The organism is Maricaulis maris (assembly GCF_036322705.1).
In the GTDB taxonomy this organism is placed as follows: domain Bacteria; phylum Pseudomonadota; class Alphaproteobacteria; order Caulobacterales; family Maricaulaceae; genus Maricaulis; species Maricaulis maris_B.
The window spans coordinates 284,793-342,463 of the sequence record NZ_AP027270.1; the positions used below are offsets into that span (position 1 = coordinate 284,793).

The window sequence follows — 57,671 nt, forward strand, 5'->3', positions numbered from 1 at the left end:
GGTATAATATAATGTTTAGAACATAACGTTCTGTTTGGAAGAATGGTTCCGTGCTGAATTACAATCATCTGCGATATTTCTGGCATGTCGCCCGGATCGGACACCTGACCCGCGCCGCCGAGGAGCTGAACATCTCCCAGTCGGCGTTGTCGACGCAGATCCACAAGCTTGAAGACCAGGTCGGGCAAGCGCTGTTTGTGCGCGAGGGCCGAGGCCTCGCCCTGACCGAGGCGGGGCGGATCGCGCTGGAATATGCCAACGGGATCTTTCCGGCCGGGCGAGAGATGATCGAACGGCTTCGCGGCGCAAGCGTGACGGCAAGGGCGGTGTTGCGGGTCGGGGCCCTGTCGACCCTATCCCGGAACTTTCAGCTCGGCTTTCTTCGTCCTGTCTTTACCGATCCGGATGTCGAGGTTGTCGTGCGGTCTGGAAGCCTGACAGAATTGCTGCCGGCACTGAACGAGCACCAGCTGGATGTCGTTCTCGTCAATCAGGTACCCCTGCGTGACCGGGAAACGCCCTGGACCGCCCGGCTCCTTGACGAACAGGATGTCAGCTTGATCGGCTCGCCGGAACGGCTGGCCGGTCGTACCGACTATGCGCAGCTGCTTGCCGAAGAACCGCTGGTGCTGCCGACAGCCGAGACGGGGTTTCGCAACGCCTTTGACGTCCTGACTGAAAGGCTGGGGATCACGCCACGCGTCGTGGCCGAAGTGGCTGACATGGCCATGCTTCGCTTGATGGCCCGGGAGAATATCGGTCTGGCCGTGCTTCCAGGCGTTGTTGTCAGGGATGAGCTGGCCAGTGGCCGGCTCGTCGAGGTCGCCCGATTGCCGGGGATCACCGAAAGCTTTTTTGCGATCGTCTCCAAACGACGCTTCCCCAATCCTGTTCTCGATCAGCTGATCAGCCCTGACGGGTGAGGCGCCTTCCCTTTCCGGTCGGGAGCAATGCCACAAAACGCCGGTTTTGCTTCCGGGGCAGGCCTGCAGTTCCGCTTGGGTTCCCGAGCAGTCTGCGGCGCTTGGCCGTGTGGTGACCACGCCAACCTTGTGTCCTGCCGTGGCAAAGTGAGCGTACGGCACCTCGCGGGCTTGCGCCCAGGGGTGTCGTTTTGGCGATGCGCTCGCGATACCCAATACTGCCCCATGCCTGCCTGCGCCCCGGTCCAAGTGGTGTGTGGATCCCGAGAATCGCGGCCGCGTGTCCGGTTTGCGGCACAGGCCTCGGCGAGTTCATTGCCAATTCATCGCCAGTCTCATACCGATTTCGGGTCTGATCGTTCTTGAGGGGGTGGGTATGCGGTTCAGCGGCTTTCTGGCAGCGCTTTGGCTGGTGTTCGGCGGAACGGTCTTCGGGCAGGAGGCAGCTCTTCCCGGCCGGCTTGCCCAAACCCTCGATGCCGCTTCTTTGCGCATGGGGGCGTCGATGGCGGATCTCTCGGCCCCGCAGCTCGGCGCGGAAATTCGCCGGTCGCCACTCTTCATCGCTGAACTCGATTCCGCGGCCCTCATGCGAGGCGGGCCGGTGGCGATCGCGCTTGGCGAGGGGGTTGAGCTGGACCTGCAGCAATACATCTCCTCAAGTCGCCTGACCAATCTGCCCCTACTCGCCATCGCTACCGCCGAGCCAGGCTTGCTCGACCTCGCCGGACCGGTAACGGTGACGGAGGAAGTCTTCGTGATGGCGGATCGGATCATTGTGTCGCGGGAAGCGGTTGTCCCTGTTTCCGCTGAAACCTGTGGCTATCGTCCAGGCCGGATTCGACCCAATGGCCGCCGAGGCATGGCGGGCGCAGTCCGGGAGGAACTCGGTCTGGTGACCGAGGCGCGAGCCGAGCTGTGTCTCCTGCCGGGTCAGCGCTCACTGGATGATCTGGCGGCCACTGCCGGCGGGCAGCCAGTTCTTGTGGACCCGGCTGAACGGCTGACGCCGGAGCTGGCGCGCAGAACGCAAGCGGTTGATCCGCGGACCCGCCTTATGTTGCCGCCGACGCAAGCAGATATCCGCGCCGAAGCCAATGAAATCCGGGCTGAGCTGGCCCGGATGCGACCGGGCTCGGACTTTCGTCGTGGCTTCACCGTTCGGGATGCTCTGGCCCTCGAGGATGAGGCGTTGATCGGTCTCGATGCCAACGGCGACGAGCGTGTGATCACCCGCGTCAGCATCATTCCCCTCGCCGATCGCTCCCGGGAGATCAGTCCCGTGGACCGGCGTCTTGATGATCGGGCGCTGACGCGTGGCTTCGATCTTGACCAGCCGATCGGACAAGTCCGTGATCTGCCTGCCGTCCTCGCACCCTATGTGACAAGGCGGGGGACGTTGCGTCCGACGCCAGAGCTTCAGCCGCGCCTGCCGGACCAGCTTCGTCGGATCGGCGATGAGCCGGGCGATCAAGGCGGTCGCGCGGGAGGTGCGGGGCAGGTGGTGCAGGCGATTGGTGGCCCGGTTGTGACCGGCACACCGACCCTGCCGGACAACTGGGAGACGCGGCGCTTGCCCGGAACAGGGCCACGCTCCCAGCCAGAGGCGCGCGTGCAGAGGATCAGCCAGTCCAGTGAGTACTATTTCATCACGGGCTTCACGCTCTCGGATCGGATCGAGGAGCGCTACAAGCATACGTTCAACCGTCGCAAAAACTATTATATCGCGTTTGAATACAGCATTGGATACCGCGCTGGAATCCGCTTTCCCTTCCGCGTCGAGGTCGAAAGCGAAGCGCTCTACCGGGAAGACCCGAATACGCGGGTCTGGAACGGATCCAACTTTCAATTCAGCGTGAACGCCGAAGGCCGCGAGGATACGCCGGGCGGTGGCTCGATCTATCGCGCGGCCGGCATGCCGGAACCCCTGATCCTGGATGATCGCGAGTTCACGTTCGGCGTCTGGGCCGGTTGCCAATTGCAGATGCGCGTGCCCGTGGTGAAAACCATCCGGATAAACTGTCCGTCGGTCGATGTGCCCCGCGCGGGAAGTTGTCCGAACTGGGCCTGCGCCGACTTCGCGCCGCCGATTGGCGGGCGGCACCGGATCGCGGAGCCGCGCCTGCCCGCCGATGTAACCGGTCTCCAGATCAATGCATGGATTGCGCGGGCGGGCATTGAGCCGGGCGTCAACATCTACGCCGCAAACGGCGAGTTCTCGCTGCAGGCCGCGCCCCGGGATGGCCGCTTTACCCGGGTCGAGGACGACCCATCCTACATCAGCACGTGCACCTCCCGACATCGCAGCGATGCGCGGATATCCAACGAGCATCTCGAGTCAGGCAATTGCCGACTTGTCTTCAACCGGCCCTATGATCCTGCTCGGCCGATGCAAATGAGGCTCGACCTCGGGGACCGAGGCAGCAGCCAGTTTCCCGGTGTGGTGCTGTCGGATCCCGAATACCGCTTCACCATGGAATTCGTGCCGGTCCTTGAATTGTTTGCGGTGATCGACCTGGCCTTCACCAGCTGGCGCTTTGATCATGACTTCGAGATATCCGGCCTGACGATCCGCCAGGACATGCGCTTTGGACACCATGAGGGGACGCGGGACGAGGCGGAGATCGGTCTGTGCGCCCCGGGTGACACCAACTCGCCCGGCTGCCGTCGGTCCGCAGGGTATGTCTTCCGTCCGATCCAGATCGATGATGGCGGGCCAGGCTAGGGCAGGCTCCGGCATCACTCATTGCCGTCGCGGGCGGCCTCGATGGGAGTCTGCGTCGCTGGCCCCTTTGTGCGGTCGGTCCCGTCTTTTTTCCGAGCGTTCCAAGGTGCGCCGCGGTGGGTGTATCGACCGCGAGGTGGGCCGTCATGGCGTCAGGATGGTTGACTGTGCGGGCGCCGACACTGCCTTTGCCCTCCCGCCAAGTGCAGAAGCGTTTCAGCTTCCGGTCAACAGCGAGCCCGGCTTCGGATCGGCTGTTGGGACGCGCAAACAGCGATCAAGGGCGAGGCTCCTCCAGGCGGCCGCAATGACCCACTTGCGAGACGCTTTCGTGGTCGCTCGAACTGTGTCGCTTTATGGCGTGTTTGTGCGATTTGTCTTTTGTCTGTGCTGCAGCGCGGCGGCGATGCGGGCGCGGACCTCGGGGGGCTCGGCCCGGATGGCGTCGAGCAGGACGCGCCGGTCATGGCGGGCCGCATGCATCCGGTCGATGACCGCGACCATGGCGGCCAGTGCATCAGGCTGCATGTCGTAGAGTTCGGCGAGGTCGCACAGCAGGTCGAGGCGGGCCAGGTCGGCCGGGCCGAAGACCGGTCCGGTCTCATGCTGTTTCGGGACAATTGCCTCGGCCTCGATAAAGGCCGTCAGGCGCAGATGGGTCAGACGGGTGACCCGGGCCAGGGCCTCTTCGCGGGTGTAAACTTCACTCATCGCGGTATCCCTTCCAACAGGAGCTTGCGGGGATTGTCATCGCGGTCCTTGCGCCATGTCTCGAGGAAGGCGGTCAGCGCCTCATCCTCTGCGGCAGGGACGACAATGCGCAGTTCGACGAGTTGATCGCCGGGCCCGTCGCGGCCCTCGACGCCCCGTCCACGCAGGCGCAGAACCTTGCCGCTGCTCGACCCTTTCGGGATGGTCAGGGTGACGTTCCCCTGCAGCGTCGGGACATCGACCCGTGCCCCCAGAATGGCTTCATCGAACGTGATGGGCAGTGTAATGCGGATTGTATCGCCATCCCGGTTGAACAGGGGGTGAGGCAAGACCCGTATCGTGATCTGGGCATCGCCGCGCGGACCGCCGCCGAGGCCTTCGCCGCCCTTGCCGCGCAGTCGCAGCGTCTGGCCGTCGCGCAAGCCCACGGGAATCGTGACATCAAGGCTGCCCCCGTCGGGCAAGGTAATCCGCGAGGAGCTCCCTCTCGCGGCATCGAGGAAGGAGACGTCGAGCGTGTAGGCGATGTCCCGCCCGGGGGCCGAAAAGTCACGTCCGCTGCCGGCGCCGCGCTGGCGGAAGATCTCGGCGAAGATGTCGTCAGGGTCCATCCCGTCGAAGCCGCCAGCAGACGGGCGCGGCCCTTCGGCATCGGCAAAGTCGCGATAGTAGCGGCGCTGCGGCTTTTCCTGTCCGGTGGCGTCGATTTCCCCGGCGTCGAAGCGGGCCCGGGTCTTGGGGTCTTTCAGCAGGTCATGGGCGGCGGTAATCCGTACGAAGCGGTCCTCGGCATCCGGATCGTCGGGATTGATATCGGGATGGCTTGTCCGTGCCAGTCGACGATAGGCCTTCTTGATGTCGGCCTGGCTGGCCGAACGCGTCAGCCCGAGTACCTTATAGGGATCCATTTCGGCCATCAGACGCTGACACCGAAGATCAACCCGACAGCGGCGGTCGCGGCCATGGCGAGCGCGCCCCAGAGGGTGACGCGTAGCGCGCCCTTGACGATATCGGCGCCGCCGGCGGACGCACCAAGCCCGCCAAGGGTCGCCAGGGCGAGAAGCGTGGTCAGGGCAACGAGCAGGATGATGACGGTCGGTGCTGCCAGCCAGGCCACCACAAGCGGGACCGTCGCGCCCACCGCAAAGGTCGCGGCCGAGACCAGTGCGGCCTGAACCGGGCGCGCGGTGACGGTTTCCGAAATCCCTAGCTCGTCACGGGCATGAGCGCCCAGCGCGTCGATATCGGTGAGCTGTGTCGCGACCTGCCTCGCGAGGTCGGCATCCAGACCCCGGGCAACATAAATACCGGTCAATTCATCCAGCTCGGCGCCCGGCGAAGCTCTCAGTTCGGCGGTTTCCTTGGCCAGGTCGGCCGCTTCCGCATCGGTTTGCGAACTGACCGAGACGTACTCGCCTGCCGCCATCGACATCGAGCCGGCGACCAGTCCGGCCAGTCCGGCGATCAGGACCCCGGTCTGGGTTGTTCCGGCTGCCGCCACGCCGATGATCAGGCTGGCCGTTGAGACGATCCCGTCATTGGCGCCCAGCACGGCGGCGCGAAGCCAGCCGATGCGATGGACCTTGTGCCGTTCCGCATGGGGAAGTCTGCTCATAGCGGGGTTCCTGCGGCTTGCGACCCGGGAGCAGGCTTGCCCCGGGCTGGCCAGACCGGCCGCCCGCGGATTTCCGCCGCGGGAGCGGCAAGGCTGTCAAGCCGACTACCTTCCTGCCGCCATCATAGCGTGTCCTGTCCCTCGAGAGAACGGCGATTGTTAAGTATCGGGGGCTGATCGGCGGACCCGGCGACCGGCCCCGTGGCGCAACGACCCGCTGCTCAGGCGTCGGCCTGCAGCCACTCGCCGGCCAGCCAGAGGCGGTCCTGTCCGAACGCCATCCGGTCGCCGACCTTGAAGGTCGGCACACCCCAATGCCCCCCCGCAAACAGGTCGAGCCGGTTGGCCTCGACGATGTCGCGCCAGTCTTCCCTGGCGAGGTCCGCTTCAGCCTCGGTCCAGTCAACGCCCGCCCGGTCGCAAATCCGGCGCAGCCCCGCATCGCCAACGGCGTTCACACCCTCGGCCCAGACGGCTGTCATGAAAGCCTGCAGGAAAGTCTTGCCGCGGCCGCGCTCAATCTCCCCGATCAGGATGGCCAGGCCGCGCTCGACACCCTTGCCGACCGGATCCGCAATCTTGCCGAACGGCAGGCCATAGCGCTCCGCCTCGCGCTTGCAATCGCGCACGATGTAGAAACGCTTCGTGGCTGGAACGGGCAGGGACCGCATCACCATTGGCAGGACGGGGCGCAGGGTCAGCCGGGCGTTCCAGCCCTCGGCCAGATCAAACATGCGCATCGCGGCGAGATAGCTGTAGGGGCTGCGCAGGGAGAGAAAGACCTCCAGCGAGCCACCGGCCGCGTGATCCGGTTCTGCAATCGGGGCGAAAATCAAATCGTCCCCGCTGCCAAGACGGCGTTCGAGATGGTGCAGGCGGTCAAGGGCCCAATACCATTCGCCCTCGAACCAGGTCATCGCTGAGCCGTAATGGCCGAGCCTGGCCCGCAGCGCGTCTCCATGTGCCGGGGCGCTCATCGCCGGCAGGTCGTGCTCGCCAGGATCCAGCTGGTAGGCCTCGGCCAGATAGCGGGCATCCTCGAGTGACCAGGCCGCCAGCTTTTCCGGTTCCGGTGCAGCAGACCGCTCGGGCGGGCTGACCTCATGCCAGATGATCTTGACGTCATAACGCTCGGCGAGACGCGGCAGGGCCTGTACCAGAAGCTGCGAATAGGCCTCATCGCGCTGGATGAAGGTATGCAGGGTCCGCGGCTTCCCCGACAGACGTCTCTGCAAGGCGTGGCGGCCCCTGCCCAGGCTGCGCAGGGTCGGGCTGGTCAGAATTTGCGGGGCGAGGGTTTTCAGGCTCATCCGATGAAGGTGTCCTTGGCAAAGCAGGGGATCAGGAGCTGACCGGCCAGCCCGGCCTTGCGATGCACGGCGAGCGCCTGATACTCCGGCGTCATGGCCAGGTTGGGGAGGGTCTGTGAAGACGGGTAGGTCATGATGGCGACCATGTCCCAGCCCTCCTCCGCCTCTCCCACGAGGAAGGTCGACGGCAGGGCGGAGAACTTGAGTGTGCCGCCAGCCTGCTCGACCAGTCGGGTCACAGGGCCGCCATACCGCATATAGGCCTCGGCACCGGACATGTCGGCGTCCCGACCGTCTGGGTAGGTCGCCTTTTCCTTGAATTTCAGCAAGTTCAACATGTTGACCGGTCCGTCACCGGCGCGCGCCAGAAAGGCGGCCAGCTGGGCCTCTGTCGGCTCAATCGCGTTTGAAATCCGCATCTCATCTCCCCCGTTTGTGCGGCCACACTAGGCGGAGTGAACGGTGTTCGCCAAGGGCCATCCGTTCGCTATCCACGTCGGAACATCGGTTTCCGCATGGAGCCTTGGAATGGCCCTCGGCTTGTGGTCATTTCGAGTTGCCGTTACATCGGTGGTTTGAAAGCTGATCTGGGCTCATCCGGTCGCTTTGCGTTTTGGAGGTGCCTGTGCGGGTCGGTTTTGTTGTGAGTGCATTTGTGTGTCTGGCGGGCAGCGCGGTCGCGCAGTCGTCTGCTGATCGGGTTTTCCCCGGCAGTGTCACCGAAGCGGCGCCCCGCTCGGTCTCCGAGATCACGCTGGAAGCCGGCCAGCTCGTCACCCTCACCACCGCCTCGGTCGATGGCCTCGATACGATTCTGACGCTGGTCGGCCCCGACGGTCAGACCCTGGCGGAGAACGATGATCGCGAGCCGGGTATCCTGACCTCGCAGATCATTCACATGGCGACGACAAGCGGGCGCTACATGGCGGTCGTGACCGGCTATGGTGGCGCTACGGGTGATTATGAACTGACGGTCCGGGATGGGGTCGATTTCGGTCTGTCCTGGGAATCCTCGGTGATCCAGGAACAGGTCATGTCGCTCAATGCGCGCCGGACCAGTGAGCGCTTTCCGGTGGACCTGTCTGCTGACGATATTCTTGTCACGACAACCTTCGCCCTGACCGAGGATCTCGATACCACGCTCACCCTGCTCGACGACGCCGGTACGGTGTTGGCGCAAAATGATGATCGCGGCGATGGCAGCCTCAACTCGCAGCTTGTCTTCCAGCCTGACGCGGCCGGACGTTTCTTCGTTGAGGTCGGCACCTATGGCGGGAGTGGCACGGGCGATCTGATGCTGTCCCTGGCTCTCGATCCGAATGCGGACGTGCCCTTTGACTTCACCACCATCGAACGTGAGCCGTTTGCTCGGCATGAGGGTACCCTCGACAATCGCCAGAGCGAGTACACCTTCGAGATCGACCTGGCCGCGGGGCAGACCCTGCTCGCGGTGGCCGACGCGACCAGCGGTGATCTCGATCCCGTCCTGCGTCTGGTCGGAGCCGACGGTTATCCGGTCGCCCTCAATGATGATCGCGGCGACGGATCGCTGAACTCGGCGATTGCCTTCACCGCGCCTCAAGCCGGCCGCTACACGCTCGAACTGCAGCGCTATCGCAGTGGCGAAAGCAGTGGCGAGTTCGTTCTGGAGCTCTCTCATGTCGACGCCTCGGTGGTCGATACGCTCCAGGGGCTGCTGGAGAACCGGGTCACGCTGAGCGGGCCGGAACTGACGATCGAGACGGAAGATTTCCGTGTTCACTACACGCTTGAAGGCGTTGATGCGTCGTCGACCGCCTATGCGCAGTCTGTCGGTGAAGCGCTGCAGGAAATGCTCGACGTCCAGGTGTCCCGGATCGGCTGGGCGGAGCCCATTCGCGACGATGATGGCCGCTACCGTGCCTATGTCGCTGATGCTGACGGGTCGATGGGTGTCACCTATCCGGTGCAGATCGTGTTCGACAATGTCAATACGACCGACGTCCACGAGGCCTCGGCGGCGCGCACCGTCTTCGTGATCGACAATGATTTTGTCGGCATGGGCAAGGAAGCGCCTGTACATGCCCTGATGCGGGCCACGGCGACCCACGAGTTCAACCATGTCGTCCAGTTCGGCTATGACAGCGAGGAGGGCCTCGACTGGCTTTATGAAGCGACTGCCTCCTGGACCGAGACGACCACAGTCGGCGGCGACCAGGATGCGACGGACTATGTCGCGACCGACTTTGACGCTCCGGAAATTTGCTGGACGACCAGCGAGAGCGGCTTTGACTATTCCCAGTGGACGCTGCTGCAATCCATGGCGGACAGCTATGGCGAAGGCATCGTCGTCGATATCTGGGAGAATTCGGTCGAGCTCGACGGGTTCGAGACTCTCGCCGCGACGCTGGAAACCGTCGGCACGACCATCCCGGACGTGATCCAGCGCTGGCGGGCCCAGAATTTCGCGCTCGCTTATGACTTGGCCCCGCTGTTCAACAGCACGGTGCGGGTGCATCACACCCTCGATTCCGAACGCGGCTGGATGGCCAAGGGTGGGCTCGAGCAGCTCGGCGCGAACTACATCACGGTCGGTCTTGACGGGCGCTACCAGTTTTCCCTGAGGGGGGATGACGGGCTGGAATTACTCGCTCTTGCCCAGAATGGTGACGAAGTGCTTGTCATCCCGCTGGGGCGTGGCGGGAGTGTCGATACGCGGGCCTATGAGCATGTCGCCCTGATGGTGTTCAACCGCACCATGCCGGAAGCGCCTGGCGTGTGCAGTGATGTCGGCTATTCGATCGATGTTGCCCCGGCAGGTGGGGCCCTTGCGGCGCCGGCCTACAGCTTCAGTGCCGAACATTTCACGCCGCCAACCTAGGCCGGGCGGTCAGTGATCAGACAAAAAGAGGGGGCGGCTCGCAGGAGCCGCCCCCTTTCATTGTATCGGATCTGTCAGCGCTCGGGCTGGCTGATCAGGCGAGGTCGAACCGGTCTGCATTCATGACTTTGGTCCAGGCCGCCACGAAGTCGGTGACGAATTTCCCGGCGTTGTCGTCCTGGGCGTAGACCTCGGCATAGGCGCGCAGGATCGCGTTCGAGCCGAATACCAGATCGACCCGTGTGGCGGTCCACTTGACGGCGCCGGTCTTGCGGTCACGGACCTCGTAGGCGCCGTCAGTAGTGGGCACCCACGTAAAGGCCATGTCCGTCAGATTGACGAAGAAATCCGGCGTCAGCGCGCCCTCGCGATCGGTGAAGACACCATGCTTCGTCCCGCCGTGATTGGTCCCGAGGACTCGCATGCCGCCGACCAGAACCGTCATTTCCGGACCGGTCAGGCCTAGCAGCTGGGTGCGGTCGAGCAGCATTTCCTCTGCGCTGACGGCATAATCGGCCTTCTGCCAGTTGCGATAGCCATCCGCCAGCGGCTCCATTGGGTCGAAGGAGCCGGCATCGGTCATCGCATCGGTGGCGTCGCCGCGGCCGGGTGCGAACGGCACCTCGATCTTGTGGCCGGCGGCCCTGGCCGCCTGCTCGATGCCGACATTGCCGGCCAGCACGATAACATCGGCGAGGCTGGCGCCGGTCTTCCTGGCGATCGGCTCGAGCACGTCGAGCACCCGGGCCAGGCGATCCGGCTCATTGCCCGCCCAGTCCTTCTGCGGAGCCAGCCGGATGCGGGCACCATTGGCGCCACCGCGCTTGTCCGACCCGCGGAAGGTGCGGGCGCTGTCCCAGGCCGTGGCGACCATGTCGGCGATCGACAGACCGCTCTTGGCGATGGCCTTCTTGACCTTGTCGACCTTGTAGCCGGTCGGGCCGGCCGGAATCGGATCCTGCCAGATCAGGTCTTCCGACGGTACATCCGGCCCGAAATACTCAACCTTCGGTCCCATGTCGCGGTGGGTCAGCTTGAACCAGGCGCGTGCGAATGTGTCCTTGAAATAGGCCGGGTCGGCCATGAACTTCTCGCAGATCGCGCGATAGGCCGGATCCATTTTCATGGCCATGTCGGCATCGGTCATGATCGGCATGCGACGGATCGAGGGATCGCTCGCATCGACCGGCATGTGCTCTTCCTTTATGCCGACCGGTTGCCATTGATGGGCGCCCGCCGGGCTCTTCTTGAGTTCCCATTCGTAACCGAAGAGAAGCTCGAAATAGCCCATGTCGAACTGGGTCGGATTGGTCGTCCAGGCGCCTTCCAGACCGGAGGTCACGGCGTTGCTGGCCTTGCCATCCAGATTGGGGTTCATCCAGCCAAAGCCCTGGGTCTCGAGGCCGGCGCCTTCCGGCTCGGGGCCGAGCGCGCCGGCATCCCCGTTGCCATGGGCCTTGCCGACGGTGTGACCACCGGCGGTGAGGGCCGCGGTCTCTTCGTCATTCATGGCCATGCGGGCAAAGGTGGTGCGGACCTGACCAGCGGTCTTCAGCGGATCGGGTGTTCCGTTCACGCCTTCCGGATTGACGTAGATGAGGCCCATCTGCACAGCCGCGAGCGGGTTTTCCATCGTATCGGGCTGGTCGACATTCTCGTAGCGGGTGTCGGACGGGGCGAGCCATTCCTTCTCGGCCCCCCAATAGGTGTCGATTTCCGGGCTCCAGATATCCTTGCGGCCAAAGCCGAAACCAAAGGTCTTCAGGCCCATGTTTTCATAGGCGATGGTGCCGGCCAGAAGGATGAGGTCGGCCCAGGAAATCTTGTTTCCGTACTTCTTCTTCAGCGGCCAGAGCAGGCGTCGCGCCTTGTCCAGATTGCCGTTGTCGGGCCAGGAGTTGAGTGGCGCAAAGCGGATATTGCCGCTGCCGCCGCCGCCGCGACCGTCGGCAAGGCGATAGGAGCCGGCGGAGTGCCAGGCGAGACGGATCATCAGGCCACCGTAATGACCATAGTCGGCGGGCCACCAATCCTGACTCTCGGTCAGGAGGGCGTGCATGTCCTTCTTCAGGGCCGCGAAATCGAGCGTCTTGAGGGCCTTGTGATAGTCGTAGTCCGGTCCCATCGGATCAGACTTGCTGTCCTTCTGGTGCAGGATTTCGAGATTGAGCGCCCGCGGCCACCAATCCATGACGCTGGATTGTGATGTCGTGTTGCCGCCATGCATGACGGGGCATTTGCCGACCGAATTCGGATCATTGCCGTCCATGAGCTGCCTCCCTTGGTATCCGTTATGTGGCCTGGCCCTGGATGAGCCGCCTTCACACTGTTGTCCCAAGGGAGGAGCGATAAATCCAATCGATTTTTTTATAGCGAGCCATAGAGGCGCTCATTGTGGTGCCGCCATCAGTACAGCGTCGTCCTGTACGCCAGCGGGCAAGGGCCGGCAGGGCAGGAGCCGTCTGGCCTCCTCCCTGCCGACGTCGCCGGTTCAGCTCCGCAGGCCTATCCCGCGATGCTGAGGCGCAGGAAAGCGCCGCGTCCGCTACCGGGCAGGCGCTCCCCGACAGGAACGTCGCCGAAGCTGTTCCGGTTGAAGCCGGACAAATGGTCCTGATAGGCCTCGTCGAGGAGGTTCTCCACACCGAGCGAGAGCCTGACCCCGTCGCGGACCTGCCAGTCGCCATAGGCGGTGAGGACGACATAGCCATCGGTCGCCGTCTCCGAGTTCGTCGCAGACAGCCTGTCCTGTTCGGCGACGGCGCGGGCCTCGAGGGTCGCCGACCAGACGCTGGCGTCCCAGGTCAGGCCCAGCTGCAGGCTCGGCGGGGCTATGCGGTAGAGATTGTCATCAATGTCGCGACGCTCCCCGCGGACATAGTTGAGCACGCCATCGATCCGCAGCGGCCCGTCAAGGTCATAGCCGCCGTCGAGGTCAAACCCGTAGAGGCGGGCATCGGTATTGCGCCACAGGAGCGGGGTCGGATCGCCATTCATGCCGGCGATCATTTCCACCGGTGTGTCAAGGATGCCCGGTGTGGCGTCGAAGGGCGTGCCCTGGATGTAATTGTCGACCTGGCGATAATAGAGCGTCGGCCGCAGATAGGCGCGTGCGCTGGCATAGTCGAAGCCGATCTCCGTGATCCACGCCGTCTCCGGCTCGAGTGCGAGGTCGCCGACATAGATATTGCCGTCCGCGAGGCCGCCGCTGGCGCTGATCGGCAGCCAGCCATAGCGCTGGATATAGCCGGGCACCTGCTGCTTGCGGGCGAGCGTGGCACGCCAGGACAGGTGATTGCGAACCGGGGTCCAGACCCTTGCCACGGCATCGACGGTCAGCTCATCGCCCGACCGGTCGGCTGCGTTGAAGGCGTTGGCCAGCATGCGCGGAGCCATCGGCAGGGCGCTGCCGAGCACAGCGGTGCCAGCGTCGTGGCGGTTCTGGTCGACACGAAGCCCGACTTGCGACTGCACCGGGCCAAGCGGTCCTGTCCATTCGATGAAGGCGCCCGTTCGCTCCAGACGAATGTCGGGGAAGGGCGTGACGATGAAATCGGCATTGGCGGGATTGGTGATGGAGACATGGTGATCCACCGTCTCCGTGTCGACTCCGAACTCGACGCGGCCCCCCCAGGCCTCCAGACCGAGCGCGATCTCGCCGCCGCGCGTTGTGGCGTCGGCAAGGCTGGCGCGTGTCTGTATCGCTGCCGGAGACGGACGCAGGCTGAAATTATCCATCAGATGCGCCACGTCGGTGACATGAACGGAGGCATCAAGATGGATGGCTCCGAAGTCGTGAGCGTAGGCGAGGCGGGCGAAATCGGTGTCGAAATACTGGATGTCCATCGGGAAGGGGGGATTGCCGGACGGCCCGGTATTCTGGCGCCGCAGGTCAAGCGAAACCTCGCCGAGCGTGGTCCGGGCTCCGGCCGAGAGACCGAAGACGCCGCGCTCAAACCCGGTTCCGCCGATGACGCCATCGGCAAATCCGGTATCGCTGCCCTCTTCCCAGGCACCCAGCAGGTTGACGCGCCAGTCGGCGCTTGCGGCGCCCACCACACCGCCGACCGACAGGCTGTCATTCACGCTGCGCCCGCCGACGGTGAGGTCATGGTGAAGCGCGGTATCACCGGTCTCGCCGAAGCCGATCCGCTTGAACACTGCGTCGGCGCCACCAGCGAGGCCTGGACCCGCCGAGACCGGGCTGACACCGCGATCGATGATGACGGCCTGCACCAGCGGCGCTGGCGCGTAATGGAAAACCGGGTCCATCAGGTTGGGACCGCCAGAGGCGAAGCGCTGGCCATCCACACGCAAATTCAGTCTTTCCCCGAACAGGCCGCGATACTGCATCTGGCCTGACAGCTCGCCATTGCCGATGCGGGCAGCGCCCGGGATGCGGGCTGTCAGCAAGGTGATGTCACTGCCGAGCAGGGGCGCGGCGTCGGGCGTGACAGCCTGGTGAGCGGGGGAGTCGAGGCGGGAGCCCGCGACAATGATCACATCCTGCAGGGCAGGGTCGGTTTCCTGAGCCAGAGCAGGGGATGCCATGGCGATCAGGGCCACTCCGGACAGGAGCGGGGACAAGTACTGGGTCATGTTTTCAATCTCTCATACGGCCTTGCAAGGCGCGTCGGGCCAAGCCCGTCTGGCTCCGCGCGAGGCGGAACCGGTTTGATCTGACATCAGATGAGAGCAGGTGGGCCGCGGGAGCCGAGCGGCGGACCGCGCGGCGTTTGGGGCCGGGTGGTTTCGCGGCGGGTGTCGTAGGTGGACGGGGTCAGCGGCCACACGGGCAGTGTCAGGACGGGGGCGACCAGGGCCGGGCCGTGCGAGACCGCACAGAGCGGGCAGTGATCACTGGTCTGGGACGGCGTGTCGGGTGTTTCCAGAAGCTCGGCCAGAATGTCGGCATTGGCCGCGGATTCGGGGTCGAGCCTGGTCTGGCCCGGCCCGCACATCAGTCCCGCCAGATCAACGCCGCGTGCCTCGGCGAGCGCCATCGTGCCGGGCAGCAGGAGTTGCTGCAGCAAGGCAAGCGCGGTCACCAGTGTGGCGAGGCTATGAGCGCGTTTCGATCTCATCCTGCGGCTTTAGAGCCTTTCGCGGCACTTCGCAGCTGGCAATTGGTCGCAGTCAGGGCAAATCCCCCGTTTCGAGGGCGCCAGTCCGAGGCCGTTATTCCGTGTCTTGTCGCCCTAGCCGGATGTCATCCATGCGCTGTCGCAGCTCGGGTTCCCACTCTTCATTGATCGCCTTGACGCGTTCGACCAGGGCCGTGTTCTGATGGGCCGACATGCTGGTGTCAAAGACATCGGCGACCTCGATCATCGAGCGGCGATCCATCTGGTCGAAGGCCTGTGCCATCCCGACCGCGCGATCATGCTCGACGCCGAGGGCCTCGAAGGCCGAGCGACCGATCCGGATCGAGCTGTCATAGGTCTCACGAATGATGTCGCGGCAACCAATCTCGTAGAGCTCGTAGACATGGTCGCGGCTCACGGCCCGTGCGATCACGTGAAGGCCCGGATAGGTGTGCAGGGCATAGCGTACCAAGGCGTTGATCTGTTCGCGATTGTCGATAGTGACGATAAGCAGACGCGCTTCGCCGATGCCGGCGGCATGCAACAGATCGGGCCGGGTCGCATCGCCGAAATAGGCCTTGAACCCGAAGGCGCGCAGCATCTCGAGCTGGCTATAGCTGTAATCGACCACGGTCGCCCGATAGCCGGCGGCGCTCAGCATGCGGTCGACAATCCCGCCGACCCGGCCGCGGCCGGCGATGATGATCGGGTGAACCTCCTCGATCGCATCGGCCTCCCGTTCGGCCTGCTCGGTCGAGAAATGATGGGCGATCAGGCGGTCGTGAATGATGAAGAGCAGGGGCGTCAGCAACATCGACATGGCGACGATCAAAGACAGGCGCGCCGCGATCTCGTCGGGCAGGACCGCGCTGGCGACCGTCAGGGAGATCAGCACGAATCCGAACTCACCGGCCTGGGCCAGGCCCAGTGTCAGCAGCCAGCGATCCGAGCCGCGGACCTTGAACAGGACCGCGAGCGCGTAGAGCACGGCCGCTTTCACCGCGATCAGACCCAGCGTCAGGCCGATCATCAACGCCGCCTCGTTGAACAGGAGCGCGAAATTGATCCCGGCCCCGACGGTCATGAAGAACAGGCCGAGCAACAGGCCGCGGAAGGGGTCGATATCGGATTCTAGCTCGTGGCGGTACTCGCTATTGGCCAGAACGACCCCGGCAATGAAGGTCCCGAGCGCCGGCGACAGACCGACCAGTGACATCAGCAAGGCAATGCCGATCACCATCATCAGGGCGGCGGCCACGAACAGTTCGCGCAGGCCGGTCTTGGCGATGAAGCGGAATAGCGGCCGGGTCAGGAAGCCACCGATCAGGATCACCGCGCCGACCGCGGCGAGGGTCACCAGGCCCGCCGCCCATCCGGGCAGGTCGGCCACCAGGCTCAGGGTCGAGCCATGATCCTCGCTGCCATGGTCTGACGCGTGGGAGAGGGCCTCGACCAGCTCCGGCAGGGCCAGAAGCGGGATCAGGGCGAGCATCGGGATGACAGCGATGTCCTGGAACAGGAGAACCGAGAAGCCGGCCTGTCCGCCATCACTCTTCATCAGCCCCTTCTCGTTGAAGGTCTGCAGCACGATGGCCGTCGAGGACAGCGACAGGACGAGGCCGATTGTCAGCGCGATGGTCCAGCCAATCCCGAAGGCCATGGCGATCGCGGTGATTGCCAGAGTCGTGCCGCCGACCTGAAGCCCGCCGAGCCCCGCCAGCCGTCCTCGCATCTCCCACAGGCGCTGGGGTTCAAGCTCCAGCCCGACCAGGAAGAGCATCATGACCACGCCGAACTCGGCGAAATGCTGGATCGAGATAATATCAACGCCGAGCAGGCCGAGAAGAGGGCTGATGGCGATGCCCGCGATCAGATAGCCCAGCACCGATCCGAGTCCGAGACGGGTCGCCACCGGTACGGCAATGACGCCGGCAATCAGGAAGGTGAAAGCGAGTAGCAGGAAATCGGTCATGAGCGCCCCGTCAACCATTTGCCAACGCGCAGGCACAGGCTGTCCGACGACATTTACCGGGCCGTCCCCGTTTTGTCTGCCCTGATCCCGATCCCGGATCGGGATCGTGCAGACAGGGTTCTGAAACGGTGCTAACCCTGCCCGCAACGAATTGCCTCGGGGGAGAGAACCATGTCCACGACCATGAAACCGATCTGGGCCAGCCTGGCGCTGGTTGCGCTGGCGGCTTGCAGCCAGCCGAGTACAACCGACGCCACGTCCGAGGGGTCGGCCGGCAGCGAGGCCGCAGCACCGGGCGCGGCGGAAGCCCAGACCTTCACGGTTCTGGTCGGCGGCACTGAGATTGGTGCGCTAGAGATTCGCCCGTCCGAGAGCGGCTATGGCATCGAGTACGAATACCGCAATAACGGGCGCGGCCCGACGGTGACCGAGACCATCGAGCTCGACGCACAAGGCCTGCCGACGAGCTGGTCGATTGCCGGAGCCTCGACCTTCGGCAATCCGATTGATGAGAGCTTCGCCTATGTCGACAGCGAAGCCCGCTGGACCGATTCAACCGGCTCCGACCAGGCCATCCCCGATGGCGATGCCTTCTATGTCCCGCAGGATGCCAGCCCCTACTGGCTGGCGATTGCCGCGCGCGCCCTGATGGATCGCGACGACATGACCATCGCGGCCCTGCCGGGCGGTGAGCTGCGCCTGTCCGAGGTTGACGAACTGACCGTCAGCAATGGTGAGACCAGCCGTGACGTGACGGCCTATGGCCTGTCCGGCACCAGCGAGAATCCGACTTATTTCCTGATGGATGACCGGGCCTTCTTCGGCGTGATCTCGCCGGGCTTTGCCATTCTGGAAGCGGGTTATGAAGGTGAGGATGAACGCCTGCGGGGTCTGGCGGCCGGTTATGGCGCCAGCCGCTTTGCGGAAATCCAGTCCCGGGTCGCGCATGACTATGACGGCCCGGTCCGCATCCGCAATGTCCGCGTCTTCGACCCGGCGACGCTGAGCCTTGGCGAACCGGTTTCGGTCGTGGTCGAGGGCGACCGTATTGCCGCGATCGAGGCGCTTGATGTTGCCACGCGGGCCGGCGAGACCGAAATTGACGGTGCGGGTGGATCGCTGATCCCCGGCCTGTTCGAGATGCACGCGCACATGGGCGAGACCAGTGCCTTCCTCAACATCGCAGCCGGTGTCACCAGTGTGCGCGATATGGGCAATAACAACGCTGTACTCGACGAGCTGATCAGCCGTATCGAAGCTGGCGAAGTGGCTGGTCCGCGCGTTCACCGCAGTGGTTTCATCGAGGGTCAGAGCCCATTCAGCTCCAATAACGGCATTCTGGTCTCCAGTGAGGCGGAAGCCGTAGCCGCCGTGGAAACCTATGCCGCGAGTGGCGATTTCATCCAGGTGAAGATTTACAACTCGATGACCCCGGAATGGGTTCCGGCGATCATCGAGGCGGCCCACGCCAATGGTCTGCGGGTCGCCGGCCATGTGCCGGCCTTCACCAACGCCAACACCATGATCGCCGCCGGCTATGACGAGATGACCCATATCAACCAGGTGATGCTGGGATGGGTGCTGGAACAGGGCGAGGACACGCGCTCCTTGCTCCGCCTGACCGCGCTGCGTCGCCTGCCGGGGCTGGATCTGGACAGCGAGCCGGTCCAGGCCACGATCCGGACGATGGCCGAGAACGGCGTCGCAATTGATCCTACCTACGCCATCCATGAAGCCCTGCTCTTGTCCCGCAATGGTGAGGTTTCGCCCGGCGTGGTCGATTACATCGACCACATGCCGGTCGACACGCAACGCAGCGCGCGCAGTGCCTGGGCCGACATCGCCACGCCGGAAGATGACGCCAATTACCGCGGTGCCTTCGACCAGATCACCGAAACGCTCCGCATGATGCGCGAAGCCGGCATCTTCATTGTGCCGGGTACCGACCTGGGCGGATCCTTCGCCCATCACCGCGAGCTGGAGCTGTACCAGAATATCGGCATGACCCCGGCCGAGATCATCGCCTGGGGCAGCCATGGCATGGCCGAATATCTCGGCGTCGATGACGAGCTGGGCACCATCGCGCCCGGCATGCTGGCCGACTTCTTCCTGGTGCCGGGTGATCCGACGGTCGACTTCAAGGACATCAAGACGATCGCCCTGGTTGCCGCCGACGGGACCTTCTATTACCCGACCGAGATCTATCCGGAGTTCGGCATCCAGCCCTTCACGGACGTACCCGCCGTCAGCCAGCCGCGCTGATCAGAGCACCTGCCCGTCATCAATCGTGATGGCGGTGCCGGTGATCTGGCCTGCGGCCGGGCCGGCCAGCATCAGGAGAGCCTCGTCGAGTGCCGTGATGTCCATCAGGCGCTTGCGGGGCATCCGGGAAATCTGCTTCTGGCCGCCTTCGGTGGCAAACCAGTGTGCGTTGATCTCGGTCTCGATATAGCCGGGGCAGATCGCATTGACGGCGATGTGCTGGCGGGTCCACTCGCGGGCGAGGCCCTTGGTCATCGAGATCACGGCGGCCTTGGAGGCGCAATAGGCGGTCAGGCCGGGCAGGACGGTCAGGCCGGCGATCGAGGCGATATTGATGATGCGCGCTTCGCTGGCCTCTGCGACACCGGAGGCCAGCATGCGTTTGGCGGCTTCCCGGGCGCCGAAATAGACGCCGCGCGTATTGACCGCGAAAGTCTGGTCGAAATGCTCCGGCGTGATGTCGAGGGCCATGCCTTCCCCGCCGACACCGGCATTATTGATCATCACGTGGATCGGACCGAGCTCTGTTTCTGCCGCGTCCAGCGCCGGCCCGATGGCGCCGACATTGCTCACATCCAGAGCGATGGCGACGGCCTTGCTGCCCTTGGCGCGCAGGGCCTCGACCTCGGCCTCTAGCCGGTCGGTCCGGCGTGCCATCAGGGCCAGATTGGCGCCTCGATCGGCCAGCAGTCGGGCGAAGTGCTGGCCTAGGCCGCTCGATGCCCCCGTGATGGCAACAGTTTTGCCGGTCAGGTCGCTCATTGTCTTTCCCCTCGAGGTTTCTGCCATGTCTGCGTCTTGTCTGGCGTGTTCCGGGCGCGGTGAAAAGATGCGATCGGCGGTCGGGCTGAAACCGGAGTCTATGTTAGGGGTAACATTTGTCGTATAGAGTGTCCGACTGGGGATGATGACCCGCAGGTTCGATGCCTGGGGTTTCGTACTCAAACGGCAATCGAGAAGCGGAACCTACCGGGTATGAGCCAGGAATCGAGCTATCTGGTCGCCGATATCGGCGGCACGAATGCCCGTTTCGCGATCGCGCGCGGCAGCGTGGCGTGCGGCTTCGATCTCGACCAGGTCCGGCGACTGAAGAATGAGGACTTCGAGCATCTTCGCGATGCCGCGATGGCCTATCTGCAGAGCTGTGAAGGCGCTTGTCCGACCCGTGCCTGCTTCGCCGTTGCCTCGCCCATCCGGGCCGGCCGGGTCCAGCTGACCAATGCGACGTGGAGCTTCCGGCCCGACGAACTCGGCGGTGAGCTGGGCATGGAGACGCTGATCGCGGTCAATGATTTCGAGGCACAGGCCCGCGGCGCGCCGCTGACTCCGGCTGCCGACATTGCCGAGATCGCCGCCGGTCGCCCGATCAAGAATACGCCCATCGCCGTTCTGGGGCCTGGGACCGGGCTTGGGCTCGGCTTGCTGATCCCGGATGGCGACACTCTCAAAGTGGTCGCGACAGAGGGTGGCCATGCCGGGTTTGCACCGCGTACGGATCTGGAAATCGAGGTCGGCCGCATTCTGGCCCGGGAATATGGCTTCGTGTCATGGGAGCGGATCCTGTCGGGGCGTGGCCTGGTCAACATCCATCGCGCCCTGTGCCAGATCGAAGGCAAGGCCTGGACCGGGGATCGGCCGGAGGAGATCACCCGTGACGCCCTCGCCGAGCCCGGCTCGATGGGCGCTCGCGTGGTCGACTTCTTCTACGCCGCCCTCGGCGGTTACGCCGGAGATGTCGCGGTTCTGGCGGGCGCGCGGGCCGGGATCTATCTCGGCGGTGGTATCCTGCCGCGTATACAGACGCTGCTCGAGACGAGCCCGTTCAGGTCGCGTTTCCTTGGCCGCGGACCGATGTCCGGCTATGTGTCCGATATACCCATTCACCTCATCCAGTCTGACGGTGCCGCCCTGCGCGGCGCTGCAGCCCTGGCCGAACAGGGGGCTTCCACCTCATGATCATCACGCTTGAAACCCTCGTTCGCGCCGCCAGCGTCATCCCGGTCCTGACGGTTGGCGAGGTCGAGAAAGCCGCGCCTCTGGCGCGCGCCCTCAAGGCCGGCGGGCTGACCGTTGTCGAGATGACCCTGCGGACCCCGGCGGCGCTTGATGTGCTGACAGCCATGAAGCAGGCCGAGCCGGACATGATCATCGGCATGGGCACAATCCGCACGCCGGAACAGGTCGCCGCGAGCATGCGGGCCGGTGCGGATTTCCTGGTCTCGCCGGGACTATCACCGGAACTCATTCCGGCGCTGCTGGCCTGTGGCCTCCCTGTTCTGCCCGGGGTTGCGACTGCCAGTGAGGCGATGAGTGCGGTCGAGGCGGGCTTCGAAGTGCTCAAGTTTTTCCCGGCCGAGCAGGCCGGTGGGCGCGCCTATCTCAAGTCGATCGCCGGGCCCCTGCCCGATATCCGCTTCTGCCCGACCGGCTCGATCACCCGCGAGATGGCGCCGGACTATCTGGCCCTGCCCAATGTGGTGTGTGTTGGCGGCTCCTGGATTGCGACCGGGGCGATGATCGAGGCGGGTGACTGGGCGACGATCACCGCCAATGCCGCCGCTGCGTCCGCCATGAAGCCCTGACTATCGAGGACAGGTTTTACGGGCGAGAAAAAAAGGCGGCGACCCGATCGGTCGCCGCCTTCTTTTGTCCGGGTCGATATCCCGATTATCCGGCTTTGACGCGCTTGCGCATCTCGTCGAAATAATCGGTGACTTCCGGGCCCGGCTTGGCCGTCGCCTTGGAGACGACGTACAGCGTCACCAGGCAGACGATGAAGCCCGGCACGATCTCGTACATCACGCCCGAGAGCTGGAGGCCGTAGATCCAGACCAGCACCGTCACTGCACCGGCAATCATGCCGGCCAGAGCGCCCAGACGGGTCATGCCACGCCAGAACAGGCTGGCCAGGATAACCGGGCCAAAGGCGGCCCCGAAACCGGCCCACGCGTTCGACACCAGGCCGAGAATGTTGGAGTTCGGATTGAAAGCCAGTCCGATCGCAACCAGTGAAACCGCGAGAACGGAGAGACGGCCCACCAGCACCAGCTCCTTCTGGCTAGCCCCGCGTCGCAGGAAGATCTTGTAGAAATCCTCCGTCAGCGAACTCGATGAGACCAGCAGCTGGGACGAGATCGTACTCATGATCGCCGCGAGGATGGCGGCGAGCAGGAAGCCGGCGATATAGGGGTGGAAGATCACCTGGGAGAGCAGGATGAAGATCGTCTCCTGGTCGCTCAGCACCACGTCGCCATCGGCGAAGGCGCCGGTCGTATCGATATTCTCGAGCTCGCCCATCGTCGTGGTGGCGTCGGTTGGGGCGTCAACGACTTGCGCGACATGCAGGCCTTCCGCGGTCTGGATACCCTGGCTTTTCACATAGGCGAGGCCCGCTGCACCGGTCAGCACGGCACCGATCACGGTGATCAGCATCCAGCTCATGCCGATACGGCGCATGACCTTGACGTCCTTGAGGGACTTCACGGCCATGAAGCGCACGATGATGTGCGGCTGGCCGAAATAGCCCAGACCCCAGGCCATGGTCGAGATGATGCCGACAATCGCCAGCCCCAGACTCTCCTGCGGGATCATCGAGAGATAGGGTTTGTCCCAGCCGTTGACGTCGACGCTCAGCGTGCTGAGCGCGTCGATTGTCGGACCGAAGCCACCCAGCTGCATGATCGTTACGACCGGCACCAGGATGAGGGCGACGAACATGATCACGCCTTGAACGAAGTCCGTCAGGCTGACAGCGAGGAAGCCGCCGAACAGGGTGTAAGCCACGACCACACCGGCCGTCACGAACAGGCCGATCTGGTAGTTCAGGCCAAAGGAGGCCTCGAACAGCTTGCCGCCGGCAACCACACCCGCCGAGGTGTAGATGGTGAAGAAGATCACGATCACGATGGCCGAGATGACGCGCAGCATGCGCGAACGGTCGCCGAAGCGTTTCTCGAAATAGTCCGGGATGGTGATCGCGTCGTCCGCGACCTCGGTGTAGACCCGCAATCGAGGCGCCACGAGCTTGTAGTTGAGGTAGGCACCGATCATCAGGCCGATGGCGATCCAGCTTTCCGACATGCCGGTGAGCAGGATGGCGCCGGGCAAGCCCATCAGCATCCAGCCGGACATGTCCGAAGCGCCGGCGGAAAGTGCGGCGACCGCGGGGTGCAACTGGCGTCCGCCCAGCATGTAGCCGGACACGTCATCGGTGGACTTGCGATAGGCGTAGAGCCCGATCGCCATCATCAGGATGAAGTAGAGCGCCAAAGAGATAAGAGCTTCAATATCCATGGACTTGCCTTGGGTTCAGCGAAACGGAAGGTGGAAGATTGAGGTGTTCGGCGTGCGGCTCAAGGCCAGCAGCAACCCGCGCCGGTCAGGGACGCGTCTGCCCCTCGCCATGCACCAGGTATTTGAATGAGGTGAGTTGCTCCAGGCCGACCGGGCCGCGGGCGTGCATCTTGCCCGTGGCGATACCGATCTCAGCGCCCATCCCGAACTCTCCGCCATCGGAGAATTGGGTCGAGGCATTATGCATGACCACCGCGCTGTCGATGATCGACAGGAAACAGCTCGCGGCATCAAGGTTCTCGGTGATGATGGCGTCGGTGTGGGCCGATGAGTGGGCTGCGACGTGGTTGATGCCTGCCTCGAGACCGTCGACGATCTTCACCGACAGGCAGGCGTCGAGATACTCGGTGTCCCAGTCGGCGTCCTCGGCCGGCTTGATGCGCGGCTCGATCGCGACCGCAGCCTCGTCTCCACGGAATTCGCACGCTGTCATGCGGTCGAGCAGGCGGGGCAGGAGTTCAGTGGCGACGGCCTCGTCGATGACAAGGCTCTCGGTCGCACCGCAAACGCCGGTGCGACGCAGCTTGGCGTTCTCGATGATGGCGACCGCCTTGTCGAGATCGGCTCCAGCGTGGACGTAGGTGTGGCAATTGCCGTCCAGGTGCAGGAGCGTGGGGACGCGCGCCTGGTCGCGAACCAGCGAGACCAGGCCCTTGCCGCCGCGCGGGATTACGAGATCGACGAATTCGGTGCATTGCAGGAGGTGCTGGACCGCGGCGCGATTGGAGGTGTCGATCATCTGGATGGACTCGTCCGGCAGGTCCGCTTCGCGCAGGCCTTCCTTCATGCACTCGACGATAATGCGGGTCGAGTTCAGGCTTTCCGAGCCGCCGCGCAGGATCACGGCATTACCGGATTTCAGGCACAGGGCCCCGGCGTCAGCGCCGACATTGGGGCGGGACTCGTAAATCATCCCGATCACGCCGAGTGGTACGGCGACGCGCTCGATGCGCAGGCCGTTGGGCCGATCAATCTCCGCCAGGATGCGACCAACCGGGTCGGGCAGGGTGGCAATCGATTCAATCGCGCGCGCCATGCCTTCGACGCGCTCGCAATCGAGCATCAGGCGATCAATGAAGGCATCGGGCTTGCCCGCCTCGCGCACGCTGTCGACATCGATGCGGTTAGCCTCGAGCAGGTCGTTCGCCCGCATGCGCAGGGCTGCGGCAGCGGCGATCAGGGCCGCATTCTTGCGCTCCGTGGACGCTGTCGCGAGAACGCGTGAGGCGGCACGGGCCTGGCGGCCGAGTTGTTCGATATAGGCTTGCATACGATCTGACATGGGTTCCTTGGGGGCTTGAGTGTTGTGGAGAAGCGGACGCAGGGCAACTAGCGAAGTTCGACCGCTCGGTCATAGGCCGCGCGGGTGGTGTCGAGCAGCAGCTGATCGAGAAGGCCGTCCCGGCGCAGGGCATTGATCCCAGCCTCGGTCGTGCCTTTCTTGCTCATCACCGAATTCCGCAGCTCGGCAACATCCTCGTCCGAGCGGGTCGCCATTTCGATGGCGCCGCCAAGCGTCTCCAGGACCAGCTTGCGGGCGGTCTCCTTGGAAAAGCCGAGCGCCTGCGCAGCGGCGATATAGCTGCGAGTGATTTCGAAGACATAGCCGGGCCCGCTGCCGGCGACGGCGGTCAGGCGGTCGAGCTCGTCTTCGTCGTCAAGCCAGATCGCGGTGCCGGTGGTCTTCGCCAGCTGGTCTGCGAGTTCGCGGTGACGGGTCTCACAGGCGGTATTGGCGTAGAGCCCGTTGACGCTGCGCCCGATCAGCGCGGGAAGGTTGGGCATGATCCGGATGATCGGCTTGTCGCCGACAAGTCCGGCAAGGGACGCCGCAGAATAGCCCGCGGCAATCGAGACGTAACAGCCATTTTCGGCCAGCAGGCCCGTATAGGCCGGCAGGACCTCGGCGATCTGCTGTGGCTTGACTGCGATGATGATCGCATCGAAGCGGCGGCCGGCAAGGGCGTCGACACTGGCGGCGTGTTCGGTGCCCGGCGGCAGCGCGCGACCACTCCGGTTCACGGCCGTGAACCGGGCCGGCATGGCATCGAGCCATCGCCGCAGCATCGCGCCACCCATCTTTCCGCATCCTACCAGCAGTATGTCCATGCCTAGCCTGCTCCGTCTTCAGGGCGTGGCGCCGGACCGGCGATCCCTCATCCCACATGAAAATGCCCGATCCGCCGTAGCGTCTCGAGCCTGTTTCTGGGGTATATAGCAACAACAATTTCGAGTTCAAATTATATATGCGGTTGTGTCTTCGGAGCCGAAAGGTCAGCGCCGCATAGAAAAATAAGACAATTAGGTCCCGATTAACGGCTTTCAGAGAGCATTTGCTCCAAGAATGGGGTTGAAAAATTTCGAATGCTAAATATTTTGCCCGCAGGTTTTGCGCTGCACCAAAAGTTGGCGCGCTATCCAGGAGAACCGTGTGAGCCAGCGTAAACGCATCGTCGTCAAGATCGGGTCCAGCCTGTTGGCCAATGACCGCCGGCTGACCCTCCGCTATGCCTTCATGAACGAGTTGCTGGCCGACATCGCGCGGCTCCGTGACGAGGGGTATGATGTTGTCCTGGCCTCTTCTGGCGCTGTCGCGCTGGGCCTGAATGCCATGCAGACCTCCCCCGAGGATGCCGGCGTGCTCGACAAGCAGGCCGCCGCGGCCTGTGGCCAGCCGCTGCTTCTCAACGCCTACAAGCAGGTCGCCCACGAGCACGGCTTTGATATCGCCCAGATTCTGGTGACGCTGGAAGATCTCGAGGAGCGCCGCCGCTTCCTCAACACAAAGAACACCATTCAGCGTCTGTTCGAGCGCGGCATGATGCCGATCGTCAATGAGAACGACACCGTGACGACCGAGGAAATCCGGGTCGGCGACAATGACCGCCTGGCCGCCAAGGTGGCGCAGATGATCCAGGCCGATCATCTTGTCATCCTGACCAGTATTGATGGCCTTTATGATCGCGATCCCTCGGATCCGGAAGCGCAATTCGTCGACACGATCGAGGATGTCACCGAGTATCTCGAAGTCACTTCGGGTACGAGCTCGCTCGGCTCGGGTGGCATGTTGACCAAGATCCAGGCCGCAAACCTGGCCCAGAATGCCGGGTGCACCACGCTGATCGCCGAGGGTAGGATTGACCGTCCGGTTTCGGCCGTGCTGAGCGGCGAGCGTCGCCACACCAAGTGCGTCGCCAAGGGCACGCCGGCCTCGTCGTGGGCGGTCTGGCTGACCAACCGCCTGCACCGCGCCGGCGGTCTTGTGATCACCGACGAGGCAGCCGAGGCACTGGCCACCAGCACCAGCGGCCTCAGCCGCGACTATGTCGTGAAGATCCATGGCGACTTTACCAAGGGCGATGTGCTGCACGTCTATTCGGAAAGCGGTGACGAGATCGCTCGCGGCCTGACCAATTTCTCGTCGGACGAGACCATGATGCTGGCCCGTCACACCGACCAGGACGTCAAGGCGTTGCTGGGCTATCAAGCCCGGCCGGAGATTGTGAACCGGGACAATATGGTCATGCTGGACCATCAGCATCTACCCTGGGATGCGCCGACCCAGTCCCTGCGTCTGGTCGCGTCCTGACGCCCGGCCGCATAGCGGCGTCAATCAGACTTGAATGACAGAAGCCGGCTCCATCGGAGCCGGCTTCGCCTTGCCCGGGGTGCCTCTGCAAGGCACCGTACCGGAAGCTGGAATTTTGTGCAGACGCGGTCCACACTTGCTGTCCTGCACAATAAAATCGAGGGGCCATCATGGACGGGGCTGACAAGACGCAAGACGAAGCCAAGGCGCGCCGGGTGTATACACCCGCCGAGTTGGCGGCCGGTCTGGTCCATCTGCTGGATGTCGAGGAGATTGATGTCGACCTTTATCGCGGCCGCCGCAATCCGGGCGGCCGGGGTCGGGTGTTTGGCGGCCAGGTCATCGCCCAGGCGCTGACGGCGGCCGTTGCCTCGGTCGATACTGATCGCCAAATCCACTCCCTGCACGCCTATTTCATGCGGCCGGGCGATGAGGACTTTCCGATTGTCTACCGTGTCGAGCGCGATTACGACGGTGGCAGTTTCTCGAACCGGCGCGTCATCGCCATGCAGCGCGGCAAGCCGATCCTGAACATGACGGCATCCTTCCATCGGACCGAGACCGGGCTGTCTCACCAGGTCGATCTCGGTGATGTCCCGTCGCCTGATGATCTGCCAACCGAGGTCGAGCTTCTGCGCCGGATGAAGGACCAGGTGCCCGAACCCTTCTACCGGTTCATGACCCGTCCGCGGCCGATCGAGATGCGTCCCGTCGACCCCTGGTCGCCGGTCGATCCACGCAAGCGCGAGCCCAAGCGGCAGATCTGGATCCGCTGCACCGATCTGCAGAGCGATAACCAGGTCATGCATCGCGCCGTGCTCGCCTTTGCCTCCGACATGGCGCTCCTGAGCACCTGCATGCAGCCGCACGGGGTCAGCTGGATCACGCAGAAGATGCAGTCGGCCAGCCTCGATCACGCGGTCTGGTTCCATGATGATGTCGATATGAGTGACTGGCTGCTTTACGACACGGACAGTCCGTGGTCGGGCGGCGCACGCGGCTTCAACCGCGGCCAGTTGTTCAATCGGGACGGCAAGCTGGTGGCATCAACGGCCCAGGAGGGTCTGATCCGTCTGCGCAACGACTAGGGTCGTCTAGCCGCGCCGGTCAAGATCCGGATCGAGGGTCTGTCCCTTGTCGAGCTGGACGCCGAACGTGTTCAGCATCATTGAGACCTGAGTGTACTGGCCGACGGTGAACACCAGGTCCATGCGCTGTTTTTCGGTCAGGAAGGCCAAGTCCGCCCAGCGGGCTTCGTTGACGAAGTGGTCGCCGACAAGATCATCGGTGGCCCGGATCAGGGCGGCGTCTTCGGCTGACCAGCCCGGGGCATCGGCGCCGGTCTTGATGGCTTCGACCTCGGCTTCGGTCAGGCCTGCGCGCAGGCCTATCTCGACATGCTGGGTCCACTCATAGCCGGACCCGCACAGATAGCCGGTCCGCAGAATGATGAGCTCGCGCTCACGCGGTGCGAGATCATTCTTGTCGGACAGGACATAGCCGCCCCAGACATTGAACCGTTTCAACGCCTTCGGGGCGCGGGCCAGGGTCTTGAAGATATTGATCACCCAGCCTGTTTTGAGAAACGGCCCGAGCGCCTCGCGCTGGTCTTCGGTCAGATTATCGAGATCGACCGGATCAATGCGCGGGGCGCCCAGCCGCATCGGACTACAGGACCTCGAACAGGCCGGCAGCGCCCATGCCGCCACCGACACACATGGTGACGATCACGTATTTGGCGCCCCGACGCTTGCCCTCGATGAGGGCGTGGCCGACCATGCGGGCACCGGACATGCCATAGGGGTGGCCGATCGAGATGGCGCCGCCATTGACGTTCAGCTTGTCGGCCGGAATGCCGAGGCGGTCGGCGCAGTAGAGAACCTGAACGGCGAACGCTTCATTGAGTTCCCACAGGCCGATATCGTCGGCCTTGAGGCCGAAGCGCTCGAGCAGTTTCGGCACGGCGAAGACTGGGCCGATACCCATTTCGTCCGGCTCGGTGCCGGCGACGGCCATGCCCATATAGCGACCGAGCGGGGCGAGGCCGCGCTTGGCCGCGACTTCCGCTTCCATGACGACACAGGCCGAGGCCCCGTCGGAGAGCTGGCTGGCATTGCCGGCGGTGATGGTGCCGCCTTCGATCACCGGCTTCAGGCTCTGCAGGCCGGCCAGGTCGGTGCTGGGGCGGTTGCCTTCGTCCTTCTGCAGGAAGGCTTCCTCATGGGAGGCTTCACCGGTCTCCTTGTTGATGACGATCTTCGTCGACTTCATCGGCACAATTTCGTCGTCGAACTTGCCGGCGTCCTGGGCCGCGGCGGTGCGCTGCTGCGACTGCAGGCCGTACTCGTCCATGCGGTCGCGCGAAATGCCATAGCGGCTGGCGACGATCTCGGCCGTCTGCAGCATCGGCATGTAGATGTCCTTGTGCATCGCGACCAGTTCCGGGTCAGGCTGCACGCGCATTTCCTTGGTCTGGACCATCGAGATCGATTCGACGCCACCGGCCACGACCACGTCCATGCGGTCGACAATGACCTGCTTGGCGGCGGTGGCGATGGTCATCAGGCCGGACGAGCACTGGCGGTCCATCGACTGACCGGCCACAGTGACCGGCAGGCCCGCGCGCAGCGCGGCGGTGCGGCCGATCGTGTGCTGGACACCCTGCTGCAGGGCGGCGCCGATGATCACGTCCTGGATTTCAGCCGGATCGACCTGGGAGCGCTCGACAGCCGCCTTGATGGCATGGCCGCACAGGGTCGGCGACGGGGTGGCATTGAAGGCGCCGCGATAGGCCTTGCCGATCGGGGTGCGGGCGGTGGAAACGATGACGGCATCACGCATGAGTGTTTCTCTTTTCTGTCGGCAAACGGAGCTTGCGGGAAGGATTGACGGGCATGTCGGTCGGGCAGGGTGGCGCGGTGGTTGCGGTCGCTTCGAAGACCCGGCCTGTCGGGCCGGGGTGCGACCATCGCGGTCGGGTGCGCGCCGGGTTTTCCCTTTCTGTCGAAGGATTGTGCCGCAGTTTTAGTCGCCTGCACGGGTGTGGGGCAAGAGGAAACCGGACCGTTTCCTCAAATTTGGGCAGTCATGTTCAAATTTCGGATGGTCGCCATTCAAAAGCGTCTGTTATTTCTCGCTCTTGTTGCTTTTCAAAAAGCAGGTATGCTCATACCGATAACATGAAAGGGCGGTGTCAAAGACGCTCCCAAAGCCCCGCAGTCAGTCATCAGGACAGGCTATCCGGCCCGGGACTGCGGGCCAAGGGGTTTGGTGGCGATCGGCGGCAAACGGCTGACACGATTGGGCAGACGCCAACAAGGCGCGCCTTCCGGGAGGATAAATGACTGACACCGCTTCGCCGGGTGGCCCGGCGGCTGCGCCGCCGCCGCTGAAATATGTCACCAAGCTGCTCTATGGCGTCGGCTCGATGGCTTACGGGGTCAAGGATGTCGCCTTCCGGGCCTACCTCCTGTGGTACTATAATTACGTGATTGGCGCCGATGCCGCGCTGGTCTCGCTGGCGATTCTGGTGGCGCTGGTCTTTGACGCGGTGTCCGACCCGATTGTCGGACAGATCTCCGACAGCTTGCGGACCCGGTGGGGGCGTCGGCATCCGCTGATGTATCTGTCTGCCATTCCGGCTGCCGCGTCCTTCTTCTTCCTGTGGCATCCACCGTCAGGGCTCGCGGGCTGGGATCTCTTCTTCTACCTGGCGATCCTCTCCTCGGCCGTGCGGACCTTCATCACGCTATATGAGATTCCGAGCTCGGCCTTGGCGCCGGAATTGTCGACCAGCTATGACGACCGCACCTCGATTGCCAGCTACCGCTATTTCTTCGGCTATCTGGGCGGGATCGGCATGTCGGTCCTGGCCCTGTGGATCTGGCTTGCGCCAACGGAGGCGTACCCGATCGGCCAACTCAATCCGGCCGGTTACTACACCTTTGGCCTGGTCGGCTCCCTCCTGATGTTCGCGACGGTGATGATTTCGACCGCAGGCACGCATCACCGCATCAAATACCTGCGCAAACTGCCGCCGCCTCAGCGCCGAAATCCGTTCGAGACCCTGATGCTGATGGGGCGGACTTTCGGCAGCAAGGCCTTCCTCGCGATCCTCGGCTTCGGCGTGCTCAAATACACCGCGATCGGCATGGCCTCCGCCCTCTCGCTTTATTTCGGCACGCTGTTCTGGGGCTTCAACGCCTTCGATCTGGGGATCATCGCCGCTGAACCGCTGATCGGTGCCCTCCTGGCGCTGATCTTCGCGCCGATCATTTCCAAGCAACTGGGCAAGCGTAATGCGGCCTTCGTGCTGTCCATCACGGCGGTTGTTTTCGGTCTGGCCCCCTTCGTCCTGCGTCTGAATGGATGGTTCTTCGAGAATGGCGATCCGTGGCTGCTGCCGACCCTCTTCATCATTCTCGCTGTCTATTCCGCGTGCGCGATTTCCTCGGCCATTCTCGTCCACGCCATGCTGGGCGATGTGATCGACGCCAGCCAGCTCAAGACCGGGCGGCGGGCCGAGGGGCTGTTCTACGCGGCCAATAGTTTCATGCAGAAATGCGTGACGGGCCTCGGCCTGATGGTGGCGGGTATCCTGCTGACGATTGTCGACCTGCCCGAGCGGGCCCAGCCCGCTGATGTTGACCCGGCCTCGGTTGACCTTCTGGCCATTCTTTACGTGCCCAGCGTGGCCTTCCTTTACATCGCCGGTGCGGGCTTCCTGTATTTCTACCGCATCGATCGCTCCAGCCATGAGGCCAATCTGGCTGCCCTGAAGCGGCAGGAAGAGGCCGCGCTCGACGCCGGCAAGACGATTCAAAACCCGGGGGTCCAACCGTGACGGCCACCGTATTCGGGAGTTTCCATGAGTTTGCGTAACACTGCCTGCATCGCCGGCGCCTTCGAGCATCCCACCCGGCTCGCGCCGGATATGACGACGCCGCAACTGCATGCCGAGTGTGCGGCCGGCGCGTTGGCCGATGCCGGTCTCACGATCCGTGAGGTCGACGGGTATTTTTGCGCCACCGACGCGCCCGGCTTCGGGCCGATCTCGATGATCGACTATCTCGGTCTCGATGTCCGCCATACCGATTCAACCGAGCTGGGCGGCTGCACCTATATCGCCCATGTTGCCCACGCGGCAGCGGCCATTGCGGCGGGCAAGTGCTCGGTTGCGCTGATCACGCTGGCCGGTCGGCCGCGCTCGGAGGCGGTCCAGCGTTTCCGTCCGGGCGCGCCGGAAGCCGCGTTCGAGCAATGGGTCGGGCTGACCAACCACACCAGCTACGGCATGTGCGCCGCGCGCCACATGCATGAGTTCGGCACCACCTCCGAGCAGCTTGCCTGGATCAAGGTCGCGGCCTCGCAGCACGCCCAGCACAATCCGCATGCCATGTTGCCCAAGGTGGTGACGGTCGAGGAGGTACTGGACAGTCCGATGATCGCGGATCCGCTGCATCGGCTCGATTGCTGCGTGACGACGGATGGGGGTGGCGCGCTGGTCGTGGTCTCGCCGGAGATCGCAAAAACGCTCAATCGTCCGGTAATCTCGCTGCTCGGCGCCGGCGAGGCGACCAAGGGGCCGTCCGGCGGTCTCGGTCTGGATCTCACCTATACCGCTGCGGCGAAGTCGGGACCGCGAGCGTTCGAGGAGGCCGGCGTCACGCCGTCCGACATCAAATACGCGTCCATCTATGACAGCTTCACCATCACGGTCCTGCTGCAGCTCGAGGATCTCGGTTTCTGTGCCAAGGGCGAGGGCGGCAGGCTCGTCGCCGACGGCGGGCTGATCTCCGGGGTCGGCAAGCTGCCCTTCAACACCGATGGCGGCGGGCTCTGCAACAATCACCCCATGTTCCGCGGTGGCATCACCAAGGTGATCGAGGCCGTCCGGCAATTGCGCGGGGAAGCCCATCCGGCGGTTCAAGTGCCCAATTGCGATCTTGCCGTGGCCACCGGCATCGGCGGTTCGCTGGGTGCCCGGCACGGCGCCGCCACTATTGTCCTGGAGCGTCAGTCATGAGCGTACGCAAGCTTCCAGCCCCGCAGCCCAATCCCGAGACCCAGGCCTTCTGGGACGGCCTCGGCGCGGGGATCCTGCGGATCAAGACCTGCGGCGACTGCCGGCAGGGCCACTACTTTCCGCGCACCATCTGCCCGCATTGCGGCTCGGCCGACACGCGCTGGCTCGATACCAGGGGCGAGGGCGCAATCTATAGCCTGTCAGTCATGCGGCGCGGCGAGGGGGCGCCCTTCGCGGTGGCCTGGGTGACGCTCGATGAGGGGCCGTCGCTGATGACCAACCTGGTCGCCGACGACCTCGATAGCCTGGCCATCGGCCAGCGTGTCCGCCTGCATCCGCAGGCCAGTGACAACACAGACGTCGGGGACGGACCATCCCTGCCCTTTTTCACCCCCAGTGGAGATTGATCATGGCGACAACCGAATTGACCCCGCCCGAGGCAAGTCAGGACGACTTCCGCAAGGAGGTTGCCGACTGGCTGGCCGCCAATTTCCCGCAGACCTTGGTCGGCAAGCAGAACCTGCTCTCCGTGGTCGAGGGGGGCGGCAATCCCGATCCCGAGGCCGATGCCTGGAAAGCGGCGATGGGTGAGAAGGGCTGGGGCACGCCGACCTGGCCGAAAGCCTATGGCGGTGGCGGTCTCGATCGCCAGCAGGCAAAAATCCTGCAGGAGGAAATGGACAAGGTCGGGGCGTGGAACCCGATCGGCGGCCTCGGCGTGATGATGCTGGCGCCGACCCTGCTGGAGTTTGCTTCCGAGGAGCAAAAGCTCCGCTACATCCCGCCGATCTGCCGCGGCGAGATCCGCTGGTGCCAGGGCTACTCGGAGCCGGGCGCCGGCTCCGACCTCGCCAGCCTGCAGACCAAGTGTGAGGACAAGGGCGATCACTGGCTGATCAATGGCCAGAAGACCTGGACCTCGGGCGGTCAGTGGGCCGACTGGTGCTTTGCCCTCGTTCGCACCGACTCCAGCAAGAAGCATGAGGGCATTTCCTTCATCCTGCTCGACATGAGATCGCCGGGAGTCGAGGTGAAGCCGATCCAGATGATTTCCGGCTCCTCGCCCTTCTGCGAGACCTTCTTCACCGATGTGAAAGTGCCCAAGGACCAGATCGTCGGCGAGATCGGCAATGGCTGGACGATTGGCAAGCGTCTGCTCCAGCACGAGCGAACCAACCTGTCCGGCGGTGGCCGGATGAGCCGCGGCGCCGGACCGTCGCTGGCCGACCTGGCCAAGCAATATGTCGGCGTAGACAGCGAGGGCCGTATCGCCGATGCCGATCTGCGCGGCCGTATCATCAAGCACGAGATGGAAGCCCGCGCCTTCCAGGCGACAGCGCGGCGGGTGACGGCGGAAGCCAAGAGCGGGTCGATCTCGCTAGCCTCCTCCATCCTCAAGAATGTCGGCGCCCGGATCACCCAGGAGCGCGCCGAGCTGACCATCGAGATCATGGGCATGAACGGCCTGGGCTGGGAGGGCGAGGGCTTCAACCCGCTTGAGCTTGGCACCACCCGCGGCTGGCTCTGGGGCAAGGCCGTGACGATCTATGGCGGCACCACCGAGATCCAGAACAATGTCGTCGCCAAACGCATCCTCGGTATGCTGGACCATCAATAGGGCTTGGGGGCGATCATCATGGCAGTCCTGAACGAAGAACAGACGATGCTGCGCGACATGGCGCGTGACTGGGCTCGCACCAAGTCGCCGGTCAAGGCCTGGCGCAAGGTCCGCAACGACGGCTCCGCAATCGGGTTTGATCCTGAGGCCTTCGCGGCCATGGCGGAGATGGGCTGGACCGGGGTCATCATCCCGGAAGCCCATGGCGGCTCGGATTTCGGTTATCTCAGCCTCGGGCTGGTGCTGGAGGAGTGCGCCAAGACGCTGACCGCCAGCCCGCTCAACGCCTCCTGCCTGGCCGCGACCAGTGCGCTCCTGCTGGGTGGTTCCGAGGCCCAGAAGTCCGCCTGGCTGCCCGGTATCGCCAGCGGCACGCTGATCGCCGCGCTCGCCGTCGATGAGGGGCCGCGCCACGATCCAGAGCGCATCGAGACCACGGCGGAACGCTCCGGCGACGGCTTTGTGCTTACGGGCACGAAAATGTTTGTCGCCGAGGGTGACAGCGCCGGCTTGCTGGTGGTTGCGGCGCGCGCGGAAGATGGCATTGGCCTCTTCCTGGTGCCGGCTGATGCCAAGGGCGTCTCGATCGCCCGTCGGAGGATGGTGGATGCGCGTTCGCATGCAGAGGTGACGCTGGACGCCGTGTCGGTCACAGCCGATTCCCGGCTCGAGGCGGGCGGTGCCGACTTGCTGGGGCAGGTTCTCGACCGGGCCCGTGCCGGTGTCGCGGCAGAAATGCTGGGGCTCGCCGTGCAGGCATTTGACGACACGCTGGCCTATCTCAAGACACGCTCGCAATTTGGCGAAATCCTGTCGCGCTTCCAGGCGCTGCAACACCGCATGGCGAACCTGTTCACCGAGATCGAGCTGATGCGCTCGGTCGTCGAGGGCGCACTCGAAGCCATTGATGCCGGCCGCGATGATATCCCGGTCCGGGTGGCGCTGGCCAAGGCGACCGCCTGCCAGACCCTGCATCTGATGTCGCGCGAACTGATCCAGTTGCATGGCGGGATCGGCATGACCGACGAGCATGATGCCGGCTTCTATCTCAAGCGGGCTCGCATTCTGGAGGCCCAATACGGAAACGGCGCCTTCCATCGAGACCGCTTCGCGCGATTGAACGGCTATTGAGCGGGCCGGCGACGCCGCCAGCACCCATCGGCCAGCCCGTGGCCGGTGTGATGGTGGCGGATGATACGCAGGAGGGGCGTGAACAGGCTTATACCGATTTCGTCGAGGATAATCTGAGGCGGAACTATATCGCCCATTTTGCCCACGGCATGTTGGGCATGACCGGTTTCCGGCTGATTTTCGCGCCGACCTTTGTGCCGGCCTATCTCTACATGCTGACCGGCTCCTCGGTCTTTGTCGGTCTCGGTCAGGCGCTGATCCAGCTCGGCGCGATCGCCTCGCCGGTCATGGGGGCCGCGCATATCGAGCATCGCCGGCTGGTCTTGCCGGCGGCGATGACGATCGGTGTGCTGATGCGTTTTCAGCTGCTCGGGCTCGCCGTTGCCGGCTGGTTCCTGACCGGCTCGGTCCTGGTGGCCGCGACCTTCTTCTTCCTGCTGTTGTTCGGCTTCTTCCTCGGATCACAGCGTGTGGCCTTCCAGGTCGTTCTCTCGAAGGTAATCCCGATCCGCATGCGGGGCCGGCTCCAGGCCTGGCGAAATATTGTCGGCGGGGCGATCGCGGCGGCCCTGTCCTGGTGGGCCGGGGCCCACCTCATCGAGAACAATGCCTTCGGCAATGGCTATGCAACGACCTTCATGGTCGCTTTCGTGCTGACCAGCCTGGGGCTGGCGGCCCTGTGGATGTTCATGCGCGAGCCGGAGAGTCCGACCGTAAAGGTCCAGATGGGCGTGATGGCCCGGATCCGGGAATTCCCGCAGCTCCTGGTCGATCGCGACTATCGCAACTTCCTGATCGCCCAGATGCTGGCGACTTCCGGCCGGATCGTGATCCCCTTCTGCATCATCTATGCAGGCCGCAAGATGGAGGTCGACGGCGCCGCTATCGGCCTGTTTTCGCTCGCCTTTCTGGGTGCCGACACCCTGACCAACCTGATCTGGGGCACGCTGGGCGATCGTTATGGCTTCCGGCTGACCTTCATCCTGACCGTGGCGACCTGGATCGTCTCCCTGGTGGTCATGATTTTCGCCGACTCACCCTGGCACTTCCTGATCGCCTTCTTCGGTCTGGGGGCGGCGGCATCGGGCTACATGATGAGTTCCACGACCCTGGTCCTCGAGTTTGGAAAGCGCGACGACATTCCGATGCGCCTCGCCTTGTCGACGACGGTTGAAACCTCGATGGCGACGGTCGGACCGATCCTCGGCGGTGTGATTGCCAGCTTTGCCGGCCTTCTGCCGGTCTTCATCATTTCACTGCTCAGTCTTGTTGCGGCGCTTGCCGTTCTCGTTTCCGCAGTACGCGAACCGCGTCATCTTAAAGTGTGAAATCATGCCGCAGTGCAGTGACGATTTACCCTGTAAGCACTAGCTATCTGACTACCAGCTCCTTGACTTGCCAAAATCCGATTGTTCTAATCGAATATGCGGTATGCAAAAAAATAGTGCGGCCGCGCAGTCTGGGAGGAAAGTATGACTGTCAAAGGTCTGATGCGTGCGAGCAGTGCGCTGACAGCCCTTGCCGTGATGGCAAGCGCGTCGGCAGTGTCCTACGCACAACAGGACGATGTGATCATCGTGACGGGTTCCGTCATTCGCGGTACCCCGGAGGACGCGGCCCTGCCTGTCGATGTCCTCTCTGCCGAAGAGCTCGCGCGTCTGGGCAATCCGTCACCGGTCGAGCTGATCAAGGCGCTGCCGGTTTCGAGCGGTGTGATCGGCGATACCAACCAGTTCGACAGTCGCTCGCAGGCGACCGAGGGCATGGCGTCGGTCAACCTGCGTGGCCTGAGCCCGCAGCGGACACTCGTTCTGCTCAACAACCGGCGATTGGTTCCGGCGGGGACGGGGGTCCCGTTTGTCGATCTCAACCTTCTGCCGGCTGCCGCAATCGGCCGCATCGAGATTCTCAAGGACGGCGCCGCAGCGATCTACGGATCGGACGCAATCGGCGGCGTGGTCAACTTCATCACCCGCTCGGGCCAGGAAGGCTTCCGCTTTGGCGGCGACTATTCCTTCATCTCGGACACGGATGGCGATTACACCCTGCAGGGCAGCTTCGGTCACCAAGGCGACAATATGCGCCTGTTGATCGCGGCCGGCTATCAGCACCGTTCCGAACTGCTGGCACAGGATCGCGACTTCGCGGTCCAGCCCTTCGAGGCCAACCCTGAGGGTGGCTGGACGGGCGGTGGCAATCCCGCAACCTTCCTGCCGCTCGGCATTATCCCGGGCGTTGGCTTCGGTCCGATCGGTGGCCTGCGGGCCGACCCTGACTGTGAAGTCCTGGGCGGTTTCGTCACCACCGCCGGCTGGTGCCGGACCCAGTACACCGGCTTTGATGCGCTGGTCGAAGAAGAGGACCGCTACCAGATCTGGGGCGAGCTGGGCATTGATCTTTCCGACAATGTCGAATGGGAAATCAGCCTGCTCTACGGCAATGACGAGGTGCCGCACTACCGGACCTCGCCGATGTACATTCTGACCCAGTCGCCGTCGGTCAGCGTTGGCGGCTCACCAAGCGGGTTCGTGGTGCCGGCCAACAATCCTGGCTTCATCCAGATGGTCACCGAGAATCCGGGTATCGTTCCGGCCGGGACCCTGGCGGCTCTGTTCCCGACCCTGCTTTTCCGTCCGCTTCTGGCGGGTGGCAACCCGGCCTTTGCCGGCAATCCGGACAATCTCGGGTCCTCAATCGGCCTGCGCCAGAATGAGAGCTTCCGTATTTCAACCGGGCTCAATGGCGAGTTGAACGACACCACCTCGTTCGATTTCAACGTCACCTATCACCGCTATGAGCGCTACTATGATGGCTATGACAGCTTCGGAGATCGCGTCCAGCTCGCGCTCGGCGGCCTGGGCGGCCCGAACTGTAATCCGGCAACGGGTACGCCCGGTGTCGGCGGCTGTCTGTGGCTGAACCCGTTCGGCAACCAGGCTCCGACCAATGCGGTTACCGGCGCCGAGCGCCCCGGCTCCGAACCGAACCAGAACAGCGCCGAGCTGATCAACTGGTTCTTCGTGCGCGGCTCGACCACGCTGGAGACCGAGTTGTTCGTGGCCGAGGGTACGCTGAGCGGCGAGACCGGGTGGGAGCTGGCCGGTGGCCAGGTCCTCTATGGTTTCGGCGGCCAGTACCGCCGCGAGACCTATTCGGCCGTCTATGGCGACAACAATAACATCGCCGTCAATCCCTGCCGGGACACGCCGGTCAATGGCAACACCACCTGCGACCCGCAGACGGGTGCCTGGGGCTTCCTCGGCTCCAACGCCAATGGCGACGCGGATGGTGATGTCTACGCCCTGTTCGGCGAGCTTCAGCTGCCGGTCACCGACGATTTCAATGTCCAGCTGGCCGCACGCTATGAGGATTATGGCGGGCAGACCGGCTCGACCTTCGATCCGAAGATCACGGCGCGCTGGCAGATCACCGAAGGATTCGCCCTGCGCGGCTCTGCCGGTACCACCTTCCGCGGCCCGCCGCCGCAGCAAACGGTCAACAGCAATGTGACCTCGCTGCAGGTGATCGCGTCCAGCTTCCGCCCGGTCGACGTGTTCGGCAATCCGGCCCTGGCGCCGGAATCGGCCACGAACTTCTCGGTGGGCGCGCTGTTCGCGACGGATAACTTCACCGCCAGCGTGGACTATTTCCGCTACGACATTCAGGACACCATCAATACCGAGCCGCTCTCCGGCATGGTCGCCACAATGTTTGCTGATCCGGCGAATTGTACCGACCCGGCCTTCGACGGTCTGCGGGAACGCTTCCAGTTCAATGATGGTGGTGGCGTGCCGGGTGCTGGCACTTGTGCGGCCGCCAATATCGCCCGGGTTCGCACCCAGGTGGTCAATGGTGGCGACCTCACCAGCTCCGGTCTCGATTTCATCCTGAACTATGATTTCGGTGCGGTGCTCGGCGGCGACATGAATGTCGGCCTGACCGCGACCTACATGCTGGGCAATGAGCTCGGTGATGAGGTCGTGGAAGGCATCACGGTCCAGCAGGGCTTTGATGGCGTCGGCTTCATGAACTTCCAGACCACCGCCTATCCGGTGCCGGCCTGGAAGGGGCGGGGCTTCGTGGAGTACACGATTGGCAATATCGATACCCGTCTCACCGTGACCTATTCGGACAGCTATCGTGACCAGCGGGCTGATCTCGGGACCGGGCCCTTTGCCCCGAACCCGTATCTCCCGGGCAATCCGGTGCTGATGCAGGGGGCGACGGTCGACAGCCAGCTGACGACCGATTTCAACCTGCTCTATCACTTCGGTGACGCAACGACCTTCTCGTTCACGGCCATCAACCTGACCGACGAGGATCCGAGCTTTGCCCGTCAGGACTACAACTACGATCCGTTCACCGGTAACCCGGTCGGCCGGATCATCCGGGTCGGTTTCAACACCGAATTCTGATCCGTCAGATCCGGACCGGACGAGGGCTCCGACCGCTTGGTCGGGGCCCTTTTCTCTGGCTTGGGTCTCAGCGCAATCGCCCGTTTGTTCCCGGCGCCGCCCACATCATTTCCAGAGCAAGGCACACGCATGGTCCCTTGCACCCCTCACTGCCCAAGCTGCGAGGCGTTCGTTTCGTGGCGGTCCTGGTGGTCGGGTCAGCCCTGATAGGGCTTGGGCGGAGGGGAGAACAGGCCATAGGCCAGCGTCGAGGCATAATAGGCGAAGGCAGCGGCCGGCTCGACGCCCTGGATCCAGTCGCGCAGGTCATAGGCCGAGTTCAGGGCGCCCATGATGGCCTGGCTGGCGACCAGCGGGTCGACCGGACGTACCGAGCCTTCGGTGATCCCGTCGATCATCATGCCGGCAAAGCGACGGGCCATGCGGTTGGAGCGCTCAAGCACGTCATTGCGCAACTCGGTCGGCAGGGCCTGGAGTGCGGTCGTGCGGAGCAGCGGGAACTCACTGTAGAGCTGGACATTGAGCAGGGTCGCCATCGAGGACGACAAGCGCTGCCACTGGCTGCCGCCGGCCTTGGTGGCGGCGCGCTGGACCAGCGAGACCCGGCCATAGGAGCGCCGGAAGCATTCCAGGACCAGCTCGTCCTTGGCTTCAAGGTGATGGTAGAAGCTGCCCTTGGTGACATTGAGCTCGGAGGCGATCTGCTCGACCGAGGCCCCGCGATAGCCGCGTTCGTTGATCAGGAAGGTGGCGGCGCGGGCGAAATTGCCCGGCATCCCCTCGATCCCGACCCGCAGCTCGGACTCGTTGATTGGCAGGAGCTCCGGCGTCCAGGCCGCGCCCTTGGGGGCGATGCCGTGTTCGAAGATCTCGATCATCCGGTGGATGACGCGGTCATAATCGCCGGTGGAATATTGCGACAGCCAGGCCGGCAGCCAGAACATGTTCTGGACGAGAACATGGGCCCGGATCGTCCCGAGGATCTTGTCCTCGACCGATTTCGGTGCATCGAAAAACGTCCGCAGCTTTCGAAAAACCTGCACATAACGCGTGGTGAGCTCGCTGCCATAGGGCTCGTTGAGGGCGCGAATATCCGAGATGACCGCGATCGGCCGTTCGACCTCGGCATTGATCCGGGCCTGGAGATCGAAATTAAGCCGGACATAGCGCTCGACCCGTGCTTGCGGTGTCGGTGCTGTCGCAGCTTCGGCAACCAGCGCCTCGATCCGCTCGAGGGCACGTTCGAGCACGGCCGCGGCGAGCAATTCCTTGCGCTTGAAATAGTAGGTGATGCTGGTGGTATTGAGTTCGACCAGCTGGGCGACGTCAACAAAGGTCATCCCGCGCACGCCATGCCGGTTGATCAGCGTGGCGGCGGCGTCGAGGATGAGCTCGCGCTTCTGGTGGAAGCGGCGTGTCTTCGCCGTGTCCATGTCTTTGGGAGTCGCATTCATATCATTCGCTTAGCAGAGTTTGGTGATATCGTCACGCGATCGCGCAACCGCTCTGCCTTGGGCCCCTTCCCGGCGAGATAGCAAATCCGGTATGGATCGATCCGGTCCATGAGTTGCGCTCGAAATCATTGTCTTGAAACGATTTCATGTGCGGTTTGCAAGTCTGCCACAGAGCAGTCTAACCATTTACCGAGGAAACGGTATGGACTAGTTTTGCTGCACCGCGGGATATCCGCCTTCTGCCTTGCACACCCGGGATGGACCATGACTGCAGCGCCTGACGCATCGCCGCGCGACGACATCGACCTCAATCGCCTCGAAGCCTGGCTGAAGGGTGAAATCGAGGGTCTGCAGGGGCCTTTGCGCCTGACCAAGTTTCCGGGCGGGCAGTCCAATCCGACCTATCGCCTCGACGCCGGAGGCGCGGCCTACGTGCTGCGCCGCAAGCCCTTTGGTCCGACCTTGCCGTCGGCCCATGCCGTCGACCGGGAGCATCGTCTGATTGCCGCGCTCCATCCGACCGGATTCCCGGTCGCACGGCCTCTTGCGCTGTGCGAGGACGACAGCGTCATCGGGTCGATCTTCTATGTCATGGAACTGGTTGATGGTCGCTCACTCGCTGACGGATCGCTGCCCGGCGAGACACCGAGGGCGCGCGGCGAGATGTATCGCGCACTGACTACCGCCCTCGCGGCGCTTCACAGTGTTGATCATGAGGAAGCCGGTCTCGCTGACTATGGCCGTCCGGGCAATTATTTCGAGCGCCAGGTCGGTCGCTGGACCAAGCAATATCGCGCCGCCCAGACCGACGATATTCCCGAGGTCGATGGCCTGATCGAATACCTGCCGCGCACCGTGCCGCAACAGACCCGCACCTCGATCATTCATGGCGACTACCGCATCGACAATGCGCTGTTCGAGCCGGACGGCACCCGCATCAAGGCAGTGCTGGACTGGGAGCTGTCCACGCTTGGCGATCCGCTGGCCGATTTTACCTATTACGCGATGCAATGGGCCATGCCGACCGGCGATGGCGGTGCCGGGCTGGATGGCGTCGACTTTGCTGCGAGCGGCATTCCGACGCTGGACGAGACTGTTGAGCTCTACTGCCAGCTCACCGGGCGCGATAGCGTGCCGACGATGGACTGGTATTTCGCCTACAATCTCTTCCGCCTGGTCGGCATCGTCCAAGGCATCAAGAAGCGGATGATTGACGGCAACGCTTCAAGCGACAAGGCGGCGGCCACGGTCGCTCGGCTCGAGCCGCTGGCAATACGGGCATGGGAGTTTGCGCGCCGGGCCGGCGCCTGACACAGCTCGGGGTCAGAGCAATGAAATCCGATGGGGGAGGGACAATGTCCATTTTCAGTCTGGCGGGAAAGACCGCCCTTGTCACCGGCGCCGCTTCCGGTATCGGCCGGGCCTCTGCCCTGCTGTTCGCCGAGGCGGGGGCTCGCATTGTCGCCTGCGACCGGGCCGATGCGGTTCGCGAAACCGTCGAGGCCATCGTCGCGGCGGGCGGTGAGGCCGAAGCCGTTATCATGGATGCCGGCGATGAGGATGACGTCGCGCGTGCCGTTGCCAGAGCCCTCTCGGTCTATGGCCGGCTTGATGTGGTCTACGCCAATGCCGGCATCACCGGCGGTTTGCCGGAATTCTTCGACACGACGGCGGAGACCTGGGCGGATGTACTGCGGATCAACCTGATCGGGCCCTTTCTCGCCATCAAGCACGCGGCACCCGCGATCATGAAGGCCGGTGGTGGCTCGATCATCTGCACAGCCTCGGTTGCCGGGCTGCGCTACGGCGCCGGACCCGTTGCCTATTCGGCCTCCAAGGCCGGGGTGATCAACCTCGTCCAGCACGCCTGCCAGAGCCTGGTCGGGATCAATGTCCGGGTTAACGCGATCTGCCCGGGGCTCACCGAAACCGGTATGACGAAGCCGCTCTACGACCAGGTCCGCGCCGTCGGCAAGGAGGACCGGATCGGTCAGCTCAACCCGCTGCAGCGCGGCGGCGAGCCGGAAGAGATCGCGGCCATGGCCCTCTTCCTCGCATCGCCGGCATCCAGCTATGTCAATGGACAGGCGATCGCCGTTGATGGCGGATTGTCGACCTCCCATCCCGTGGCGCCTGCGACGCAGAACGCCGTCAGGAAAGCCCTCGCCCAGCTCAAGGACGATTGATGTCGTTACCCCAAATCCTCGCCGCCGCCACGACCGGCGACGACACCCTGACCGCCGTCATCCCGGATACCTGGATGCAGGGTCGGACCGCCTATGGTGGACTGTCCGCCGCGATCGCGCTGGAAGCGGCGATGCGTTCGCAGGACGAGCTGCCTCCTTTGCGCTCAGCCCAGATCGCCTTTGTCGGACCACTCGCCGGGGAGGTCACGGTGAAGACCGAGCTCCTACGTCGCGGCCGGACCGCCGCCTTTATCGAGGCCAATGTCTATGGCGACGGCAAGCTGGGGCTGAAGGCGCTTTTCGTCTTCATGATCGGGCTCGAGTCGAGCATCGACTACGCCGCCGCTGTGAAGCCGGACGCGCCTGACCATGCCAGTGCAGCGCCGGCACCGACCCATCCGGATCCCAAATTCTTCACCAATAATCTGGAATTCCGGCACGCCCTGCCGATCGAGCAGCGCCATACGCCGGACTTCCTGCGCTGGGTGCGGCTGAACGAGCGGGGCGGGCTGCACCCGATGGTCGAGATGATGGCCATTGGTGACGCCATGCCGCCCGCCGCCATGGCATTGTTCGACAAGCCGGGTCCGATCAGCTCGATGACCTGGCAGGTCAATCTGCTGACCGATGCCCCGGTTACGACGGATGGCTGGTGGCTGACCCGCTCGACGGCGGATCTGGCGCGGCACGGTTCGTCGAGCCAGGTGATGCAGGTCTGGAATGCCGACCGTGAGCCGGTCATCACTGGTATGCAGAGCGTCGCCATTTTCGTCTGACGTGAAAGCGGGGCGGATCGTCTGATCCGCCCCGCGTCCGTCAGCCACCCCAGCCCCGGGGCGGTGTCCTGTGACCGGTTTACTCGCTGTAGGCGTCGGCCTGGCGGGCAATGAGGTCGATCAGATCGCCTTGGGCAAGGCCGACATCAAGCAGGTGCAGGCCCCAATCCGCGAGGATCGTGCCATTGACCACCACGTCGCCGACAATGTCGTCGACCCGCGGATCGCTCGGGTCACCCGTCACGGTGATGGCGAGATAGCTGCCGTGTTCATTGTTGACACACTGGCCTGTCAGCATCCCGGGAATCTGGACGAAGTCCGTTGTGATCTCGGCGCCGCCCTCGACCCAGGGGGTGGGCTCGGCGGATGAGGTGAAGGCGCCGCCCGCCGACAGATAAGCATTCAGTGCAGCGTCACCATTGCCCACGAGGTCGGCCGGGTTGGTGCAGGCAACCTCGACGGACGGGTCCTCCAGATTGCCGAAGCGCGCGCCTTCCGGCGGCGGCGCGTCGGCGCGGAAAGAGACATAGCTGATCAGGCAGCCGGTCTGGTCGGCGGACTGGCAGGTCGGCACGGACTGGAAGGCGCCGCCGACGCGTTCGCCTGGCGGCAAGGCGACATTGTAGCCGATCAGCATGGCGGACAGCATGCGCTCCTGGATCGGCTGGCCATCAATCAGGCGAGCGACCAGCGGCTCCAGCATGCGTGCGCCCTGGGAATGTCCGATCAGGACGAAGGGGCGCCCGTTATTGTCATGCTCGAGATAGTGCTGGAAGGCAGTCTGAACGTCGAGATAGGCGGTCACGCCATCAACCTCGACCGGTTGACCGGCCATCATGGTCCGCAATGCGGTCAGGGTGATCTGGCGATACATCGGAGCGAAGGTCCGGCAGACTTCGCCAAAGCGCGCGAACTGGGCCGAGATCACACTGTTTTCCTCGGTATTCGCGATCATGTCCGAATTCGGTGTCAGATCATTGGACACGGTCGGATAGACGTAGAAGCAATCAACCCCGGGATCACTGGCGGCCGTGAAGGCATCGACGCGGGTCGACCCGTCCGCTTCCACCACCGTGCTGTCGAGGTCGACGGTGCAGGCGTCTTCCCGACCGGGCCGGCACAGCCAGGCGTCGGCGGCGTCGTAGTCGGGGGCTGAATAACCGGGTGGTTGGGCGAGCAGGCTGGTTCCCGCCATCATGAGTGTTGCGATCAGCATTGTGTGTCTCCCGTTGAAAGGGCCGGTTGATCCGGCTCGGTTCAGGCGTGTTCCTTGGCAAACAGAGGTCTCAGCTCGGTCTTGATGATCTTGCCATTCGCATTGCGCGGCAGGGTCTCGTCGGAGAACAGGATGCGGACCGGCGTCTTGAAGACGGCGAGGCGTTCGCGAACCCAGGCCTTGAGTTCGTCCTCGCTGGCGCTGGCGCCGGGAGCGAGGTGGACCACAGCAGCCGGCTCTTCGCCGAGGGTGCGATGCGGGATGCCGACAAGGGCGGCGTCGGTGACGGCCGGGTGCGCGTAGAGAACATTCTCGACCTCGGTCGAATAGATGTTCTCGCCGCCCCGGATGATGATGTCCTTGGCGCGGTCGACGATGAAGCAGAAGCCTTCCTCATCGAGCCGCGCGAGATCGCCGGTACGGATCCAGCCATCCTGAAACGTCTCGGCTGTCGCCTCGGGATTATTCCAGTAACCAGCGACGATCTGGGGTCCGCGCGCCCACAGTTCCCCGACCTCGCCGACGGGGAGCTCACGGTCGCCCTCCGGCGACATGATGCGCAAATCGGTGACAGCGACCGGCGGTCCACAGCTGTCCGGACGATTGAGGTAATCCTCGGCTGAGTGGCTGGTCGCGGTGCCGGCGGTCTCGGTCATGCCCCAGCCATTGCCGGGCAGGGCGCCGAACACGTCGCGAATTTTTCGGACAAGATCGGGCGCCGACGGGGCGCCGCCATAGGAGACGGTCTCCAGCGAGGACAGGTCATACTTGTCGCGATCCGGGTGCTCGATGAGCTGCCAGGCGATGGTCGGAACGCCGCCGGTCATGTTGACCTTTTCGCGCTCGATGATCTGGTAGGCTTTCACCACATCCCATTTGGCCATGAAGACGAAGGCGTGACCGGCAAACATACCGCCCATCAGTCCGGCATTGCAGGCGGTGACGTGGAAGAGCGGTATGACAGTCAGCATCACCTTCGGCGTCGGCGCCGGTGGCGTCTCGCCGCGTCTCAGACAGGCCCGGGCAGCGGCATAGGAAGAGGACAGGATATTGGTGAGGATGTTGCGGTGGGTGCCCAGCGCGCCCTTGGGATTGCCGGTGGTCCCGCTGGTATAGAAGATCGTCGCGGCGTCATCCGTATCGATGTCGATATCCGGCAGGTCGCCATCGGGCAGCCCGGCATAACGATCCGGCGTGCCGATCAGGTCTTCGAGGCGGCGGGCCGGTGTGGCTGGTGGCGTGTCGCAGCGGCTGACCAAGATATGGGCCAGATCGGGCAGGCCCGACATCTCCGGCGCGATCCTGTCCCAGCGATCTGCATCGCAGATCAGCGCTTTTGCGCCTGAATTGCTGAGGCCATACGCCAGCTCCGCCCCGGTCCACCAGGCATTGAGCGGGACCACGACGGCACCGAGGCTGGTGATGGCGAAAAAGGCGACAGGCCATTCCGGGAGGTTGCGCATCGCGAGCCCGACACGGTCACCCTTGGTGATCCCCATCGCGGCGAGTTCTGCGGCGAGGGCGCGGGTCGCGCGGAACCAGGCCTCATAGCTGACCCGCTCGTCCTCGTGGATGAGGAATGTCTGCTTGCCATGGCTGCGGGCGTGGCGAGCCAGGTCGGCAAGGCTGCCGAGGGCATGTTTCCAGACCCGGGTTTCGATACCGCGAACCCGTACGGTTTCCATCTCGAACCGGGTTCCGGGCGCGCACAAGCGTGCCCGTGCCTGTTTCAGCGTGCAGGCCGGCCAGTTGGCTGGAACGCCTGACCCGGCGGATGCGGTGCCCGCCTCTGTGCTGTTTTCCATCCCCGACGAAATCCTGTTTTCGGTTTGCTGTTCTATTTGTTGTCTGGACGATAGTGGTGAACCTTATTTATCACAAGCGCTCAGCATATTGGTCTGGCACCCGGCGTGGTTGCCTACTATATCGAATGCAGGGTATGCAGCCTTTCGCAGCGGCCTACTGGCCTGTTCAGGCTATCAAGCGGCACAGTCAAGCGCCCGGTGAGGGCTGAAAAAAGGAGATGGGGATGTCGGTTATCAGCACGCGCAAGGATGGGGATGTTCTGGTCGTCACGTCCAAGAATCCGCCGGTCAATGCGCTTGGTCAGGCTGTCCGTGCAGGACTGGCCGACGCGATCGCCCAGGCCGCTGCCGATGACACGATCAAGGCCATCGTGATTACTTGTGAAGGCCGGACCTTCTTTGCCGGTGCCGACATCACCGAGTTCGGCAAGCCGCCCGTGGGCCCGTCACTGCCCGAAGTCATCGACGCCATCGAGGCGAGTGCCAAGCCGGTCGTTGCCGCCATCCACGGCACCGCGCTGGGCGGCGGGCTGGAAGTGGCGCTCGGGTGTCATTACCGGATCGCGGCCGCGTCGGCCAAGCTCGGCCTGCCCGAAGTGAAGCTCGGTCTCCTCCCCGGTGCCGGCGGAACCCAGCGACTGCCGCGCGTCGTCGGTGTCGAGGCGGCGCTGCCGATGGTGGTCAAGGGTGACCCGATCCCGGCCGCGACCGCCGAGCGGATTGGCCTGGTGGACAAGCTGGTCGCCGACGATCAGCTGACCGAGAGCGGGGTCGCCTTTGCGCGCAGCGTAATCGGTGCATCCAGTCATCCGGTCTCTAGCGCCCGCACCGACAAGATCGACACCAGCCTGGGTGACGCCTTCTTTGACGAGTTCCGCAAGACCGAGTTGCGCCGCCTGAAGGGTTTTGAGGCACCTGAAGCCTGCATCCAGGCCGTCCGCGCGGCCATTGACCTGCCCTTCGCGGACGGGATCAAGCGCGAGCGCGAACTGTTCGGTCAGTTGATGACAGGCACCCAGTCTGCGGCCTTGCGCCATGTCTTCTTCGCCGAGCGAGCGGCCAGCAAGATTGACGGTATTCCGGCCGATACGCCGGTGCTCCCGATCGCCAAGGTCGGTATTCTCGGTGCTGGTACCATGGGCGGCGGCATTGCCATGAACTTCCTGACGGCGGGTATCCCGGTTACCATTCTTGAGCGCGAGCAGGCGGCTCTGGATCGCGGTGTCGCGATCATCCGCAAGAATTATGAGCGCTCGGCCGCGCGCGGCAAGTTCACCACTGATCAGGTCGCCCAGTGCATGGACCGCCTGACCCCGACCCTCGAGATGACAGACCTGGCCGATTGCGATCTCGTGATCGAGGCGGTGTTCGAGCATATGGAGGTCAAGAAAGAGGTCTTCACCAAGCTCGATGCGATCGTGAAGCCGGGGGCCATCCTCGCCTCGAACACCTCCTATCTCAATGTCGATGAAATGGCCGCGGTGACCAAGCGCCCGGAATATGTACTCGGCCTGCATTTCTTCTCGCCGGCCAATGTGATGCGCCTGCTTGAGATCGTGAAGGCCGCCAAGACCGCTCCGGCCGTCCTCAAGACGGCCATGGCGCTGTCCAAGAAGATCGGCAAGGTCGCGGTCGTGTCCGGGGTCTGCCATGGCTTTATTGGCAACCGCATGCTGTCGCCGCGGCAACAGGCGGCCAACGCCATGCTGATGCAGGGTATCGCGCCGTGGGCAGTCGATGACGCACTGACCGATTTCGGCATGCCGATGGGCCCGTTCCAGATGGCCGACCTCGCGGGTCTGGATCTGGGCTGGGACAAGGCGAACTCAAAGGGCGAGACCATCCGTGATGTGCTCTGCGAGCGCGACCGGCGGGGCCAGAAGACCGGCAAGGGCTTTTATGACTATGACGAGAACCGTCGCCGGACGCCGTCCAAAGAGGTCGAGGAGATCATCGCTGCCTTCGCTGCCAAGTCTGGTGGGGCCGCGCAGTCCTTCACGTCCGAAGAGATCCGCGACCGGCTGCTCTTCCCGATGGTCAATGAGGGCGCCAAGATCCTCGACGAGGGTATGGCCCAACGTGCCTCCGACATCGATACGGTGTGGATCAACGGCTATGGCTGGCCGGCCTATACCGGCGGACCGATGTTCTGGGCCGACACGATCGGTCTCGATACGGTTGTTGCCGGTCTGAAGGCCTTCGGCCACGAAGTCTCGCCTTACCTCGCCGACAAGGCGGCCAAGGGCGAGCGTTTCAACGGCTAGCCTTTGGCGGGCCAGCCGCCTTGTCGCAAGCCTGCCTTCACGGCCTCGGTGTGCTCACCGGGGCCGGGGGCTCGCGTCGTGGCGCCGGTTTCACTGCCGGTCATCCGGATGGGTGAGCGCAGGCCCGGAATGCCCTCGGAGGCAATCGCCATGCCGCGGTCCCGGACCTGCGGGTCGTCAAAGGCTTCAGCGACCGTATTGATCGGACCGCCGGGCACGCCATTGGCTTCCAGCAGGTCGAGCGCCTGCTTGCGGCTGAGGCTGACCAGCTTGTCGCTCATCAAGGCAGTCAGCGGGGCCCGATTGGCGACGCGTTGCGCATTCTTGCGGTTCGCGGCCAGCACATCGGGGTCGAGGCCGAGCGCTATCGCGAGGCGTTCGAACTGGCCGTCATTGCCGCAGGCGATGATGATGTGGCCGTCGCGGCAGGTGAATTCCTGATAGGGCACGATCGACGGGTGGGCATTGCCGATCCGGCGCGGCGCGACTCCTGTCGCGAAATAGTTCAGCGCTTGATTGCCCAGCACGCCGACCATCGAGTCCAGCAGTGACATGTCGATGTGCTGGCCCTGTCCTGTCCGCTCGCGCTGGGCCAGGGCGGCCTGGATGGCGATGGTGGCATACAGGCCGGTGAAGATGTCGGCAAAGGCGACGCCGAGGCGTTGCGGCGGGCCGTCAGCCTCCCCGGTCAGGTCCATGATGCCGCTCATGGCCTGGATGGCGAGGTCATAGCCGGCCCGGTGGGCGTAGGGGCCGGTCTGACCGAACCCCGTGACCGAGCAATAGACGAGGCGCGGGTGATCGGCGGCAAGGCTGGCATGGTCAAGCCCGTATTTGGCCAGCCCGCCGACCTTGAAGTTCTCGACCACCACGTCGGCGTCAGCGATCAGGGCGCGGACGAAGTCCAGATCCTCGGTCTTTTGGAAGTCGGCCGTGACCGAGCGCTTGCCGCGATTGCAGGAGTGGTAATAGGCGGCTGCCCGTCCGCTCTCGTGCTCAATCCAGGGTGGGCCCCAGGTCCGGGTATCGTCCCCGGACGGGCTCTCGACCTTGATCACATCGGCCCCGAGATCGGCCAGCGTCTGACCGACCCATGGGCCGGCGAGGATGCGGGCGAGTTCGACAACCTTCAGCCCGGCAAGGGCGCGTTCCGGCGGCGCGCTCATGGCCGGGTCGTCGTTCATCGGTTGATCTCGCCGGTATCGAGGAAGGGGGAGGCGTCGAGATCTTCGGCGTCCATCAGTTCGGCAATTCGCTGGAGCGAGGCAATCAGCATGTTCTGCTCCCAGGGCTGCAGCTTGCGGAATGATCGCAGAAAGCCGGCCTGGAGCAGCTCGGGTGCATTCTCGGAGGCGGCCTTGCCGGTCTCGGTCAGGCGAGCGGTCACGACGCGTTTGTCGGTATCGCTTTTCACCCGTTCGACCAGGCCGGCATGGGTCAGTCGATCGAGGATCGAGGTGATCGTGGCCTGGCTGAGCGACACGGCCCGCGCGATGGCGCTGGGAGACAAGTCGCCACGCTTGTAGAGGGTGTCGATGACGACCAGCTGCGGGGCGGTCAGGCCGGTGGCTTTCACCAGCCGTTTTGATTGAAGGTCGATGGCGCGGGTTATGCGCCGCAGGGCCACAAGAATTTCGTCGTGATCGCTCATGCCGCTCGCCTGTTGAGGGTCCGTTTCCGATGTACCCGCAGCCCACGATCTTTCCAACATGTTTGAGTGTGGCTGCGGATCGATGTTTTGTTCGATTTCGAATGACCTGTTCGGCAAACCTGGTGGACTGATGTCCGGCGGAATTTACCAAAACCTGTCACATTCATGTAACGGTGTAAATATAATGCTTTTAAGACAGTGTGTTGTGGCCTTTCTGGGGCGATGCGGGGCGCATTTGGAGCTTTGAGCTCAAAGTTTCAATTCGAAGCATGGTGGTCAGTTCGTATCTGAAACTCTACACAGCCGTTCAACCGTAAAGCCACAAGGGACTGTCATCACGTCATGCTGAAGCAACGGGCACTTACCTCAACGATTCTGACTGCAGCCACGCTGTCGATCGCCGGAGCCGGAATGGCTGCCGCGCAGGTCGATGTCATCACCGTGACCGCGACCAAGCGCGAGCAAAGCACCCAGGACATTCCGGTCGCCGTTCAGGCGCTCGGCGAAGAGACGCTGGAAGAGCTCCGTGTCGATGTCTTCACGGACTACCTCCAGCAGCTGCCCGGTGTCACCGCCGGCGGTAGCGGCCCCGGCCAGAGCACGATCTATATCCGGGGCCTCGCCTCGACGACTCCGAACCTGACCACAGCCGGCGTTGCCGGTCTCGCGCCGAACGTGGCGCTGTATCTCGACGAGCAGCCGCTCTCGCAGCCGGGTCGTAACCTTGACGTCTACGCCGCCGACCTGCAGCGCGTCGAGGTCCTGTCGGGCCCACAGGGCACGCTGTTCGGCGCCTCCTCGCAGGCCGGTACGGTGCGTCTCATCACCAATCGTCCGGTCATTGGTGAATACTCTGCCTCGACCAATTTCGGTGTCTCCTTCACCGAAAACGGTGAAATGAGCAACAAGGTGGAAGCCGTGGTCAACCTGCCGGTTGCCGACAATTTCGCGCTTCGCGGTGTGGTCTATGTCGACAATCAGGGCGGTTATATCGACAACGTGCCGGGCACGCGTGACGCGTCCGAATCGGCGCGCTTCCGCTCGGCCGGGACTGTCCGCGCCAATGGCGTGCCGGTTTCGGCGACCCGTGAGGGTTTCCAGGCGGGTGACGACCTGTCGGGTGTGAACTTCCTTGAGGCCAACAACTCCGGTCTGCTGGAGAAGGATTTCAACGACACGACCTATGCCGGTTTCCGTCTGAGCGGCCTGTATGACTTCAATGCCGACTGGACGCTGACCGTGTCGCACGCCCGGCAGCGGCTGGAGTCGGAAGGCGTATTCTTCATGGATCCCGAACTGGGTGACCTGGAAATCCAGCGCTATGAAGCCGATGAGATCGAGGACAGCTTCCATAATACAAGCTGGACCGTGGAGGGCCGTCTCGGCGCTCTGGAAACCGTCTATACCGGCGCTTACACCGACCGCGAGACCAATCAGCGGATTGACTACTCCGACTATCTCTTTGTCGGCCAGTACCTGCCTTACTACATCTGTGACGGATCAGTGTCCTATCCGGGCGGTGCTCCGGCCGGAACCTGTCAGGCCCCGAACCTGTTCGTGGACTCGGTGACCAATACCGAGGTCTTCACCCAGGAGCTGCGCTTCAATACGCCGGAAGACGCGCGCCTGCGGGCCACGTTCGGTGGTTTCTACTCCAGCCTGACGCTGACCGAGCGCAATGACTTCACCTATCCGGGCTCAACCCAGGTCGATGGCTTCGGCGTTCAGACCGGTTTCTCGCCGAACTACCCGTTCACCACGGGCTTCACCTCGGATGCCGGGCCCTTCCCGCCGGGCGTGATCTTCCGCAACGATGTGGAGCGCACGGACGAACAGCTGGGTATTTTCGGTGAAACGACCTTTGATCTCACCGATACGTTTGCGGTGACGCTGGGGGCTCGCTACTACGACATCGAGGTTGACTTGGAAGGCAGCGCGAACGCGTCTTTCTGTAACCTGTTCCAGCCCGACGTTGATGCCTACGGCACTGATATTTCCGACCTCTACAATGGCGACGGCGAAGTCACTTTCCGCGGTTCTTGCGATCCGGCAGACCACATCACCTATACCGCAGACACCGTCGACGCCTCGACGCCGGCATCCGTGGTGGCTGCCTTGCAGGCCCCGGATGCAGCCCGCACAGACGGCTTCATCTTCAAGCTGACAGGGACGTGGACGCCGGCCGAAGGCCTGCTCTTCTACGGCACCATCTCCGAAGGCTTCCGTCCGGGTCTGCTCAATCGTCCCGGCGGTGCCGCGGGTCCCGGTGGCTATACCGTTCCCTTCGCGCTCGATACCGATGATGTGACGAATTACGAGTTCGGCTGGAAAACCGACATCTTCGACAACCAGGTGCGTTTCAACGGCAGTGCCTTCTTCGTCGAGATCGAGCGTCTCCAGACCACGATCTTTGACCCGTCGATCACCAACCTCTTCTTCTCGGACAATGCGGCCAATGCCGAAATCCGTGGCCTTGAAGGTGATGTGACCTGGGCTCCGGCCTCGATCGAAGGGCTGACTGTCACCGCGGCCTACTCCTTCCTCGACACCGAGATCACCGAAGTCCTGACGCCGACCAATGACGTCCTGGTCGGGTCAGAGCTGGCCTTTGCCCCGAGCTACCAGTTCAATATCCGGGCTCGCTATGAGTGGTTCCTGGAGAACGGCTACACGGCTCACTTCATGCCGCAGATCGTTGTCTCCGATGACTCGGTCAGCGATGTGATCGAGATCAACAAGGCCGACATCGAAGGTTACACCACGCTGGCCCTGTCGGCCGGCATCACGGCAGACAACTGGTCTGTCGAGCTGTTCGCCGACAATGTGACCGACGAGCGTGGCGAGCTGGCGAACAATTTCGTCTTTGACCGCGAACGTGTGACGGTCATGCGTCCGCGGACCATCGGTGTTCGCGTCGGTGTTCAATACTGATCATCGGTTGCGACCGTTGAACCCGTATCGATAATGGAAGCGCCCTCGTTTGATCGGGGGCGCTTCACCGTTTTCAAGAACGGAGACGCACCACGTGCCCGAGGCGACTGACGCCACCGACGATCTGATGCGGACAGCTCAGGCTCACATGTATGAGGGCCGGTTCGACGCCGCGCTCGAGACGGTCCTGCCGCATCTCGAGGCGCAACCGGACGACCAGGACGCACTTTACGTGGCCGCCGTCTGCGAACGCTATCTCGGGCACCCGGATGCGGCGCGGCGCCACTTGCAGGCGCTCAAGCGCGTTGCCCCCGATTTTGGCCGTGGACATCAGGAAGAAGGCCATCTCTTCCGTGCCGAGGGGGATGGCGAGCGGGCTTTGAGAGCCTATCAGCGCGCCTGTCAGTTCAATCCGGCGCTTACCGCCAGCTGGCGGGCCCGGGCCGACTTGCTGACGGCGTCGGGCCGCCGGGCGGAGGCCGCGATGGCGACCGCCCAGGCCGACAGGATCGAGGCCTTACCGCGTGAACTCGTGGCGGTCACCCATCTCCTGCATGAAGGCAAATTGCTCAAGGCGGAGCATTTGTGCCGCGCCTTTCTCCAGAAAACGCCGCACCATGTCGAGGCGATGCGCCTGCTGGCCGAGATCGGCTCGCGCTTTGGCGTGCTGGAAGATGCGGATTTCCTGCTCGAAAGTGCGATCGAGTTCGAGCCTGACAATACCCAGCTTCGGCTGGATCACATCCAAGTCCTGCGCAAGCGCCAGAAGTTCACGGCCGCCCTTGAACAGGCCCGGTATCTCTATGAACGCGACCCCGACAGTCCCATCTTCAAGTCGCACTACGCGATCGAATGCATGCAGACCGGCAGCTATGATGAGGCGCTGGCACTGTTCGAGGAAATCCTCGCCATTCTCCCGGAAGATCCGGCGACGCTGACATCGCGGGGGCATGCGCTGAAAACGCTGGGGCGCCAGGACGAGGCCGTCGCCAGCTACCGGGCGGCCTTCGCCACAAAGCCCGATCATGGCGATGCCTATTACGGTCTGGCCAATCTCAAGACGTATCGATTCTCCGACAGCGAAGTTGAGGCCATGCAGGCCCTCGAGGCCAGCCCTGATCTCGCTTTCCAGGATCGCGTCCATATCAGTTTCGCGCTCGCCAAGGCCTTCGAGGATCGCGACGAGATTGCCTCCGCCTTCGACTTCTACGAGCGCGGCAATACGCTCAAACGCGTCCAGACCCGCTATACAACCGAGCAGATGCGGGCCGAGCTCGAGATGCAGGCCGAGATTTGCGATGCAGCGCTGTTCGAGGCGCAGGCCGGTAAGGGGGTTCCGGACCCCGATCCGATCTTCATCGTCGGGCTGCCGCGGGCGGGTTCAACCCTGCTGGAGCAGATCCTGGCCTCGCATAGCCAGGTCGACGGGACCCTCGAGCTGCCCAACATCCTGGCGCTATCCCACCGGCTGCGCGGCCGCCAGAAGCTGAGCGACAAGACCCGGTATCCGCGCGTCCTGCACGAGCTGACAGCCGAGCAGTTACAGGCGCTGGGGCAGGATTATCTCGACAATACCCGCATCCACCGTGCCGGCGCACCGCGCTTCACCGACAAGATGCCGAACAATTTCCGGCATATCGGCCTTATCAAGCTGATCCTGCCCAATGCCCGCATCATCGATGCCCGCCGGCATCCGATGGCCTGCTGCTTCTCCGGCTTCAAGCAATTGTTCGCGGAGGGCCAGGAGTTCACCTATGGCCTTGAGGAAATCGGGCACTACTATCGGGACTATGTCGCGCTGATGGATCATTGGGACCAGGTTCTGCCGGGCCAGATCCTGCGCGTGAACTACGAGGACGTTGTCGCCGACCTTGACGGGCAGGTGCGTCGGATCCTCGATTATTGCGGTTTGCCCTTCGAGCAGGCCTGCATCGACTTCCATGCCACCGAGCGTGCGGTCCGCACGGCCAGCTCGGAACAGGTTCGCCAGCCTATTTTCGACAGTGGCGTGGCGCAGTGGAAGAAATTCGAACCCCATCTCGATCCGCTCAGGCGTGCGCTTGGCGACGAGCTCCTGGCCAATGCCGGACAAGGGACGTCATGACCAAACGTTTTTACAAGACCGATTATGAGACCGGGCAGGACAATATCTCCTGGTTCGGGCTGGATGTGCACAATCCTGTCTTCTTCATCGCTGCCGTATTGATGCTGTCCTTCGTCGGCGCCGCGGTTGTCGCGCCGGAGACGGTATCCGTGATGCTGTTCGCGGCGCGTGACTGGGTTCTGGAGACGTTCGACTGGTTCTTCGTGCTCGGGGTCAATATTGTCTTCGTGTTCTGTCTGGTGGTGCTGGTCTCACCGCTCGGGCGCCTGCGGATTGGCGGCAGCGAGGCCAGGCCCGACTTCTCGACTCCGTCCTGGCTCGCCATGCTGTTCTCGGCCGGCATCGGTATCGGTCTGATGTTCTGGGGGGCAGCCGAGCCTCTGGCCTATCACACGGACTGGTTCGGTACGCCCCTGGGCGTGGAGCCGGGGACGGAAGCCTCGGCCCGGCTTGCGCTCAGCGCGACCATGTTCCACTGGGGTCTCAACGCTTGGTCGATCTATGCCGTTCTTGGTCTGGCATTGGCCTATTTTGCTTTCTCCAAAGGCCTGCCGCTGACCATGCGGTCCGCGTTTTATCCGCTTCTCGGCGAACGCATCTGGGGCTGGCCGGGGCATCTGATCGACATTCTGGCGGTGATCGCAACCCTGTTCGGTCTGGCAACATCGCTCGGCCTCGGGGCCCAGCAGGT

The 57,671-nt window shown here is 63.7% G+C and carries 42 protein-coding genes (1 of these 42 only partly in view); 22 read left to right on the forward strand and 20 right to left on the reverse strand.

The window, feature by feature from the left end; all coding sequences use genetic code 11:
- Positions 1 to 50 precede the first annotated feature (50 nt).
- Entirely contained in the window at positions 51 to 923 is an 873-nt protein-coding gene (locus AAA969_RS01335) for a LysR family transcriptional regulator (protein WP_338242784.1), read from the forward strand.
- Positions 924 to 1,299: 376 nt separating this feature from the next.
- Positions 1,300 to 3,648, forward strand: coding sequence for a hypothetical protein (locus AAA969_RS01340; protein WP_338242786.1), 2,349 nt, complete (start codon positions 1,300 to 1,302; stop codon positions 3,646 to 3,648).
- A 354-nt stretch (positions 3,649 to 4,002) separates the two neighbouring features.
- Here AAA969_RS01340 and AAA969_RS01345 read toward each other — a convergent pair whose 3' ends face one another.
- From AAA969_RS01345 to AAA969_RS01365, 5 genes are all read right to left on the reverse strand, one after another.
- Positions 4,003 to 4,359 carry a hypothetical protein gene (locus AAA969_RS01345; protein ID WP_338242789.1) on the reverse strand — a complete coding sequence of 119 codons (357 nt, stop codon included), beginning with the start codon at positions 4,357 to 4,359 and terminating at the stop codon, positions 4,003 to 4,005.
- Entirely contained in the window at positions 4,356 to 5,276 is a 921-nt protein-coding gene (locus AAA969_RS01350; protein WP_338242791.1) for a J domain-containing protein, read from the reverse strand. Before AAA969_RS01350 ends, AAA969_RS01345 begins: the two co-directional genes overlap by 4 nt.
- A complete protein-coding gene (locus tag AAA969_RS01355) occupies positions 5,276 to 5,974 on the reverse strand; it encodes a VIT1/CCC1 transporter family protein (protein WP_338242793.1) in 699 nt (232 codons plus the stop codon). Before AAA969_RS01355 ends, AAA969_RS01350 begins: the two co-directional genes overlap by 1 nt.
- 221 nt (positions 5,975 to 6,195) lie before the next feature.
- Complete coding sequence (locus tag AAA969_RS01360; RefSeq protein WP_338242795.1) at positions 6,196 to 7,284, reverse strand: 2-hydroxychromene-2-carboxylate isomerase; 1,089 nt, start codon at positions 7,282 to 7,284, stop codon at positions 6,196 to 6,198.
- Positions 7,281 to 7,703, reverse strand: a complete 423-nt coding sequence (locus AAA969_RS01365) for a DUF1330 domain-containing protein (RefSeq protein WP_338242798.1) — start codon at positions 7,701 to 7,703, stop codon at positions 7,281 to 7,283. Before AAA969_RS01365 ends, AAA969_RS01360 begins: the two co-directional genes overlap by 4 nt.
- A 224-nt stretch (positions 7,704 to 7,927) precedes the next feature.
- Between AAA969_RS01365 and AAA969_RS01370 the strand changes: the two genes are divergently transcribed.
- Positions 7,928 to 10,144: a PPC domain-containing protein gene (locus AAA969_RS01370; protein WP_338242800.1), complete on the forward strand. Its 2,217-nt coding sequence runs from the start codon at positions 7,928 to 7,930 to the stop codon at positions 10,142 to 10,144.
- Between the two features lie 94 nt (positions 10,145 to 10,238).
- Here AAA969_RS01370 and katG read toward each other — a convergent pair whose 3' ends face one another.
- The 4 genes from katG to AAA969_RS01390 form a co-directional block, all read right to left on the reverse strand.
- Positions 10,239 to 12,413 (reverse strand): catalase/peroxidase HPI, encoded by a 2,175-nt coding sequence (gene katG, locus AAA969_RS01375; protein ID WP_338242801.1) that lies wholly within the window; start codon positions 12,411 to 12,413, stop codon positions 10,239 to 10,241.
- Between the two features lie 236 nt (positions 12,414 to 12,649).
- Entirely contained in the window at positions 12,650 to 14,743 is a 2,094-nt protein-coding gene (locus tag AAA969_RS01380) for a TonB-dependent receptor domain-containing protein (RefSeq protein WP_338242804.1), read from the reverse strand.
- A gap of 86 nt (positions 14,744 to 14,829) precedes the next feature.
- Positions 14,830 to 15,228, reverse strand: coding sequence for a DUF2946 family protein (locus tag AAA969_RS01385; RefSeq protein ID WP_338242805.1), 399 nt, complete (start codon positions 15,226 to 15,228; stop codon positions 14,830 to 14,832).
- 94 nt (positions 15,229 to 15,322) lie between these two features.
- Positions 15,323 to 17,200: a cation:proton antiporter gene (locus tag AAA969_RS01390; RefSeq protein ID WP_338242807.1), complete on the reverse strand. Its 1,878-nt coding sequence runs from the start codon at positions 17,198 to 17,200 to the stop codon at positions 15,323 to 15,325.
- A 171-nt stretch (positions 17,201 to 17,371) separates the two neighbouring features.
- Here AAA969_RS01390 and AAA969_RS01395 point away from each other — a divergent pair, with 171 nt between their 5' ends.
- On the forward strand, positions 17,372 to 19,462 hold the full coding sequence (locus AAA969_RS01395) for an amidohydrolase family protein (protein ID WP_338242809.1): 2,091 nt from the start codon (positions 17,372 to 17,374) through the stop codon (positions 19,460 to 19,462).
- On the opposite strand, the gene AAA969_RS01400 is transcribed toward AAA969_RS01395, so the two are convergent.
- A complete protein-coding gene (locus AAA969_RS01400; protein WP_338242811.1) occupies positions 19,463 to 20,224 on the reverse strand; it encodes an SDR family NAD(P)-dependent oxidoreductase in 762 nt (253 codons plus the stop codon).
- A 213-nt stretch (positions 20,225 to 20,437) separates the two neighbouring features.
- On the opposite strand from AAA969_RS01400, the gene glk reads away from it, so the two are divergent.
- Entirely contained in the window at positions 20,438 to 21,418 is a 981-nt protein-coding gene (glk, locus tag AAA969_RS01405; protein WP_338242813.1) for a glucokinase, read from the forward strand.
- On the forward strand, positions 21,415 to 22,044 hold the full coding sequence (eda, locus tag AAA969_RS01410) for a bifunctional 4-hydroxy-2-oxoglutarate aldolase/2-dehydro-3-deoxy-phosphogluconate aldolase (protein ID WP_338242816.1): 630 nt from the start codon (positions 21,415 to 21,417) through the stop codon (positions 22,042 to 22,044). The genes glk and eda overlap by 4 nt, the downstream gene beginning before the upstream one ends.
- 85 nt (positions 22,045 to 22,129) lie before the next feature.
- On the opposite strand, the gene AAA969_RS01415 is transcribed toward eda, so the two are convergent.
- The 3 genes from AAA969_RS01415 to AAA969_RS01425 form a co-directional block, all read right to left on the reverse strand.
- The gene (locus AAA969_RS01415) at positions 22,130 to 23,755 is read right to left on the reverse strand and encodes a sodium:solute symporter family transporter (protein ID WP_338242818.1); all 1,626 of its coding nucleotides are present in this window, start codon (positions 23,753 to 23,755) and stop codon (positions 22,130 to 22,132) included.
- Positions 23,756 to 23,840: 85 nt separating this feature from the next.
- Positions 23,841 to 25,097: a glutamate-5-semialdehyde dehydrogenase gene (locus AAA969_RS01420; RefSeq protein ID WP_338242820.1), complete on the reverse strand. Its 1,257-nt coding sequence runs from the start codon at positions 25,095 to 25,097 to the stop codon at positions 23,841 to 23,843.
- A 47-nt stretch (positions 25,098 to 25,144) separates the two neighbouring features.
- Entirely contained in the window at positions 25,145 to 25,924 is a 780-nt protein-coding gene (locus AAA969_RS01425; protein ID WP_338242824.1) for a pyrroline-5-carboxylate reductase, read from the reverse strand.
- 322 nt (positions 25,925 to 26,246) lie between these two features.
- Between AAA969_RS01425 and proB the strand changes: the two genes are divergently transcribed.
- Together proB and AAA969_RS01435 are read left to right on the forward strand one after the other, a co-directional pair.
- Positions 26,247 to 27,404, forward strand: a complete 1,158-nt coding sequence (proB, locus tag AAA969_RS01430; protein ID WP_338242828.1) for a glutamate 5-kinase — start codon at positions 26,247 to 26,249, stop codon at positions 27,402 to 27,404.
- 170 nt (positions 27,405 to 27,574) lie between these two features.
- Positions 27,575 to 28,492, forward strand: coding sequence for an acyl-CoA thioesterase (locus tag AAA969_RS01435; protein ID WP_338242830.1), 918 nt, complete (start codon positions 27,575 to 27,577; stop codon positions 28,490 to 28,492).
- Between the two features lie 6 nt (positions 28,493 to 28,498).
- On the opposite strand, the gene AAA969_RS01440 is transcribed toward AAA969_RS01435, so the two are convergent.
- Entirely contained in the window at positions 28,499 to 29,068 is a 570-nt protein-coding gene (locus tag AAA969_RS01440; RefSeq protein ID WP_338242832.1) for a carboxymuconolactone decarboxylase family protein, read from the reverse strand.
- Positions 29,069 to 29,072: 4 nt separating this feature from the next.
- Entirely contained in the window at positions 29,073 to 30,245 is a 1,173-nt protein-coding gene (locus AAA969_RS01445; protein ID WP_338242836.1) for an acetyl-CoA C-acyltransferase, read from the reverse strand.
- A gap of 499 nt (positions 30,246 to 30,744) precedes the next feature.
- On the opposite strand from AAA969_RS01445, the gene AAA969_RS01450 reads away from it, so the two are divergent.
- The 7 genes from AAA969_RS01450 to AAA969_RS01480 all read left to right on the forward strand — a co-directional run bounded on the left by AAA969_RS01450 (position 30,745) and on the right by AAA969_RS01480 (position 40,593).
- A complete protein-coding gene (locus AAA969_RS01450; protein WP_338242839.1) occupies positions 30,745 to 32,247 on the forward strand; it encodes an MFS transporter in 1,503 nt (500 codons plus the stop codon).
- A 24-nt stretch (positions 32,248 to 32,271) separates the two neighbouring features.
- The gene (locus AAA969_RS01455; protein ID WP_338242842.1) at positions 32,272 to 33,429 is read left to right on the forward strand and encodes a thiolase domain-containing protein; all 1,158 of its coding nucleotides are present in this window, start codon (positions 32,272 to 32,274) and stop codon (positions 33,427 to 33,429) included.
- Positions 33,426 to 33,836, forward strand: a complete 411-nt coding sequence (locus AAA969_RS01460) for a Zn-ribbon domain-containing OB-fold protein (protein WP_047161415.1) — start codon at positions 33,426 to 33,428, stop codon at positions 33,834 to 33,836. The genes AAA969_RS01455 and AAA969_RS01460 overlap by 4 nt, the downstream gene beginning before the upstream one ends.
- 2 nt (positions 33,837 to 33,838) lie before the next feature.
- The gene (locus AAA969_RS01465) at positions 33,839 to 35,047 is read left to right on the forward strand and encodes an acyl-CoA dehydrogenase family protein (RefSeq protein WP_338242847.1); all 1,209 of its coding nucleotides are present in this window, start codon (positions 33,839 to 33,841) and stop codon (positions 35,045 to 35,047) included.
- A gap of 18 nt (positions 35,048 to 35,065) precedes the next feature.
- Positions 35,066 to 36,178: an acyl-CoA dehydrogenase family protein gene (locus AAA969_RS01470; RefSeq protein WP_338242850.1), complete on the forward strand. Its 1,113-nt coding sequence runs from the start codon at positions 35,066 to 35,068 to the stop codon at positions 36,176 to 36,178.
- 38 nt (positions 36,179 to 36,216) lie between these two features.
- Complete coding sequence (locus tag AAA969_RS01475; protein WP_338242852.1) at positions 36,217 to 37,506, forward strand: MFS transporter; 1,290 nt, start codon at positions 36,217 to 36,219, stop codon at positions 37,504 to 37,506.
- A gap of 144 nt (positions 37,507 to 37,650) precedes the next feature.
- A complete protein-coding gene (locus AAA969_RS01480; RefSeq protein ID WP_338242853.1) occupies positions 37,651 to 40,593 on the forward strand; it encodes a TonB-dependent receptor plug domain-containing protein in 2,943 nt (980 codons plus the stop codon).
- Between the two features lie 197 nt (positions 40,594 to 40,790).
- Here AAA969_RS01480 and AAA969_RS01485 read toward each other — a convergent pair whose 3' ends face one another.
- Positions 40,791 to 42,047 (reverse strand): TetR/AcrR family transcriptional regulator, encoded by a 1,257-nt coding sequence (locus AAA969_RS01485; protein WP_338242856.1) that lies wholly within the window; start codon positions 42,045 to 42,047, stop codon positions 40,791 to 40,793.
- Between the two features lie 264 nt (positions 42,048 to 42,311).
- Between AAA969_RS01485 and AAA969_RS01490 the strand changes: the two genes are divergently transcribed.
- From AAA969_RS01490 to AAA969_RS01500, 3 genes are read left to right on the forward strand one after another with little or no spacing between them, the layout of a single operon-like run.
- Positions 42,312 to 43,358 (forward strand): phosphotransferase family protein, encoded by a 1,047-nt coding sequence (locus AAA969_RS01490; RefSeq protein WP_338242860.1) that lies wholly within the window; start codon positions 42,312 to 42,314, stop codon positions 43,356 to 43,358.
- A gap of 44 nt (positions 43,359 to 43,402) precedes the next feature.
- Complete coding sequence (locus tag AAA969_RS01495) at positions 43,403 to 44,233, forward strand: SDR family NAD(P)-dependent oxidoreductase (protein WP_338242861.1); 831 nt, start codon at positions 43,403 to 43,405, stop codon at positions 44,231 to 44,233.
- Entirely contained in the window at positions 44,233 to 45,009 is a 777-nt protein-coding gene (locus AAA969_RS01500) for an acyl-CoA thioesterase (RefSeq protein WP_338242864.1), read from the forward strand. Before AAA969_RS01495 ends, AAA969_RS01500 begins: the two co-directional genes overlap by 1 nt.
- 79 nt (positions 45,010 to 45,088) lie before the next feature.
- On the opposite strand, the gene AAA969_RS01505 is transcribed toward AAA969_RS01500, so the two are convergent.
- A complete protein-coding gene (locus AAA969_RS01505) occupies positions 45,089 to 46,225 on the reverse strand; it encodes a DUF3089 domain-containing protein (RefSeq protein ID WP_338242868.1) in 1,137 nt (378 codons plus the stop codon).
- A gap of 41 nt (positions 46,226 to 46,266) precedes the next feature.
- Entirely contained in the window at positions 46,267 to 48,030 is a 1,764-nt protein-coding gene (locus AAA969_RS01510; protein ID WP_338242871.1) for a class I adenylate-forming enzyme family protein, read from the reverse strand.
- 224 nt (positions 48,031 to 48,254) lie between these two features.
- Here AAA969_RS01510 and AAA969_RS01515 point away from each other — a divergent pair, with 224 nt between their 5' ends.
- Positions 48,255 to 50,294 (forward strand): 3-hydroxyacyl-CoA dehydrogenase NAD-binding domain-containing protein, encoded by a 2,040-nt coding sequence (locus AAA969_RS01515; RefSeq protein ID WP_338242874.1) that lies wholly within the window; start codon positions 48,255 to 48,257, stop codon positions 50,292 to 50,294.
- On the opposite strand, the gene AAA969_RS01520 is transcribed toward AAA969_RS01515, so the two are convergent.
- Positions 50,291 to 51,478, reverse strand: coding sequence for a CaiB/BaiF CoA transferase family protein (locus AAA969_RS01520; protein ID WP_338242876.1), 1,188 nt, complete (start codon positions 51,476 to 51,478; stop codon positions 50,291 to 50,293). The two genes, AAA969_RS01515 and AAA969_RS01520, sit on opposite strands and share 4 nt — an antisense overlap.
- The gene (locus tag AAA969_RS01525; protein WP_338242878.1) at positions 51,475 to 51,945 is read right to left on the reverse strand and encodes a MarR family winged helix-turn-helix transcriptional regulator; all 471 of its coding nucleotides are present in this window, start codon (positions 51,943 to 51,945) and stop codon (positions 51,475 to 51,477) included. The genes AAA969_RS01520 and AAA969_RS01525 overlap by 4 nt, the downstream gene beginning before the upstream one ends.
- 411 nt (positions 51,946 to 52,356) lie before the next feature.
- On the opposite strand from AAA969_RS01525, the gene AAA969_RS01530 reads away from it, so the two are divergent.
- The 3 genes from AAA969_RS01530 to AAA969_RS01540 all read left to right on the forward strand — a co-directional run.
- Positions 52,357 to 54,876, forward strand: coding sequence for a TonB-dependent receptor (locus AAA969_RS01530; protein WP_338242880.1), 2,520 nt, complete (start codon positions 52,357 to 52,359; stop codon positions 54,874 to 54,876).
- A gap of 127 nt (positions 54,877 to 55,003) precedes the next feature.
- Complete coding sequence (locus AAA969_RS01535) at positions 55,004 to 56,980, forward strand: tetratricopeptide repeat-containing sulfotransferase family protein (protein ID WP_425325020.1); 1,977 nt, start codon at positions 55,004 to 55,006, stop codon at positions 56,978 to 56,980.
- Positions 56,977 to 57,671 carry the start of a BCCT family transporter gene (locus tag AAA969_RS01540; RefSeq protein ID WP_338242883.1) on the forward strand. Its footprint extends 928 nt past the window's final position, so only the first 695 of its 1,623 coding nucleotides appear in the window; its start codon is at positions 56,977 to 56,979; the stop codon falls past the right edge of the window. The genes AAA969_RS01535 and AAA969_RS01540 overlap by 4 nt, the downstream gene beginning before the upstream one ends.

What these genes read in the sequence shown, in the direction of transcription:
- glk (WP_338242813.1), top strand. Translation starts at nt 20,438, where the DNA reads ATGAGCCAGGAATCGAGCTATCTGGTCGCCGATATCGGCGGCACGAAT.
- AAA969_RS01525 (WP_338242878.1), bottom strand. Translation starts at nt 51,945, where the DNA reads ATGAGCGATCACGACGAAATTCTTGTGGCCCTGCGGCGCATAACCCGC.
- AAA969_RS01485 (WP_338242856.1), bottom strand. Translation starts at nt 42,047, where the DNA reads ATGAATGCGACTCCCAAAGACATGGACACGGCGAAGACACGCCGCTTC.
- AAA969_RS01510 (WP_338242871.1), bottom strand. Translation starts at nt 48,030, where the DNA reads ATGGAAAACAGCACAGAGGCGGGCACCGCATCCGCCGGGTCAGGCGTT.
- AAA969_RS01435 (WP_338242830.1), top strand. Translation starts at nt 27,575, where the DNA reads ATGGACGGGGCTGACAAGACGCAAGACGAAGCCAAGGCGCGCCGGGTG.
- AAA969_RS01505 (WP_338242868.1), bottom strand. Translation starts at nt 46,225, where the DNA reads ATGCTGATCGCAACACTCATGATGGCGGGAACCAGCCTGCTCGCCCAA.
- katG (WP_338242801.1), bottom strand. Translation starts at nt 12,413, where the DNA reads ATGGACGGCAATGATCCGAATTCGGTCGGCAAATGCCCCGTCATGCAT.
- AAA969_RS01490 (WP_338242860.1), top strand. Translation starts at nt 42,312, where the DNA reads ATGACTGCAGCGCCTGACGCATCGCCGCGCGACGACATCGACCTCAAT.
- AAA969_RS01355 (WP_338242793.1), bottom strand. Translation starts at nt 5,974, where the DNA reads ATGAGCAGACTTCCCCATGCGGAACGGCACAAGGTCCATCGCATCGGC.
- AAA969_RS01460 (WP_047161415.1), top strand. Translation starts at nt 33,426, where the DNA reads ATGAGCGTACGCAAGCTTCCAGCCCCGCAGCCCAATCCCGAGACCCAG.
- AAA969_RS01395 (WP_338242809.1), top strand. Translation starts at nt 17,372, where the DNA reads ATGTCCACGACCATGAAACCGATCTGGGCCAGCCTGGCGCTGGTTGCG.
- AAA969_RS01470 (WP_338242850.1), top strand. Translation starts at nt 35,066, where the DNA reads ATGGCAGTCCTGAACGAAGAACAGACGATGCTGCGCGACATGGCGCGT.
- AAA969_RS01515 (WP_338242874.1), top strand. Translation starts at nt 48,255, where the DNA reads ATGTCGGTTATCAGCACGCGCAAGGATGGGGATGTTCTGGTCGTCACG.
- AAA969_RS01455 (WP_338242842.1), top strand. Translation starts at nt 32,272, where the DNA reads ATGAGTTTGCGTAACACTGCCTGCATCGCCGGCGCCTTCGAGCATCCC.
- AAA969_RS01535 (WP_425325020.1), top strand. Translation starts at nt 55,004, where the DNA reads ATGCGGACAGCTCAGGCTCACATGTATGAGGGCCGGTTCGACGCCGCG.
- AAA969_RS01400 (WP_338242811.1), bottom strand. Translation starts at nt 20,224, where the DNA reads ATGAGCGACCTGACCGGCAAAACTGTTGCCATCACGGGGGCATCGAGC.
- AAA969_RS01340 (WP_338242786.1), top strand. Translation starts at nt 1,300, where the DNA reads ATGCGGTTCAGCGGCTTTCTGGCAGCGCTTTGGCTGGTGTTCGGCGGA.
- AAA969_RS01465 (WP_338242847.1), top strand. Translation starts at nt 33,839, where the DNA reads ATGGCGACAACCGAATTGACCCCGCCCGAGGCAAGTCAGGACGACTTC.
- eda (WP_338242816.1), top strand. Translation starts at nt 21,415, where the DNA reads ATGATCATCACGCTTGAAACCCTCGTTCGCGCCGCCAGCGTCATCCCG.
- AAA969_RS01390 (WP_338242807.1), bottom strand. Translation starts at nt 17,200, where the DNA reads ATGACCGATTTCCTGCTACTCGCTTTCACCTTCCTGATTGCCGGCGTC.
- AAA969_RS01480 (WP_338242853.1), top strand. Translation starts at nt 37,651, where the DNA reads ATGACTGTCAAAGGTCTGATGCGTGCGAGCAGTGCGCTGACAGCCCTT.
- AAA969_RS01530 (WP_338242880.1), top strand. Translation starts at nt 52,357, where the DNA reads ATGGCTGCCGCGCAGGTCGATGTCATCACCGTGACCGCGACCAAGCGC.
- AAA969_RS01420 (WP_338242820.1), bottom strand. Translation starts at nt 25,097, where the DNA reads ATGTCAGATCGTATGCAAGCCTATATCGAACAACTCGGCCGCCAGGCC.
- AAA969_RS01365 (WP_338242798.1), bottom strand. Translation starts at nt 7,703, where the DNA reads ATGCGGATTTCAAACGCGATTGAGCCGACAGAGGCCCAGCTGGCCGCC.
- AAA969_RS01350 (WP_338242791.1), bottom strand. Translation starts at nt 5,276, where the DNA reads ATGGCCGAAATGGATCCCTATAAGGTACTCGGGCTGACGCGTTCGGCC.
- AAA969_RS01425 (WP_338242824.1), bottom strand. Translation starts at nt 25,924, where the DNA reads ATGGACATACTGCTGGTAGGATGCGGAAAGATGGGTGGCGCGATGCTG.
- AAA969_RS01360 (WP_338242795.1), bottom strand. Translation starts at nt 7,284, where the DNA reads ATGAGCCTGAAAACCCTCGCCCCGCAAATTCTGACCAGCCCGACCCTG.
- AAA969_RS01500 (WP_338242864.1), top strand. Translation starts at nt 44,233, where the DNA reads ATGTCGTTACCCCAAATCCTCGCCGCCGCCACGACCGGCGACGACACC.
- AAA969_RS01445 (WP_338242836.1), bottom strand. Translation starts at nt 30,245, where the DNA reads ATGCGTGATGCCGTCATCGTTTCCACCGCCCGCACCCCGATCGGCAAG.
- AAA969_RS01495 (WP_338242861.1), top strand. Translation starts at nt 43,403, where the DNA reads ATGTCCATTTTCAGTCTGGCGGGAAAGACCGCCCTTGTCACCGGCGCC.
- AAA969_RS01415 (WP_338242818.1), bottom strand. Translation starts at nt 23,755, where the DNA reads ATGGATATTGAAGCTCTTATCTCTTTGGCGCTCTACTTCATCCTGATG.
- AAA969_RS01520 (WP_338242876.1), bottom strand. Translation starts at nt 51,478, where the DNA reads ATGAACGACGACCCGGCCATGAGCGCGCCGCCGGAACGCGCCCTTGCC.
- AAA969_RS01450 (WP_338242839.1), top strand. Translation starts at nt 30,745, where the DNA reads ATGACTGACACCGCTTCGCCGGGTGGCCCGGCGGCTGCGCCGCCGCCG.
- AAA969_RS01345 (WP_338242789.1), bottom strand. Translation starts at nt 4,359, where the DNA reads ATGAGTGAAGTTTACACCCGCGAAGAGGCCCTGGCCCGGGTCACCCGT.
- AAA969_RS01385 (WP_338242805.1), bottom strand. Translation starts at nt 15,228, where the DNA reads ATGAGATCGAAACGCGCTCATAGCCTCGCCACACTGGTGACCGCGCTT.
- AAA969_RS01380 (WP_338242804.1), bottom strand. Translation starts at nt 14,743, where the DNA reads ATGACCCAGTACTTGTCCCCGCTCCTGTCCGGAGTGGCCCTGATCGCC.
- AAA969_RS01440 (WP_338242832.1), bottom strand. Translation starts at nt 29,068, where the DNA reads ATGCGGCTGGGCGCCCCGCGCATTGATCCGGTCGATCTCGATAATCTG.